Annotated in this window: 50 protein-coding genes (1 of these 50 cut by a window edge); 26 read left to right on the top strand and 24 right to left on the bottom strand. The window is 70.4% G+C overall.

Translation table 11 applies throughout. The features are described 5' to 3' along the window. On the top strand, window positions 1–855 hold the 3' portion of the coding sequence (locus tag AB0F61_RS25275) for a serine/threonine-protein kinase (RefSeq protein ID WP_357814071.1). The gene continues 519 nt to the left of window position 1, outside the view; 855 of the gene's 1,374 nt are visible here — the last part of the coding sequence; its start codon lies off the left edge, out of view; it ends in the stop codon at window positions 853–855. Window positions 856–876: 21 nt separating this feature from the next. On the opposite strand, the gene AB0F61_RS25270 is transcribed toward AB0F61_RS25275, so the two are convergent. From AB0F61_RS25270 to AB0F61_RS25255, 4 genes are all read right to left on the bottom strand, one after another. Next, a complete protein-coding gene (locus AB0F61_RS25270) occupies window positions 877–1,428 on the bottom strand; it encodes a hypothetical protein (RefSeq protein WP_357814068.1) in 552 nt (183 codons plus the stop codon). A 38-nt stretch (window positions 1,429–1,466) separates the two neighbouring features. After that, window positions 1,467–2,012 carry an RNA polymerase sigma factor gene (locus tag AB0F61_RS25265; RefSeq protein WP_357814065.1) on the bottom strand — a complete coding sequence of 182 codons (546 nt, stop codon included), beginning with the start codon at window positions 2,010–2,012 and terminating at the stop codon, window positions 1,467–1,469. Between the two features lie 88 nt (window positions 2,013–2,100). After that, the gene (locus tag AB0F61_RS25260) at window positions 2,101–2,721 is read right to left on the bottom strand and encodes an L-threonylcarbamoyladenylate synthase (RefSeq protein ID WP_357814063.1); all 621 of its coding nucleotides are present in this window, start codon (window positions 2,719–2,721) and stop codon (window positions 2,101–2,103) included. Window positions 2,722–2,781: 60 nt separating this feature from the next. Continuing rightward, on the bottom strand, window positions 2,782–3,711 hold the full coding sequence (locus AB0F61_RS25255; protein WP_357814061.1) for an NADP-dependent oxidoreductase: 930 nt from the start codon (window positions 3,709–3,711) through the stop codon (window positions 2,782–2,784). A 50-nt stretch (window positions 3,712–3,761) separates the two neighbouring features. On the opposite strand from AB0F61_RS25255, the gene AB0F61_RS25250 reads away from it, so the two are divergent. Next, window positions 3,762–4,373 carry a helix-turn-helix domain-containing protein gene (locus AB0F61_RS25250; RefSeq protein WP_357814058.1) on the top strand — a complete coding sequence of 204 codons (612 nt, stop codon included), beginning with the start codon at window positions 3,762–3,764 and terminating at the stop codon, window positions 4,371–4,373. Window positions 4,374–4,457: 84 nt separating this feature from the next. Here AB0F61_RS25250 and AB0F61_RS25245 read toward each other — a convergent pair whose 3' ends face one another. Beyond that, window positions 4,458–6,008, bottom strand: a complete 1,551-nt coding sequence (locus AB0F61_RS25245; protein ID WP_357814137.1) for a low temperature requirement protein A — start codon at window positions 6,006–6,008, stop codon at window positions 4,458–4,460. Here AB0F61_RS25245 and dnaE point away from each other — a divergent pair. Continuing rightward, on the top strand, window positions 5,988–9,518 hold the full coding sequence (dnaE, locus tag AB0F61_RS25240) for a DNA polymerase III subunit alpha (RefSeq protein ID WP_357814055.1): 3,531 nt from the start codon (window positions 5,988–5,990) through the stop codon (window positions 9,516–9,518). The genes AB0F61_RS25245 and dnaE overlap by 21 nt on opposite strands. A gap of 45 nt (window positions 9,519–9,563) precedes the next feature. Here dnaE and abc-f read toward each other — a convergent pair whose 3' ends face one another. The 9 genes from abc-f to AB0F61_RS25195 all read right to left on the bottom strand — a co-directional run bounded on the left by abc-f (window position 9,564) and on the right by AB0F61_RS25195 (window position 17,830). Further along, window positions 9,564–11,201 carry a ribosomal protection-like ABC-F family protein gene (abc-f, locus tag AB0F61_RS25235; protein WP_357814053.1) on the bottom strand — a complete coding sequence of 546 codons (1,638 nt, stop codon included), beginning with the start codon at window positions 11,199–11,201 and terminating at the stop codon, window positions 9,564–9,566. 686 nt (window positions 11,202–11,887) lie between these two features. Next, a complete protein-coding gene (locus AB0F61_RS25230) occupies window positions 11,888–12,088 on the bottom strand; it encodes a hypothetical protein (protein ID WP_357814051.1) in 201 nt (66 codons plus the stop codon). Further along, window positions 12,042–12,752, bottom strand: coding sequence for a DUF2306 domain-containing protein (locus tag AB0F61_RS25225; RefSeq protein WP_357814048.1), 711 nt, complete (start codon window positions 12,750–12,752; stop codon window positions 12,042–12,044). The genes AB0F61_RS25230 and AB0F61_RS25225 overlap by 47 nt, the downstream gene beginning before the upstream one ends. A gap of 99 nt (window positions 12,753–12,851) precedes the next feature. After that, window positions 12,852–13,499 carry a response regulator transcription factor gene (locus AB0F61_RS25220; RefSeq protein WP_357814046.1) on the bottom strand — a complete coding sequence of 216 codons (648 nt, stop codon included), beginning with the start codon at window positions 13,497–13,499 and terminating at the stop codon, window positions 12,852–12,854. Continuing rightward, window positions 13,499–14,557, bottom strand: a complete 1,059-nt coding sequence (locus AB0F61_RS25215) for a histidine kinase (protein WP_357814043.1) — start codon at window positions 14,555–14,557, stop codon at window positions 13,499–13,501. Before AB0F61_RS25215 ends, AB0F61_RS25220 begins: the two co-directional genes overlap by 1 nt. 64 nt (window positions 14,558–14,621) lie before the next feature. Next, window positions 14,622–15,011: a hypothetical protein gene (locus tag AB0F61_RS25210; protein WP_357814041.1), complete on the bottom strand. Its 390-nt coding sequence runs from the start codon at window positions 15,009–15,011 to the stop codon at window positions 14,622–14,624. Continuing rightward, a complete protein-coding gene (locus AB0F61_RS25205) occupies window positions 15,008–15,439 on the bottom strand; it encodes a hypothetical protein (RefSeq protein ID WP_357814038.1) in 432 nt (143 codons plus the stop codon). Before AB0F61_RS25205 ends, AB0F61_RS25210 begins: the two co-directional genes overlap by 4 nt. A 112-nt stretch (window positions 15,440–15,551) precedes the next feature. Then, window positions 15,552–16,247, bottom strand: a complete 696-nt coding sequence (locus AB0F61_RS25200) for a response regulator (protein WP_357814036.1) — start codon at window positions 16,245–16,247, stop codon at window positions 15,552–15,554. Then, window positions 16,244–17,830: a sensor histidine kinase gene (locus AB0F61_RS25195; protein ID WP_357814035.1), complete on the bottom strand. Its 1,587-nt coding sequence runs from the start codon at window positions 17,828–17,830 to the stop codon at window positions 16,244–16,246. The genes AB0F61_RS25200 and AB0F61_RS25195 overlap by 4 nt, the downstream gene beginning before the upstream one ends. 100 nt (window positions 17,831–17,930) lie before the next feature. On the opposite strand from AB0F61_RS25195, the gene AB0F61_RS25190 reads away from it, so the two are divergent. From AB0F61_RS25190 to AB0F61_RS25175, 4 genes are all read left to right on the top strand, one after another. Continuing rightward, window positions 17,931–19,313, top strand: coding sequence for a cation:dicarboxylase symporter family transporter (locus AB0F61_RS25190; RefSeq protein ID WP_357814033.1), 1,383 nt, complete (start codon window positions 17,931–17,933; stop codon window positions 19,311–19,313). A 232-nt stretch (window positions 19,314–19,545) separates the two neighbouring features. Continuing rightward, the gene (locus AB0F61_RS25185; RefSeq protein WP_357814030.1) at window positions 19,546–20,757 is read left to right on the top strand and encodes a helix-turn-helix transcriptional regulator; all 1,212 of its coding nucleotides are present in this window, start codon (window positions 19,546–19,548) and stop codon (window positions 20,755–20,757) included. Window positions 20,758–21,088: 331 nt separating this feature from the next. After that, entirely contained in the window at window positions 21,089–21,310 is a 222-nt protein-coding gene (locus AB0F61_RS25180; RefSeq protein WP_357814028.1) for a hypothetical protein, read from the top strand. Beyond that, the gene (locus AB0F61_RS25175; protein ID WP_357814025.1) at window positions 21,307–21,480 is read left to right on the top strand and encodes a hypothetical protein; all 174 of its coding nucleotides are present in this window, start codon (window positions 21,307–21,309) and stop codon (window positions 21,478–21,480) included. The genes AB0F61_RS25180 and AB0F61_RS25175 overlap by 4 nt, the downstream gene beginning before the upstream one ends. Window positions 21,481–21,494: 14 nt before the next feature. Here the strand turns inward: AB0F61_RS25175 and AB0F61_RS25170 are convergent, their stop codons facing one another. Together AB0F61_RS25170 and AB0F61_RS25165 are read right to left on the bottom strand one after the other, a co-directional pair. Beyond that, window positions 21,495–21,905 (bottom strand): hypothetical protein, encoded by a 411-nt coding sequence (locus AB0F61_RS25170; RefSeq protein WP_357814022.1) that lies wholly within the window; start codon window positions 21,903–21,905, stop codon window positions 21,495–21,497. Between the two features lie 14 nt (window positions 21,906–21,919). Continuing rightward, window positions 21,920–22,765 (bottom strand): DUF4262 domain-containing protein, encoded by an 846-nt coding sequence (locus AB0F61_RS25165; protein ID WP_357814134.1) that lies wholly within the window; start codon window positions 22,763–22,765, stop codon window positions 21,920–21,922. Window positions 22,766–23,475: 710 nt separating this feature from the next. Here AB0F61_RS25165 and AB0F61_RS25160 point away from each other — a divergent pair. After that, the gene (locus AB0F61_RS25160; RefSeq protein WP_357814019.1) at window positions 23,476–28,581 is read left to right on the top strand and encodes a phospholipase A2; all 5,106 of its coding nucleotides are present in this window, start codon (window positions 23,476–23,478) and stop codon (window positions 28,579–28,581) included. A gap of 254 nt (window positions 28,582–28,835) precedes the next feature. Continuing rightward, complete coding sequence (locus AB0F61_RS25155) at window positions 28,836–30,662, top strand: alpha-galactosidase (RefSeq protein WP_357814017.1); 1,827 nt, start codon at window positions 28,836–28,838, stop codon at window positions 30,660–30,662. A 3-nt stretch (window positions 30,663–30,665) separates the two neighbouring features. Here the strand turns inward: AB0F61_RS25155 and AB0F61_RS25150 are convergent, their stop codons facing one another. Next, window positions 30,666–31,538, bottom strand: coding sequence for a DUF4231 domain-containing protein (locus AB0F61_RS25150; RefSeq protein WP_357814014.1), 873 nt, complete (start codon window positions 31,536–31,538; stop codon window positions 30,666–30,668). A gap of 164 nt (window positions 31,539–31,702) precedes the next feature. Here AB0F61_RS25150 and AB0F61_RS25145 point away from each other — a divergent pair, with 164 nt between their 5' ends. Continuing rightward, window positions 31,703–33,889, top strand: a complete 2,187-nt coding sequence (locus tag AB0F61_RS25145; protein WP_357814011.1) for an FUSC family protein — start codon at window positions 31,703–31,705, stop codon at window positions 33,887–33,889. On the opposite strand, the gene AB0F61_RS25140 is transcribed toward AB0F61_RS25145, so the two are convergent. Next, the gene (locus tag AB0F61_RS25140; protein WP_357814010.1) at window positions 33,877–34,251 is read right to left on the bottom strand and encodes a hypothetical protein; all 375 of its coding nucleotides are present in this window, start codon (window positions 34,249–34,251) and stop codon (window positions 33,877–33,879) included. The two genes, AB0F61_RS25145 and AB0F61_RS25140, sit on opposite strands and share 13 nt — an antisense overlap. On the opposite strand from AB0F61_RS25140, the gene AB0F61_RS25135 reads away from it, so the two are divergent. Continuing rightward, window positions 34,250–35,287 (top strand): aminotransferase class V-fold PLP-dependent enzyme, encoded by a 1,038-nt coding sequence (locus tag AB0F61_RS25135; RefSeq protein ID WP_357814007.1) that lies wholly within the window; start codon window positions 34,250–34,252, stop codon window positions 35,285–35,287. The genes AB0F61_RS25140 and AB0F61_RS25135 overlap by 2 nt on opposite strands. A 6-nt stretch (window positions 35,288–35,293) precedes the next feature. Here AB0F61_RS25135 and AB0F61_RS25130 read toward each other — a convergent pair whose 3' ends face one another. Further along, window positions 35,294–36,466, bottom strand: coding sequence for an acyl-CoA dehydrogenase family protein (locus AB0F61_RS25130; protein WP_357814004.1), 1,173 nt, complete (start codon window positions 36,464–36,466; stop codon window positions 35,294–35,296). A gap of 99 nt (window positions 36,467–36,565) precedes the next feature. Between AB0F61_RS25130 and AB0F61_RS25125 the strand changes: the two genes are divergently transcribed. From AB0F61_RS25125 to AB0F61_RS25115, 3 genes are all read left to right on the top strand, one after another. Further along, window positions 36,566–37,222 (top strand): TetR/AcrR family transcriptional regulator C-terminal domain-containing protein, encoded by a 657-nt coding sequence (locus AB0F61_RS25125; RefSeq protein WP_357814001.1) that lies wholly within the window; start codon window positions 36,566–36,568, stop codon window positions 37,220–37,222. An 81-nt stretch (window positions 37,223–37,303) separates the two neighbouring features. Then, entirely contained in the window at window positions 37,304–38,758 is a 1,455-nt protein-coding gene (locus AB0F61_RS25120; RefSeq protein WP_357813999.1) for an aldehyde dehydrogenase family protein, read from the top strand. Next, the gene (locus tag AB0F61_RS25115; protein ID WP_357813996.1) at window positions 38,755–39,867 is read left to right on the top strand and encodes a zinc-binding dehydrogenase; all 1,113 of its coding nucleotides are present in this window, start codon (window positions 38,755–38,757) and stop codon (window positions 39,865–39,867) included. Before AB0F61_RS25120 ends, AB0F61_RS25115 begins: the two co-directional genes overlap by 4 nt. Window positions 39,868–39,906: 39 nt before the next feature. On the opposite strand, the gene AB0F61_RS25110 is transcribed toward AB0F61_RS25115, so the two are convergent. Continuing rightward, a complete protein-coding gene (locus AB0F61_RS25110) occupies window positions 39,907–40,653 on the bottom strand; it encodes an aminoglycoside phosphotransferase family protein (RefSeq protein WP_357813993.1) in 747 nt (248 codons plus the stop codon). A gap of 127 nt (window positions 40,654–40,780) precedes the next feature. After that, window positions 40,781–41,068 carry a hypothetical protein gene (locus AB0F61_RS25105; protein ID WP_357813990.1) on the bottom strand — a complete coding sequence of 96 codons (288 nt, stop codon included), beginning with the start codon at window positions 41,066–41,068 and terminating at the stop codon, window positions 40,781–40,783. 141 nt (window positions 41,069–41,209) lie between these two features. Here AB0F61_RS25105 and AB0F61_RS25100 point away from each other — a divergent pair, with 141 nt between their 5' ends. The 4 genes from AB0F61_RS25100 to AB0F61_RS25085 all read left to right on the top strand — a co-directional run bounded on the left by AB0F61_RS25100 (window position 41,210) and on the right by AB0F61_RS25085 (window position 44,881). Continuing rightward, window positions 41,210–41,575, top strand: coding sequence for a PadR family transcriptional regulator (locus tag AB0F61_RS25100; protein WP_357813987.1), 366 nt, complete (start codon window positions 41,210–41,212; stop codon window positions 41,573–41,575). Next, on the top strand, window positions 41,572–42,948 hold the full coding sequence (locus tag AB0F61_RS25095) for a permease prefix domain 1-containing protein (protein WP_357813984.1): 1,377 nt from the start codon (window positions 41,572–41,574) through the stop codon (window positions 42,946–42,948). Before AB0F61_RS25100 ends, AB0F61_RS25095 begins: the two co-directional genes overlap by 4 nt. A 108-nt stretch (window positions 42,949–43,056) precedes the next feature. After that, on the top strand, window positions 43,057–43,620 hold the full coding sequence (locus tag AB0F61_RS25090) for a TetR/AcrR family transcriptional regulator (RefSeq protein ID WP_357813981.1): 564 nt from the start codon (window positions 43,057–43,059) through the stop codon (window positions 43,618–43,620). Further along, on the top strand, window positions 43,613–44,881 hold the full coding sequence (locus tag AB0F61_RS25085) for an FAD-dependent monooxygenase (RefSeq protein ID WP_357813978.1): 1,269 nt from the start codon (window positions 43,613–43,615) through the stop codon (window positions 44,879–44,881). Before AB0F61_RS25090 ends, AB0F61_RS25085 begins: the two co-directional genes overlap by 8 nt. Before the next feature lie 11 nt (window positions 44,882–44,892). Here AB0F61_RS25085 and AB0F61_RS25080 read toward each other — a convergent pair whose 3' ends face one another. Next, complete coding sequence (locus AB0F61_RS25080) at window positions 44,893–45,750, bottom strand: SPFH domain-containing protein (protein WP_357813976.1); 858 nt, start codon at window positions 45,748–45,750, stop codon at window positions 44,893–44,895. A 223-nt stretch (window positions 45,751–45,973) separates the two neighbouring features. Here AB0F61_RS25080 and AB0F61_RS25075 point away from each other — a divergent pair, with 223 nt between their 5' ends. From AB0F61_RS25075 to AB0F61_RS25040, 8 genes are all read left to right on the top strand, one after another. Further along, the gene (locus tag AB0F61_RS25075; RefSeq protein ID WP_357813974.1) at window positions 45,974–46,735 is read left to right on the top strand and encodes an ABC transporter ATP-binding protein; all 762 of its coding nucleotides are present in this window, start codon (window positions 45,974–45,976) and stop codon (window positions 46,733–46,735) included. Then, window positions 46,722–47,414, top strand: coding sequence for an ABC transporter ATP-binding protein (locus AB0F61_RS25070; RefSeq protein WP_357813971.1), 693 nt, complete (start codon window positions 46,722–46,724; stop codon window positions 47,412–47,414). Before AB0F61_RS25075 ends, AB0F61_RS25070 begins: the two co-directional genes overlap by 14 nt. Before the next feature lie 48 nt (window positions 47,415–47,462). Further along, window positions 47,463–48,713 carry an ABC transporter substrate-binding protein gene (locus AB0F61_RS25065; RefSeq protein ID WP_357813968.1) on the top strand — a complete coding sequence of 417 codons (1,251 nt, stop codon included), beginning with the start codon at window positions 47,463–47,465 and terminating at the stop codon, window positions 48,711–48,713. Next, on the top strand, window positions 48,710–49,591 hold the full coding sequence (locus tag AB0F61_RS25060; RefSeq protein WP_357813965.1) for a branched-chain amino acid ABC transporter permease: 882 nt from the start codon (window positions 48,710–48,712) through the stop codon (window positions 49,589–49,591). Before AB0F61_RS25065 ends, AB0F61_RS25060 begins: the two co-directional genes overlap by 4 nt. Then, window positions 49,588–50,601: a branched-chain amino acid ABC transporter permease gene (locus AB0F61_RS25055; protein ID WP_357813963.1), complete on the top strand. Its 1,014-nt coding sequence runs from the start codon at window positions 49,588–49,590 to the stop codon at window positions 50,599–50,601. Before AB0F61_RS25060 ends, AB0F61_RS25055 begins: the two co-directional genes overlap by 4 nt. Before the next feature lie 77 nt (window positions 50,602–50,678). After that, a complete protein-coding gene (locus AB0F61_RS25050; protein WP_357813960.1) occupies window positions 50,679–51,350 on the top strand; it encodes a transcriptional regulator in 672 nt (223 codons plus the stop codon). A gap of 83 nt (window positions 51,351–51,433) precedes the next feature. Continuing rightward, on the top strand, window positions 51,434–53,002 hold the full coding sequence (locus AB0F61_RS25045; RefSeq protein WP_357813957.1) for an MFS transporter: 1,569 nt from the start codon (window positions 51,434–51,436) through the stop codon (window positions 53,000–53,002). A gap of 11 nt (window positions 53,003–53,013) precedes the next feature. Then, a complete protein-coding gene (locus tag AB0F61_RS25040) occupies window positions 53,014–53,622 on the top strand; it encodes a TetR/AcrR family transcriptional regulator (protein WP_357813954.1) in 609 nt (202 codons plus the stop codon). Between the two features lie 13 nt (window positions 53,623–53,635). Here the strand turns inward: AB0F61_RS25040 and AB0F61_RS25035 are convergent, their stop codons facing one another. After that, on the bottom strand, window positions 53,636–55,555 hold the full coding sequence (locus tag AB0F61_RS25035; protein ID WP_357813951.1) for a helix-turn-helix domain-containing protein: 1,920 nt from the start codon (window positions 55,553–55,555) through the stop codon (window positions 53,636–53,638). A 14-nt stretch (window positions 55,556–55,569) separates the two neighbouring features. After that, a complete protein-coding gene (locus AB0F61_RS25030; RefSeq protein WP_357813949.1) occupies window positions 55,570–56,352 on the bottom strand; it encodes a 3-hydroxybutyrate dehydrogenase in 783 nt (260 codons plus the stop codon). Between the last annotated feature and the right edge of the window lie 493 nt (window positions 56,353–56,845).

Here is a 56,845-nt window from a genome sequence, read left to right as displayed (position 1 = left end):
GCCGGTACCCCCGGTTACATGGCACCGGAGCAGGACGACCCGGGCGCGGTGATCGACGCCCGCGCCGACGTGTACGGGCTGGGCCGGCTCGGCATCCGGCTGCTCGCCGCCGATCCCGTACCCGTCCCCGCCGACCCACCCCGGGCGGGCGTCCTGCGACTGCGCGCCGGGGTGCCGGCACCGGTGGCGGCGGTGCTCGTCCGGGCCACCGCCCACCGGCCCGCCGACCGCTACCCGGACGCCGCCGCGCTGCACGCCGCGCTGAACCGGGCCACCGACCCGGTACGGCAGCCGCCGTCACCCGGACCGGTGACCCGCCGCCCGTACCGGTTGCCGTTGGCCGTGGCGGTCGTGGCCGCCGTCGCGGTGGTGGGCGCCGAGCCGGGCGGCGTCCGGGTCGAACGTGACACCTACGCCGCCGGACCGCTCACCGTGAGGTTGCCGGACGGCTGGTCGGCGACCGGCGCGACCTGGGCCGGCCAGTACGGCGTCGACGGCGCGGCGGAACCGGCGCTGGTGATGTCGCCGCAGCCCCGCCGCTGGGCCGCCGACCCCCGGGTGCCCGGCGCGTTCGTCGGCGTCTCCACCAGCACGGCGGCGCGCACCACGCCCGCCGGGTTCCTCGCCGAGCGCACGCACGGGGACTGCGCGTCCACGCCGGCGCGTACCACCCGGCAGGCCGGCGTCGAGTGGACAGTGGTGACCTACCACTGCGACCAGGGTCGGCAGCGGATCGTCGAGTCGGCCGGGCGGCATCCCGACCGCGCCGCCCTGCTGTACGCGCAGATCGTGCCACCGGTGGACGGTGCGCCCGACTTCGTGGACACCCTGCTCGCCGGGGTGCGGGTGCGGTGACGGCTGGATGCCGCCGCCCGGTCACTCGCCGGGCGGGCGGACCACCACCGTGATGGTGTGCGTCCGGTCCTCCTGCGGGATCGTGACGTCGACAGTGCCGGGGCGGACGAACCGGATGTCCACCACCCCGGCCTCGTAGTGCTGGGCGACCAGATCCGGGCGGTCCACGGTGACCAGGCCGGGGCCGATGCCCTGGATCCGTAGCACCGCGCCGGTGGCGAAGCAGAGGGATCGCAGCAGGCTGAGCTCGGTCTCGGCCAGCGGCAGGTCGTAGCGGACCGCGCCCTGACACGCCGGGGGCGCGGCGGTCGGCGGGGGAGTCGTTCGGGGCGTACCCCTCGTCCTGGTCGGTGTGGGCGGCGTCGGCACGGGCCGCCCGGCTGTCGGCGGCGGCCGGGACGGCGACCCGGTGGGGCCGGGTGTCGCCGGCGGCGTCGGCGTTGTCGTCCCCGTGGACACCGACGGGGACGGACTGCCAGGCTGGACGGGCAGCGGCGAGACCGCGTCGGTGCCGCAGGCGGTGACCGCCACGGTGGCCGCGAACGCGGCGACGGTACGGCGCAGCCCGATCATGGGGCCCTCTCTCTGGTCGCCACCGCCGACGGACCGGCTCAGCCCTGGTCGGTGCCGAGGCGTTGCCGGACCTGGCGTCGGGCCTGGTGCAGCCGGGACTTCACGGTGCCCACCGGCACGTCGATAAGGGTGGCGATCTCGGGGTAGCTCAGCCCGAGGACGTCGCGCAGGGCCACCACCTCGGCCAGGTCGGGATGGACCGCGTCGAAGGCGTCGAGCAGGTCGAGGCGGGTGCCGGCGACCACGCTCGTCCGCCGCGGGTCGGCCCGGTCCGGCACCGGTACGCCGTCGGCCTCCAACCGCCAGCGGCGGCGCAGCGTGCGGTACGTCGAGCGGGCCCGGTTGGCGGTCAGCCGGTGCAGCCAGGTACGGAACGAGGAGCGTCCCTCGAACCGGGTGATGCCGTTGGCCAGCGCCAGCAGGGTGTCCTGGCAGGCCTCCTCGGCGTCCTCCCGGTTGGGCAGGAACCGTGCGCACAGCCGCAGCACCTCCGGGCGCACCGCGAGCAGCAGGGCGTCCAGGGCCGTCGGGTCGCCGTGTGCGGCGGACCGGGCCAGCGCGTCGATGTCGTGCGCGTCGGGCATGCCGGGTGTCCAATGCTCGCCGGTGCCGTTCCCCGAGCGTACGACCGGCGCGGCCGGTGTGCCCCGGTACGGTCCGGCACCCGACGCGTTACTCGAAGCGCGACACGTCGCCGGCACCCCGGCGCAGGACCTCCGGCTCCGGGCCGGACAGGTCGATCACAGTCGTCGGCTCCTTGCCGCAGTCCCCGGCGTCGAGCACCGCGTCGAGTTGGTGGTCGAGCCGTTCCTTGATCTCCCACCCCTGGGTCATCGGCTCGTCGTCGCCGGGCAGGACCAGGGTGCTCGACACCAGCGGCTCGGCCAGCTCGGCCAGCAGCGCCTGGGTGACGGTGTGCCGGGGTACGCGCACACCGACGGTGCGTTTCTTCGGGTGCAGCATCCGCCGGGGCACCTCCTTGGTGGCCGGCAGGATGAAGGTGTAGCTGCCCGGGGTGGACGCCTTCACCAGGCGGAAGACCGAGTTGCTGATCTGGACGAACTGGCCGAGCTGCGCGAAGTCCCGGCAGACGAGTGTGAAGTGGTGCCGATCGTCGAGGTGGCGGATCTGGCGGATCCGGTCCAGCCCGTCCTGGTTGCCCAGCTGGATGCCGAGCGCGTAGCAGGAGTCCGTCGGGTAGGCGACCAGCCCACCGCCGCGGATCAGGTCGGCGACCTGGCCGATGATCCGGGGCTGCGGGTTCTCGGGGTGCACGTCGTAGTACCTCGCCATCCTGCGAGCCTAGTCGGATCTCCGGTACGACGTAGCCGACCGCCGTGCGACGAGGGCGCCCTACGGCTTCAGCACGATCTTGCCTCGCGCGTGGCGGGACTCACTCAACTCGTGTGCGGCGGCCGCCTCTTCCAGAGAGAACACGGCAGCGACCGGCACGGTGAAACGACTCTGCTCGGCGAGTTCGCCGGCAGCGGCGATTCCTTCGAGAGCCGGTGTGTCTGCGCCGGGGCCAGAGCCGCGCGACAGGTGCACCCCGTACGCCTCGGCGTTGATGTCGGCGATGCTCACCACCCTGTCCGGGCTCCCGACCAGACCGACCAGGTCGGGTAGAGAACCGGAGCCGGCACAGTCGAGTACGAGATCGACCCCGCCGGGCGCCAGAGTGTGGACCCGCTCGGCCAGCCGGGGGCCGTAGGTGGTCGGGATCGCCCCGAGCGAGGCGACGAACTCGTGGTTGCGGTCGCTGGCCGTGCCGATGACGGCCGCGCCGCGAGCGACCGCGAGCTGGATCGCGGTCGTACCGACCCCGCCGGCAGCGCCCTCGATCAACAACGTGGTGCCGTCCTTGACGCCCAGCCGGTCGAGCACGCGGGTGGCCGTCTCGATGTTGCCCGCCGCACCGCCGGCCTGCTCCCAGCTCAGGGCGGCCGGCTTCGGTGCCCACGCGGCCAGTACGGCGTATTCGGCGTTCGCTCCGCCCATCTGGGCGTAGTCCGTGATCCCGAAGACCTCGTCGCCTACCCGAACCGTGGTCACCCCGTCACCGACCTCATCCACCACGCCGGCAGCGTCGACACCGGGCACGTGCGGCAGGCGGAGCGGGATCCAGTCCTGGAATCGGCCGGCGCGGACGTACGTGTCGGCCGGATTGACGCCCGAGGCCCGAACCGCCACCCGAATCTGGACCGGCCCGGCGTGTGGTTCCGGTGCCGCCGACACCTCAAGGACACTCGCGGGACCATACGTCGAAAATTGCAGAGCTCTCATGGGTACGGACGCTAACGACCGCCGCTGTCCGCCTCGCTAAAGTGAGAGCCGTGACCGGTCGTTTGCCTCATGCTCTTCGCTCCGACGCCCTGGACAACCGCCAGCGCATCCTCGAGGCCGCCCGCGCGGTTTTCGCCGTCGAGGGTCTGGATGTCCCGATGCGGGAGGTCGCCCGGCGCGCCGGGGTTGCACCGGCCACCCTGTACCGCCGGTTTCCGACAAAGGAGATGCTGGTCACCGAGGCATTCTCGGAACAGATGTATGCCTGTCACGCCGTTGTCGACGAGGGCCTTGCCGATCCGGATCCGTGGCACGGCTTCTGTCTCGTCATCGAGAAAATGTGTGAACTCCACGCCCGCGATCGCGGCTTCACCGCAGCTCTCGTGTCGACTTTTCCCCATGCTGTGGATTTCGGCGCCCGTCGCGAATACGCGCTCAACGCGATCGACGAACTGGCCCGCCGCGCCAAGGAAGCGGGCCGCCTGCGCCCCGACTTCGTCCTGGACGACGTCCTCCTCGTCCTCATGGCCAACAGCGGTATCCACGCGACCTCGCCCGCTGCCCAGGTCACCGCCTCCCGGCGCTTCGCCGCGCTCGCCATCTCGGCATTCCAGGCCTCCCCGGATGCCTCGCCGCTCCCGCCCGTCGGCAAGGCCGCATAGCCTCACCCGCGAGCCGTACCGTTTCTGGTGCCTCGAATCGCACGTCGGCAGGGCCACGCCGAACGGTGAGGTGACGCATGCGCGTCAGCGTGGCGGCGAGGCCTCCTCCAGCGGACGTCCGTGGGCTCGGGTCGTGTCCGAGACGGCGACGCCGAGCAGGACGGCGACAGCTGCCGCAGCGACCCCGAGCGGCGGCAGGCCGACCAGCACCGGCGCCATGGCCGCGAGGACGAGGAACCCGATCGGCCGTGGCCGGGACACCCGGGCGAAGGCCACGTACTCGAATACCGAGCGCCCGGCGAGGTAGAGCGCAGGCCCGCCGAGGATGGCCCCGACCCAGGCGGGTTTGGCGTCTCCGAATGGATCCATGAGGACGAGTTCGGAGCCGGCCGACGTGGCGAGGATGCCGGCCACCATGAGCAGGTGTGAGAACTCGGCCGACCGACCGAGCCGGCCGGGATCGGCGGATGCCCCGACGGCCTCGCCCAGGATCTGGCCTGCTCGGTAGAAGTAGATCCGCCACAGCAACACCGTGGTGAGGAACGACAATGTCAGGGCCACTGTTCGTTCAGCCACGATCGGCCCCCGGAGAAGACTCGACCCGGACGTCAGGATCGTCTCACCAAGCGCGACGATGACGAGCTGCCAGTAGCGTTCGGCCAGGTGTTCACCCGCGACGGCCCACGGGGACACCCGTGAGCGACCCAGCCCGGGGACCGGCCAGCCGAATCTGGCCCCCAGGTAGTCGATCGCCAGGGCGAGCGTCCACAGCAAGTTGCGCGTCACCTCGGGTGCGAAGGCTCCGGTGAGCCACGGCACGGCCGACGCACCGAACCAGATGAGCGCCAGCATGTTGACGCGGCGCAGATGGTGACCCCGGACGATGGCAACGAAGAAGAGGGTGCGGCCCACCTGGATCGCGACGTAGGTGCTCGCGAAGAGCAGGCCAGTCTCGGCGAGAGCCCCCGAAATCGCGACCGCCAGGAACAGGCTCCCATACATCGTCGTCAGGACAACGAACTGAATGGGCGGCTGGAACGGATCGAATCTGCTGGTTATCCATGCCGTCTGGGTCCAGATCCACCAGACAGCCAGGAACAGCAGCAGAGTCTCGCCATTCTCCGCGAGAGAGGTGGACAACCTCTCCGCAACGTGACCCCTGGTGTAGTCCAGCACCAACTCGTGCACGATCCGGGTGAGCGCAAAGACGAACACGAGATCGAAGAACAGTTCCAGGAAGGTCGGCCGCTGCGGACTCTCACGCCTGCGCAGGAGATTGGCCACTCTGTTCGTCGTCACCAGCCCGCCCGCTTCGTCGGCTTGTCGCTGAAGCAGTCGTACCACGTCGCCGCGCCGCCCACGGATGAAGACGCAGCCCCGGCGACCAAAGAGCTTGACGGCCGACGACGCCACCACCAAGCCCGAAGCTGCCACTACCGACGACGCGGCCGCCCCTGACCAACTGCCGTTGCCGTACCAGGCGCACTCGCGGGCGAGCAGGAGACGAGGGCCACGGCCGTCGGCGCGGACGGTGGAGCCGTCGAGATCACCTCGGTAGGGTAGGTCCCGGTCGGCTCCGACCACCAAGATCCACACCGCCGGGGGGCGCCAGGCATGGCCGATTCGTTCGCGCATCTGCACGTGCACACCGAATACTCGATGCTCGACGGAGCGGCCCGGCTGAAGGACCTGTTCGCCGAGGCCAACCGGCTGGGCATGCCGGCGGTGGCGATCACCGACCACGGCAACATGCACGGCGCGAACGACTTCTACAACCAGGCGATGGCCGCCGGGATCACGCCGATCCTGGGCGTCGAGGCGTACGTGGCACCGGAGTCGCGCTACCACAAGGCGCGGGTCAAGTGGGGTCGGCCGGAGCAGAAGAGCGACGACGTCTCGGGTAACGGCGCGATCACCCACAAGACCATGTGGGCGAAGAACGCGCGCGGTCTGAAGAACCTGTTCACCCTCAACTCGCGCGCGTCCATGGAGGGGCACTACGTCAAGTGGCCCCGGATGGACATGGAGCTGATCGCCGAGCACGCCGAGGGGATCATGGCCACCACCGGCTGCCCGTCCGGCGCGGTGCAGACCCGGCTGCGGCTGGGCCAGTTCGACGAGGCGCTCAAGGTCGCGGCGAGCTACCAGGACATCTTCGGCAAGGACAACTACTTCCTGGAGATCATGGATCACGGCCTCTCCATCGAGAGCCGGGTCCGTGAGGGGCTCACCGAGATCGCCCGCAAACTGGACATCCCGCCGGTGGTCACCAACGACTCGCACTACACCCACGAGGCGCAGGCCACCGCCCACGACGTGCTGCTCTGCGTGCAGACCGGCAGCAACATCGACGACCCCAACCGGTTCCGCTTCGAGGGTGGCGGTTACTTCGTCAAGAGCGCCGACCAGATGCGCGCGGTCGACTCGTCGGAGCTGTGGCAGGAGGGCTGCCGCAACACCCTGCTGGTGGCCGAGAAGGTCGACCCGAAGGGCATGTTCGAGTTCCACAACCTGATGCCGCGCTTCCCAGTGCCCGACGGCGAGACCGAGGAGTCCTGGTTCCGCAAGGAGACCTTCGCCGGCCTGGCCCGCCGCTACCCGAACGGCATCCCGGAGGGGCACGTCGTCCAGGCCGAGTACGAGCTGGGCGTCATCAACCAGATGGGCTTCCCGTCGTACTTCCTCGTGGTCGCCGACTTCATCCAGTGGGCCAAGAGCCAGGGCATCTCGGTCGGTCCGGGTCGTGGTTCGGCCGCCGGCTCCCTCGTGGCGTACGCGCTGGGCATCACCGACCTGGACCCGATCCAGCACGGCCTGATCTTCGAGCGGTTCCTCAACCCCGAGCGTGTCTCGATGCCGGATGTCGACATCGACTTCGACGAGCGCCGGCGCGGTGAGGTGATCAAGTACGTCACCGACAAGTGGGGTGAGGACAAGGTCGCCCAGATCGCGACCTTCGGCACGATCAAGGCGAAGGCCGCGATCAAGGACTCGGCCCGCGTGCTCGGGTTCCCGTACGCGGTCGGCGACCGGATCACCAAGGCGATGCCGCCGGCCGTGATGGGCAAGGACATCCCGCTCACCGGCATCTTCGACTCGAAGCACCCCCGTTACGCCGAGGCCGGCGAGATCCGCGGCCTGTACGACTCCGACCCGGACGTCCGCAAGGTGATCGACACCGCCAAGGGCATCGAGGGGCTGATCCGGCAGACCGGTGTGCACGCCGCCGGTGTCATCATGTCCGCCGAGCCGATCATCGAGCACATCCCGTTGATGCGCCGCGACGCCGACGGGGCGATCATCACGCAGTTCGACTACCCGACCTGCGAGTCGCTCGGGCTGCTGAAGATGGACTTCCTCGGCCTGCGCAACCTGACGATCATCGACGACGCCGTCAAGAACATCGAGCTCAACCACGGCAAGAAGCTCGACCTGCTGGCCCTGCCGCTGGACGACCCGGCCGCGTACGAGCTGCTGGCCCGCGGTGACACCCTCGGCGTGTTCCAGCTCGACGGTGGGCCGATGCGCTCGCTCCTGCGGTTGATGAAGCCTGACAACTTCGAGGACATCTCCGCGGTCCTGGCCCTGTACCGGCCCGGCCCGATGGGCGTCGACTCGCACACCAACTACGCGCTGCGCAAGAACGGCCTCCAGGAGATCACGCCGATCCACCCGGAGCTGGAGGAGCCGCTGCGGGAGATCCTGGAGCCGACCCACGGCCTGATCGTCTACCAAGAGCAGGTGCAGCGCGCCGCGCAGATCCTCGCCGGCTACACCCTCGGTCAGGCGGACCTGCTGCGCCGGGCCATGGGTAAGAAGAAGAAGGAGATCCTCGACAAGGAGTTCATCCCGTTCCGGGACGGCTGCCGGGAGCGCGGCTACTCCGACGAGGCGATCCAGGCGGTGTGGGACGTCCTGGTGCCGTTCGCCGGCTACGCCTTCAACAAGGCGCACTCCGCCGCGTACGGGCTGGTCTCCTACTGGACCGCGTACCTGAAGGCGCACTACCCGGCCGAGTACATGGCCGGGCTGCTCACGTCCGTCGGTGACGACAAGGACAAGATGGCGCTCTACCTGTCCGAGTGCCGCCGGATGCGCATCCAGGTGCTGCCGCCGGACGTGAACACGTCGGCCGGGCCGTTCACCCCGGTCGGCAAGGACATCCGCTTCGGTCTGGCCGCGGTGCGCAACGTCGGCGCGAACGTCGTCGCCTCGATCATGCGGTGCCGCCAGGAGAAGGGCGACTACACCGACTTCTACGACTTCCTGTCCAAGGTGGACGCGGTGGTCTGCAACAAGAAGACGATCGAATCGCTGATCAAGGCCGGCGCGTTCGACTCGATGCAGCACCCCCGCAAGGGCCTGCTCGCGGTGCACGCCGACGCCATCGACGCGTACGCCGACGTGAAGCGCAAGGAGGCGGTCGGCCAGTACGACCTCTTCGGTGCCGGCTTCGGTGACGCCGACACCGGCAGCACCACGGTGATGCCGACAATCGGTGACAGCGAGTGGGACAAGCGCGACAAGCTGGCGTTCGAGCGCGAGATGCTCGGCCTGTACGTCTCCGACCACCCGCTGTTCGGCCTGGAACACATCCTCGGCGCGGCGGCCGACACCACGATCGCCTCCCTCGCCGAGGACGGCGCGGTGCCCGACGGGGCGGTGGTCACCCTCGCCGGCATCCTGTCCGGGGTGCAGCGCCGGGTCACCAAGCAGGGCCGCGCCTGGGCCTCGGCCACCCTTGAGGACCTGGCCGGTGGGGTGGAGACGCTGTTCTTCCCCAACACCTACGAGGTGATCGGGCAGTACATCGCCGAGGACGCCATCGTGGTGGTCAAGGGCCGGGTGGACCGCCGCGACGACACCCCACGGATCATGGCGATGGACATGTCCATGCCGGACGTCAGCACCAGCGCCACCAACAAGCCGGTCACCCTCACCATCCCGGTGCACAGGTGCACGCCACCGCTTGTGGAGCGGCTCAAGGAAACCCTGGTGCTGCACCCCGGCGACACCGAGGTGCACGTCAAACTCCAGAACGGCGGGCGCACCACCACCCTGCGGCTGGGCCCGTTCCGGGTGGCGGCGACGACCGCGCTGATGGGTGACCTGAAGAGCGTCCTCGGCCCGGCCAACGTGAGCTGACCGCGCCACGGCCCGGCCGGTGTCCCGCCGGCCGGGCCGTGCGGGTCAGCCCCGGTCGGGCGCGCCGATCTCCCGCAGCTGGCCGTCGGCCAGCCGCAACCAACGCTGCACGCCGATCTCGGCGAGGAACCGTTCGTCGTGGCTGACCACCACGAACGCACCCTGGTACGCGGACAGCGCGCTCTCCAACTGGGCGACGCTCACCAGGTCCAGGTTGTTCGTCGGCTCGTCGAGCAGCAGCAGTTGCGGCGCCGGTTCGGCGCAGAGCACACAGGCGAGGGTGGCGCGGAGCCGCTCGCCACCGGAGAGCACCCCGACGGGCAGGTTGACCCGGGCGCCCCGGAACAGGAACCGGGCCAGCAGGTTCATCCGCTGCGCGTCGGGCAGGCTCGGCGCGTACGCGGCGAAGTTCTCCGCCACCGTACGGTCGAGGTCCAGCAGGTCCAGCCGCTGCGACAGGTACGCGATCCGCCCGTCGGCCCGTTTGATGTCGCCGCCGGCCGGTTCGAGGTCGCCGTTGACGAGGCGCAGCAGTGTCGACTTGCCAACGCCGTTCGCCCCGGTGAGCGCGATCCGCTCCGGCCCCCGGATCACCAGGTCGGCGCCGTCACCGCCGAACAGCTCCCGGTCGTCGAAGCGGGCCCGCATCCCGTGGCCGGAGAAGACCGTGCGCCCGCCCGGGACCGTGGTGTCGGGCAGGTCCACGGTGATCCGGTCCTCGTCGCGGACCGCCCGGCCCGCCTCGTCGAGTCGGGCCTTCGCCTGCCCGAGCCGGCCGGCGTGCGTCTCCTGCGCCTTGCCCGCCGACTCCTGCGCACTGCGCTTCAGCCCACCGGCCACGATCCGCGCCAGGCCGGCGTTCTTCAGGTTCTTGGCGGCGTTGCTGGCCCGCCGGTCGGCGCGCTCCCGGGCCTGCTGCATCTCCCGCTTCTCCCGCTTGACCTCCTGCTCGGCGTTGCGCAGGTTGCTCTCGGCCACCTCCCGGGCCGCCTGCACCGCCTCGGTGTACGCGGTGAAGTTCCCCCCGTACCAGCGGATCTCACCGCGGTCCAGCTCGGCGATCCGGTCCATCCGGTCCAGCAGTTCCCGGTCGTGACTGACCAGCAGCAGGCACCCCGACCAGTCGGTGAGCACGTCGTAGAGCTTGTGCCGCGCCTCCAGGTCCAGGTTGTTTGTCGGCTCGTCGAGCAGCAGCACGTCCGGACGGCGCAGGAGCTGCGCCGCCAGGCCGAGGGAGACCACCTGGCCGCCGCTGAGGGTGTGCAGCCGCCGGTCGAGTGACAGCTCACCGAGGCCGAGCCGGTCCAGCTCGGCGCGGGTGCGCTCCTCGATGTCCCAGTCGTCGCCGATGGTGGCGAAGTGCGCCTCGCTGGCGTCGCCGGCCTCGATGGCGTGCAGGGCCGCGATCCGCTCGGCGACGTCCAGCACCTGCGCCACGGTCAGGTCGCCGGCCAGCGGCAGGGTCTGTGGAAGGTAGGCGAGCAGACCGTCGACGGTGACGCTGCCGCCGCTGGGCCGCAGCTCCCCGGCGATCAGCCGCAGCAGGGTGCTCTTGCCGGCGCCGTTGGGCGCGACCAGCCCGGTGCGACCGCCCGGGACGGTGAAGGACAGCTCCGAGAAGACCGGGGTGTCGTCCGGCCAGGAGAAGGACAGGTTCGAGCAGACGATGAACGCATCAGACATGCGAGTGACCTCAAAAGGGTGGGTTGGGCGCGCCGAAGCCGCCCGACGAGACGGGGACCTGTGGAACGACGACATGGCCACGGCGGCTGCGCGCACGCGCGCCGAACCGGTGGCCGAACATGTCCGGTCTCACCCGGAGATGTCGTCGTCACCCGCCATGTCTGGTCTCCCTGGTCGTACCGCTAACCCAACTCGGTGAGTCTAACAACGGATCTTCCGTCCGCCACCGGGTTCCCGACCCGATGCCGCTTCACATTACAAGCAGCCGTACTCGGCGATGCGGAAGCTAGGACACGTCGAAGAGGCGTAGCCCGTCGTACTCGGCGAAGTCGGCGAAATCTTTGCCGTTGAAGGTCGCCAGTGGCAGCCGGTCGACAAGGCATCAAGCCGCGATCCAGGAGTCGTTGGTCGGTCGGGGGCGCCCCCGGTGTTGAGCCCGCGCTTGAAGGCGCCCCAGGTGACTGCCACCGCCTCGTGGAAGGAACGCAGCACGATCCCCGTGCGCCATTGTGCGAGGTCAGCCAGCTTGCGTGGCCCCCAGCTGCGCAGTGCGGTCCATTTGGTCAGCTCTCCGAGCGTCACGAAGGTGATGCAGAGGGTCTTACCGGCAAGGCGGGCACGGAGACGTTCAGGTAGCCGTCCCCGGAGGATTGCGGACGCGACGTCCGTGTCCAGAACGACAAGGCTCATGCGGCGCCGGCCCGCCGAGAGGTGTACAGGTCGGCGAGGAACTCGTCCAGTTCCTCGTCCGACTCGAAACGGCCCGGGCGGGTTAGGTCATCCACGGAGGCGACCGGCTGGATGCCCTGACGACGGGCCAACTCCTCGGCCGGCACGTGCTCAGCCGTCGGCCACTCGGGCATCCGTTCGGCATTGCTCGACGTCACGGCTCGCCTCCTGCGTATCTGGTTGTCTTCGATTCTTCCACTTTCGACGTCGGCGACTTCTGATGACGGCCTCGATCACGGCCAGGTTGACGATCCAGGCCAGGGTCTGGCCGACCGGAATCATCGAGGGCGCCTGTGCGCCGATCTCGCCCGCGGCGACCCTGCCGAACGGGATCTGCACCAGCAGAAGCAGGGGTACGAAGATGCGAGCCGTAACGGCGAGGAAGGTCAGCGCATAGTTGCGCATCATCCAGTTCCGGTGGGCGGCGAAGTCCCGTCGCCGGGCGGCCCGGTACCCGAGACCACCGGTGATCAGCCACAGCGCGGCTGCGGTGGTGAGACTGATCTGTGTCAGGAGACGACCGGACCACAACGCGACCGGGATCGCCGTGAGGCCGGACGGCAGGACTCCGATGGCGAGGTAGCAGCGGCCGATGGTCCGGTGGATCCGTGGGCGGGCGCGCACCTTCGGCATGAACTGGAGAGGGCCGAGGATCAGCGCGACCGTGGCGGTGAAGATGTGCGCGACGAGCACCCCGTAGTGCACGGCGTCACCGACGTCGATGCGGCTCTTGTGGATGTCCAGGGCCAGGTACGGGTACGCGAGCACCACGCTGACGACGACGGCGATGGCGAACATCAGCCAGGGCGTTCGTTTCTGCATGCCCTCAGCGTTTCCGACGACGCCGTTTCCCGCGTCCGCCCTATGGCGGCCGACGCGTACGTAAAGCCGCGTACGGCCAGGGGGTTGGCCCTGCCGGCGTCAGCGGTCCACGGTGAGGCCGGCGCGGATGCCGAAGACGACGAGTTGGGCCCGGGTACGGGCGTTCAGTTTCACCATCGCCCGACTGGCGTGGGTGCGTACGGTTGCCGGGCTCAGGGCAAGTTCCCGGGCGATCTGCTCGTTTGTGTGACCGGTGGTCACCCAGGCTACGACCTCCCGCTCCCGGTCAGTCAGCGTGTCGATGCGGGTCACCATGCCGCCGGGCTGGCTGAACAGCGACACCACCCGCCGGGTCACCGACGGCGACAGCAGCGCCTCGCCGGCCGCCGCCACCCGGACCGCCCGAACCAGGTCCGCCGGGTCGGCGTCCTTCAGCACGAAACCAGCGGCCCCGGCCTGCAGCGCCTCGAAGATGTACCTGTCGATCTCGAAGGTGGTCACCACGATCACCCGGGTGCACGCCAGCTCGGGCTCGGCCGCGATGGCCCGTAGCGTCGCCAGGCCGTCCAGGCCAGGCATCCGGACGTCAAGCAGCAGGACGTCCGGCCGCACCTGGCGCACCACCCGCAGCGCGTCGTGCCCGGAGGCCGCCTCACCTACCACGGCCAGGTCGTCCTCCCGGTCGATGAGCACCCGCAGGCCCAACCGCACCAGTTCCTCGTCGTCGGCCAGGACCACCCGAATCACTAGGCGCTCCCCACCGGTAGCCGCGCCGTGACCTGGAAACCGCCGCCGACCCGCGGGCCGGCGGTGAATCGACCGCCGACAGCCTCGACTCTGCGGCGCAGCCCCGACAACCCTCGTCCCCCCGTCGCGGCACCGTCGGCGGCGCCCCGCCCACGGTCACCGACCTGCACCAACACGTCACCGTCGGTCGGTATCACCTGAACATCCGCCGTGGTCGGTCCGGCATGCCGCAGCACGTTCGTCAACGATTCCTGCACCACCCGGTACGCCACCGCGTCGACCTCGTCGGTAAGCGCCACCTCGGTCATCGTCACCTCCACCGGCAGACCGGCCGCGCGGATCTCGTCAACGAGGGCACCGACACCGGCAAGCCCCGCCTCCCCGTCACGCGGATGGAACGTGTCGAGCATGCTGCGCAGGCCGGCCAACGACGCGCCGCTGGTGGCCTTGATCGCCTCCAACGACGCGCGTGCCTGGTCGGTGCGCTCGTCGAGCACCAACAGTGCGATCCCGGCGTGCATCGCGATCAGCGCGAAGCCGTGTCCGGCGACGTCGTGCACCTCGCCGGCCAGCCGTACCCGCTCGGCCGCGGCTGCCCGGGCCACGAGATCACGCCTGGCCCGCTCCTGGGCCACCGTCGTGAGGTGCACAAGCGCTCCCAGCGACCACGGCAGCACCACCCAGCCAGTCCATCCCATGGCGAGCACGACCGGCTGGTGCAGTTGCGGCATCGAGCGCAGCAGCACCGTTGCCGAAGCGGTAAGCGCCGCGATTCCGCAGGCACCGGCTGACAGCCGCAGCGGCCGGCGTCGGGCCACCTCGAACATGGCGACCACCATGCACAACTGCACCGGCCCGTACGGGTAGCCGGCCAGCAGGTAAGCACTGACCGTCAGCATGGCTCCGGCAAGGGCCCAGACCGGCGCCCGGCGCAACCCCACCGTCGCCAGTGCCGCCGCCGAGACCAGCGACATCCCCCAGAAGTCCAGGTCCGCATCCGCGTTGCTCTGCCCGCGGGCCGCACCGATCGTGCCGGCGACGAGCACCGCCGCCGACACGACCGCCCACCTCAGGTCCACCAGCCATCGGAACTGCCGGGGCCCGGGGTGCCCGTCGCGGTCTTCACCTCGCACGAGCCTGCCACGCCCCGAGCATCGCCACGACCCCCGTGATTGCGGCGAACGCCAGCCCGAGCGACATCACCACGTTGCCCGCGACAGTCCCCACATTTTCCGAACGGAAATTCGGCGTCAGCTGGCCGGCCGCCCACCCGCCGAGGACGATCCACAGCGAGATCAGCACCGAGAACACCGGTGCCCACCAGCGCCGGCCGGTGAACACCACCAAGGCGCCGCACACCACGATGAAGACGATCCCCGGTGGGAACGCCGGGAACTTGCCGGGGTCGGCGATCCACTGGATGAGCAGGCCCAGGATGCCCACCACCAGGCCCCACAGCGACAACCTTGTGCATCTCGGTGCCGCCGGCACTCTCGCCACGATCGCGTTCATCGTCGAGGTCCTCCCGTCTCGGTGTCCTGTCGTTCGTCTGGATGCGCTGTCCGGGCCGGCACGGATCTGCGCCGCCAGACGGCGGCGACCCCGAACGCGGCAGCCGCGGTGAATCCGGCCAGCTGAAGCCATCCCGCCCAGAACTGGACGGGTTCCGTCGGGGTACCGAGCCGACCCACGAAAGCGGCGTCGGAGAACCCGCCGAAGAGAAACAAGACGCCCGTCACCACCGCCAACAACGGCATGAACCGCCACCTGACGGCCGCCACCATGGCGGCCACCCCCAGGTAGATCAGCGGCCCCGGGCCGTCGTAACCGGCGACCAGGCTGCGGGACTCGACAATCTCGGGACCAGCGTCGCCGATCGCCGCCACGACCAGCGCTCCGCAGGTCGCGACGGCCCAGCGGCGGCGATCCGCCTTCGCCATGGATTGATCCGTCACGGCTCGACTATCCGTCGCCCGGCCGGGATCCACGTCAGCCCACGGAAGGCTCGGCTCTACGCAAATCTGCGTAGCCGGCGCGGGCGCCGGGGCCCGTTCAGCGGGGTCGGTATTCGACCTCGGGGCGGCCGGGGGTGCCATAGCGGGGGCTGCGGACCGCGCGGTCGATGGTCACCAGGTATTCCAGGTAGCGGCGGGCGGTCACCCGGGAGATGCCGGTCAGCGTGCTCACCTCGGTCGCGGACAATCCCACCTCCGCGCGGGTGCCGCTGCCGAGGGCGGCGCGTACCCGATCGAGGGTCTGCGCGTCGAGCCCCTTGGGCAGGCTGAGCCCGGCGGCGCCGCGCAGGGTGGCGAACATCTGGTCCACCTCGTGCTGCGCGGCGACCTCCCCGTCGGCGAGGGCCTGCGCGCGGTAGTCGGCGTACCGTTCCAGCTTGTCGCGGAACGCCGCGAACGTGAACGGTTTGAGCAGGTAGTGGGTCACCCCGAGGGACACCGCGGTGCGCACCACCGCCAGGTCCCGGGCGCTGGTCACCGCCAGCACGTCGACGCTGTTGCCGGCGGCCCGCAGCGCCCGGCAGACGTCCAGGCCGTGCAGGTCGGGCAGCCGAAAATCCAGGAGTACGAGGTCCACGTCGCCGCCGTCGTTGGCGCGCAGCGCCGCCATCGCCGCCCGCGCGGTGTGCGCCACGCCGACCACCACGAAACCGGGAACCCGTTCGGTGTACGCGGAGTGCGCCTCGGCGAGCAGCGGCTCGTCCTCGACGACAAGCACCCGGATGTCGGTCACGGGCGCTTCCCTCCGTGCGGTAGGCGGACGGTGAACAGACTGCCGCCGTCGTCCGAGCGGCCCACCTCGTAGCTACCGCCGTGCCGGCGGACCACCTGGCCGACGAGCGCCAGGCCGAGGCCCCGGCCGGTGCTCTTGGTGGACCAGCCGCGCCGGAACGCGTCGGCCACCCGCTCCGGGGCCAACCCGGGCCCGCTGTCGGCCACCCGGATCAGCAGTTCGTCGTCGACCGCGCCGACGAAGACCCGCACCCGGCGGGGCGCCGGTGTGCCGGCCACCGCCTCCAGGGCGTTGTCGACCAGGTTGCCGACCACGGTGAGCAGGTCGCCGGTCGGCAGTGGGCTGTCGTCGAGGCGGCAGTCCGGCTCGATGACGAGGTCCACCCCGCGCTCGCCGGCCTGCGCCGACTTGCCGAGCAGCAGCGCCGCCATCGCCGGCTCGGTCACCGCGCCGACCACCCGGTCGGTCAACTGCTGGGCGAGGGCCAGGTCCCGGGTGCCGAGCCGGACGGCCTCGTCGGCGCGGCCCAACTCCACGAGCGTCAAAACGGTGTGCAGCCGGTTGGCCGACTCGTGGGTCTGCGCCTGCAACGCCTCGGTCAGCGCGCGTACCGAGTCCAGCTCGCTGGCCAGGGTGCGCAGCTCGGTCTGGTCGCGCAGGGTCAGCACGGTGCCGAGCACCGCGCCCTCGAAACGGGTGGTCCGCTGGTTGGCGACAAGCACCCGGTCACCGGCGAGGACGGGCTCGTCGCGGGCGTCGCGCCCGGAGCCGAGCAGCTCGGCCACCGCGGGCGGCAGGTCGATCCCGGCGACCGGTTGGTCGAGCACCGGCGCGTCCACGTCGAGCCCCACCAGTCGCCGACCCTCGTCGTTGATCAACGCGATGCGTCGGTCGGTGGTCAGCACCACGAGACCCTCGCGCACCGAGTGCAGAACCGCGTCGTAGTACTCGTACATCCGGGTCATCTGCGCCGGACCGAGACCGTGCGTCTGGCGGCGTAACCGTCGGCTGAGCAGCCAGGAGCTGGTCGCGGCGAGCGCGAGAGCCGACGCCGCGACGCCCAGCAGCACCGGGAGCTGGCCGAGCAGCTTACGGTCGATCGCGCGGGTCCTGATACCCACCGAGACCAGGCCGACGATGCGCCGCTGCTCGTCGTACACCGGGACCACCGCGCGCACCGACTCGCCGAGCGTCCCGACGTTCGTGGTGGTGAACGGGCGGCCCGCCAGGGCGGGCCCAATGTCACCGACGAACGGCTCGCCGATCCGCTCGCGGGTGGGGTGCGAGAAACGGGTGCGGTCGGGGGCCATCACCACCACGAAGTCGGTGTCCGTCGCCTCCCGGGTCGATTCGGCGTACGGCTGCAGCAGGCTGGCCGGGTCGGCGGTCGTGAGGGCCGTGCGGACGTCGGGGGAGCTGGCCACGGTCTGCGCCACCGCGAGCACCTCCTCCTGCGCGGCCTGGCGGGAGTCGCTGCGGGCCAGCCAGACGGCGCCCGCCGCGCCGGCCAGCACGAGCAGCGTCACCACCATCGCCTGGAGGGCGAAGAGCTGCCCCGCGATGCTCCACTGACGTCGGGCCACCCCCACCACCTCCTCGTCGCGCCGCTGCCGTTGTGGCGTTCGCGGTGAACAGAATGACCGCAAGGCTGTCAACGGGTGAGACACGGTTCACATTGTCGACATGGACACCACCGCATCCGCCACCACACCGGCACCGGCGGTCCGCCGGGACCGTACCCGTTACCTCTACCTGGCCGTCATCGTGGCCGTGCTCGCCGGCATCGTGGTTGGCCTGGTCGCCCCCGATTTCGGCAAGGAACTCAAGCCGATCGGCACCGGCTTCGTCAACCTGATCAAGATGATGATCAGCCCGGTCATCTTCTGCACGATCGTGCTCGGCGTCGGCTCCGTCCGGCAGGCAGCGAAGGTCGGCAAGGTCGGCGGCCTCGCTCTCGGCTACTTCCTCACCATGTCGACAGTCGCGCTCGCCATCGGCCTGGTCGTCGGCAACCTCATCCACCCCGGCTCCGGCCTGAACCTGGGCGCGGACCTCGCGGGCGCGGGCAAGGCCGCCGCCGGCGACGAAGCAGCCGGTACGACTGAGTTCCTGCTCGGGATCATCCCGACCACGATGCTCTCCGCGCTCACCGAGGGCGAGGTGCTCCAGACGCTGCTCGTGGCGCTGCTCGTCGGTTTCGCCGTCCAGGCCATGGGCCGGCGCGGGGAGCCGGTGCTCGGCGCGATCGCCGTCATCCAGCGCGTCGTGTTCAAGGTCCTCGCCATGATCATGTGGCTGGCGCCGGTTGGCGCGTTCGGTGCCATGGCCGCTGTGGTCGGCGCGACCGGGGTGGACGCCCTCAAGAGCCTCGCCCAGATCATGCTGGGCTTCTACGCGACCTGCCTGATCTTCGTGCTGGTGTTCCTGGGTGCGCTGCTCTGGTTCATGGCCCGGATCTCGATCTTCTCGCTGCTGCGCTACCTCGGCCGGGAGTTCCTGCTGATCCTGTCGACCTCGTCGTCGGAGTCGGCGCTGCCGCGGCTGATCGCGAAGATGGAGCACTTCGGGGTGAGCAAGCCGGTCGTGGGGATCACGGTGCCGACCGGGTACTCGTTCAACCTGGACGGCACGGCGATCTACCTGACCATGGCGTCGCTGTTCATCGCCGAGGCGATGGGCAACCCGCTCTCCATCGGCGAGCAGGTGTCGCTGCTGCTGTTCATGATCATCGCGTCGAAGGGTGCGGCCGGCGTGACCGGCGCGGGCATCGCGACGCTCGCCGGTGGTCTCCAGTCGCACCGTCCGGACCTCGTCGACGGGGTCGGCCTGATCGTCGGCATCGACCGGTTCATGTCGGAGGCCCGGGCGCTCACCAACTTCGCCGGCAACGCGGTGGCGACAGTGCTGGTCGGCACGTGGACCGGCGAGTTCGACCGGGACCGGGCGGTCGGCGTGCTGCGCGGCGACGACCCGTTCGACGAGACCACGATGCTCGACGAGCACGACGAGGACGAGTCGACCGCGCGCCCCGACGAGGCGTCCGCGCCGGCCGGCGTCCCCGCCTGACCGTCCCGCCTGATGGTCCACGGCGATGATCGACACGGGATCGGCGAAACCGGGGTATCCGAGCGCGTAGGACACCCCGATATCGCTGACCTCGTGTCGATCACCACCGAGAGGCGCCGGCCGGGGCCGTGGCTGAGGCGTGTGCGGGTTTCCGGGCGGCGGATCGATCGGTAGCGTTGGCCGTGGCGGCGGATGGGCCGGTACGGCGTCCCGCGCCACGAGGAGGTTCGGGATGGATTCCATGCCGGAGTTGACCTTCGGTCAGCGGCTGAAGGTCTACCGCGAGCGTTCGGGCAAGACCCGTGCCGTGCTCGGTGGCCTGGTCGGGCGCAGCGCCGAGTGGGTCAAGGCGGTGGAGACCGACCGCATTCTGCCGCCGCGTGTGCACATGCTGGACCGGATCGCGCGTGCCCTCAAGGTCGAGCTGTCGGTCCTGGTGGGGGAGTTGAGCGACCGCTCCGCCGTCGTGAACGGGCCGGAGCATCCGGCGCTCGGCTCGGTCCGGGACGCCGTGAACCGCTGCACGTTCTCCGGCGACGCCGCGCCTGAGCCGTTGAGCCGCCTCGGTGACCGTCTTGCTGCGGCCTGGCGGGCACGTCATCAGGCATCGGACCATCGCACGGTGCTGGGTGCCCTCCTGCCGGACCTGCTCCGCGACGTCCAACGCGCGGCCCTGACGTACGAGGGTGCCGAGCGTCGACGTGCGCAGGCGCTCCTGGCCGAGGCGCTCGGGCTCGCGCAGATGTTCCTCGCCTACCAGCCAGCCGCCGAGATCCTGTGGCGGGTCGCCGATCGCGCGATGGTGGCCGCGCAGGAGTCCGGGGATCCCGAAGCGTTGGCCTGCGCGGGGTGGTTCCTGTGCCAGGTGCACCGGGACGCCGGTGACTGGGACACCGCCATGGCGGTGACGCTCGACGTCCTCTCCGCACTGGAGTCGCGCGCGGCCGACGCGAGCACCAACCTTTTGGCCCTCTTCGGAGCGCTCCACTTCGAAGCCGCCTACACCGCCGCCCGATCGGGTGAGGAGGGCCGCGCCTGGCGGTACTGGGATCGCGCAGATCGCGTCGCACAGCGCCTACCGCAGGGCTTCTACCAGCCGCAGACATCGTTCTCCCGCGTCATCATGGGTGCCCACGCGGTCACCGTGGCCGTCGAGTTGCAGAAATCCGGCGAAGCGGTGCGGCAGGCACGTCGCCATGACGCGGCGGCCATCCCGTCGCGACCGCGCCGCGCGCGACACCTCATCGAGGTCGCGCGCGCCCACCACGGCAAGGACGACAGGGGAACCGCCATGGCGAGCCTTCGCCAGGCGTACGAGTCGGCCCCGGAGACGATCCGCTTCAACGGCTACGCCCGACAGATCACTCTGGACCTGCTCAGCGGGCCGCCATCCACCCGCAAGGACGCCCGAGATCTCGCACTGAAGGTCGGCCTCGTCTCTTGATCTAGGGGTACGAACCCTACCCATGTCGCGCCACAACCGTCCGTAACGTCGCCATCACGGGATGCGGCGGGCGGTGCGGACTCGCCTGGCCGCCGCGTCCCCCTCAACCTCAGGGGTGGCTGGCTGCCTCGCGATGACGGGGAGGACGCGTGCGACGCGTCTCGTACGACGAATACCTCTCGGCGGTCGCCCTGACCCTGGCCCGAAGGCATCGGCCCGTCTGGTCCTGGCGGCACTGGCGACGCATCTGCCGTTGCGGTACCGACCTGCCGTGCCGAAGCCGTCATCGCCTCCCGATCAACCGCGACCACTGGCCCGCCCAGGGCACGTCGTGACGACCGCCCATCAGCCGACCTCACCCCTCTGGAACTGCGCGTGCTGTGGCGCCGACTGGCCCTGTGAGCCGGGGCGGCGGGAGTTGCTGGTCGAGTACGACGGATGTCTCTTGTCCCTGGCCGTCTATCTGGCCGCTCAACTCGTCGTCGCCACGCAACACCTGGCCTACGTCCCCGCCGGTCACCTGCACCGCCGATTCGTCGGCTGGGTGCGGTGAGCATCCTTCGGGCTGGAGACGAGAAGTTCCACTACAGCGACGGGTCGCACAGGTGGATCCCGCCCAATCCCGACTATGACCAGGAGGTCTGGGACGAGCAGGTCCGCCAGCACAAGCAGGGTCACCTGCGGCATGAGCACCCGAAGGTCCGCATCCAACGCCTGGTGTGACGCGTCGACCCGCGTCAGCTCGTTGCGACCAGGGCCGCCGCGCAGAACTCGGCTGGTGGCAGGTACTCGTGGGCGGCGACGTAGTGGAGTAGGAGTTGTGGTGCGGCGTACACGACGTCATCGCCCTGGACCTGGAACTCGGCGCTCTCGCGGGCGATCACGCCCCGTCGAATGGCTTCTCTGGCGTCCTCGCCCATGTCCCGGACGCAGATCTCGCAGTAGTGGTGCCCGCGTGTCTGGCGGACCCGCACCGTGGACAGTTTCGTCAGGGCTGGCAGCAACCCGTGCGGGGGAGTGCCGGTCGGGAACGGATGCGAGGCGTCCAGCCAGCCGACGTTGAGTAGCGGCAGGTCGGATGGCCCTTGCTCGTCCTCGTCGTGCCGCTCCAGGTACGTGTACGGCGTCAGGTCCGCGAAGTAGGTCACGGGTCATACGTACCCTAGATCGGCTCGGCGGTTTTCCATGATCGGGTGCTGTCGCGCCGGTCGTCTCGTGACAGCGGCGAGCGGCTCCAGGCCCGGTCGGCATCGAAGGTTGCGACCTGACCGTCGGCGAGGTCGGCGCATGCGGTGAGGTGCGGATGGCGTTGTACGAGCGCGCCGAGGAACGCCAGGCAGAGATCGTCGGCGTCGTATCCGCGCTCGTCGAGCACGTCGTGGCTGCCCTCGTCCCTGATCACCCGGTCGATGGGGCGGGTGCCGGCGGCGACCGCGCGGGTCGTCAGCGCCCAGGAGTCCGGACCCGCGTCGAAGGGGAACCCCGGTTCCAGCTCGCCGACCAGGCGCCAGGCGCCCCGCGGGTGTTCACCGACCGGAAGCCAGGAGTGGGCCTGGCGGTTGCGGCTGCTCGTGGTGACGCCGTCCTCCCACGGCCAGAGGCCGTTGCGATCCGGCCACACCAGTTGGTGGAACAGCACCGTGCCCCCACGGTAGAAGCGGTGGGCGGTGCCGAAGAGCGGGTCGTGCCAGGACGGGTCCACCGCTCGCAGTTGGGTGGGAAAGCCGTCGAGCACGCCGTGGAACGGTGTCTCCTCGACGGGCCAGCCCTGCTCGCGGGCGTGATCGACGTAGGCGTTGAGCCAGTGCTGCATGCCCTCGCCGTCAAGGCCGAACATCACCACCTCAGGGCGACGGAACGAGTGCCACAGGCCGACGGTGTACGCGAACTCGATTCCTCCGGCTATCCGCAACACCGACCAGCCGTGGTCGCGTACCAGTTGGACGGTGCGGCTGTCCCGGGTCGGCGCACTGTCGCTGCAGATCAGACATGAGCAGCCCTCGATCATCACCGGCGGACCGTACCGCAGGGTCGTGACGGGCCGCCGCGGCAGGGCGATCTACCTGACCATGGCGTCGCTGTTCATCGCCGAGGCGATGGGCAACCCGCTCTCCATCGTCGAGCAGATCTCGCTGTTGCTCAGGGGTGTGCCGAGAGGCCCTCTACCTTTCGTGTCGAGGGGCAGGGGGCTGACTCGTTGCCGGACCGACATACCGGTCGGATTCCGCGGGTGACAACAAGCACGGGGCGGGTGTGGACATTCACCATCACAACCGGCAGAACGCATGACCATCTGCACAATGAATTGTCATTGGGAGCGCTATGACCTGAGCGCCCTCGTACGCCGGGTTTCGCCGGCCGGGATCTGTCGACTGTGGGGCCGAAGAGGCAAGTAGTCGATGCACATAAACCCGGGCGCGTTGCCCCGGGTGGCCGGAAAGGCGCCTCATTACGGGGCAGCCGCGATGGGCATTGGCAGTTACGATGACCACCGGGAAGATCATCGTCCTCGATGGACAGGTCTTTCCCCGTTCTTCTTGCGCCAAGCCGTTTCTCACTCCACGGGCGGCGGCCTGACTGTCATGCCCTGATCGAGGAGACCTGATGCCGATCGTCGCGTCCGGACGTAGTTCTCAAGCCTGGCGCCGTCGGTCAGCTGGTCGTCCCCGCGGTTGGATGCGCGGTGGCCTGGGGCGAGGGCTGTCTGCCGCTTCCTTGGTGGCAAGTCTCGCGCTGGTGCTCACGGTGGCGGTGCCGGCGCGGGCCGTTCCGTCCGTCGCGCCGATGTCGGCAGCCGCGGCCAACGCGATGTGGACTGCCTACGGCAATTCCGGAGGTCGCCACTGGACCGGTGGTGACCGAACTGTTTCCGTGGCACTGCCCGACGGGCGGGTGGCTTGGCTCTTCTCGGACACGTACCTTGGCACTGTCAACGCGGATGGCTCCCGACCGCCGAGCGCAATGGTCCACAACGCCCTGGTCGTCCAGGACGAAAGCGGGCTCGTCGAAACCCGGTACGGCGGTACGCCGACCGAGCCGAAATCGTTCATGTGTGACGACAGCGTGGGGCTCGGCTGCTGGGTGGCCGACGCCATCGTCGACGGCTCCACGGTGCGAGTCCTGGTGAACAACTACGAGTCGGTCGGCCCGGGTGCGCTGGACGTCCGGCCCACCGGCACCGCGCTTGTCACGTTGTCCCTTCCTGCGCTGTCCGTGCAGGGGGTCCAACAATTGCCGCTGGGTTCGTCGACAACCTGGGGGCAGGAGCTCGTCAATGAGGGCGGGTTCACCTATATCTACGGATCAGAGCACGCGCAGGACATGAAGTTCGTGCACCTGGCCAGGGTGCCCGAGGGGGGCCTGGCCGGGCAGTGGCAGTTCTGGACGGGCTCGGGATGGTCCAGTCGAGAGAGCGATTCGACGCGGATTGCCAGCGGCGTCGGCACGGCCTTCGCCGTACACAAGGTCGATGGTCGTTATCTCCTGGTCACGGTGGAGGGTCACCTGCCCTTCAATTCCGCAGTGGTCGCCTACACCGCGAGCGCCCTGACCGGGCCATTCGGGGGGCCGATCGAGTTGGCCCGCGCCCCCGAGGCCAATGACAGTCGGCCGATCATGGTCTATGACGCTGATGTGCACCAGGAAATGGCGCGCGACGGCAAGCTGCTGATTTCTTACAACGTGAATAGCCTGGACGTCCAGGACAATCTGCGCGATTCATCAATCTATCGTCCACGCTTCATCGAAGTGGACTGGCCGCGTCCTCAGCCGGATCCGTCCCAACTACCGTCGGCGCCTGGCAATCTGGCCGCGGTCGCGAACCAGGAAGGCGGCATCCGTCTCTCCTGGACCGCTCCACCGGGATCCAACCTCAAGTACTGGGTCTACCAGAAGGACACGACAGTCGGTCAGATGCAGTGGGTGCGTCTGCCGCAGTCGACGACCCAGTCCTCGATTGATCTGGCAGGGCTGCGCAATCAGCACCAGTACCAGTACCAGGTCAGGGCGGAGAACGCGGTTGGCGAAGGCTCCGCGTCGGCTGTGGCCTCGGCGACGGTCTCGGTGCCACCGCCCGCTGTGCCAGGCAACCTGACCGCGACCGCCGGCACGGCTGGCGACGTGGCTCTGAGCTGGGGTGCCGTCGACCTGGCCTGGTACTACGAGGTGGAAAAGCGCAACGTCACGGCCGGCGACGCGGAATTCTCCCCGGTCGTCCACCCGAACGGGTCGAAGACCAACCTCACCGTCGAGCATCTGGTCAACGGTCACGTGTACGAGTTCCGCGTCCGGGCGGTGGGCGGTGCGGGGTCAGGTGCGCCGTCGAGCGTGGTCCGGGCGACCGCGGTCTACGCCGCGCCGGGTGCGCCGTCCGGCCTGACCGCGGTGGCCCAGGGCGATGGCGCGATCAAGCTGTCGTGGACGGCCTCGGCGGGTCAGGTCTGGTACAGGGTGTATCAGCGGGACGTCACCGCTGCGGAGGCGCAGTTCACCGCGTGGCCGTTGCCGGTCGCCGAGGGCACGACCGCGCTGGCCCAGTACCTCGATCAGGGCCACGAGTACGAGTTCAAGGTCGTCGCCACCAACCTCGGTGGAGAGTCACCCCCGTCGAACGTGGCGCGCGCCACGTCCAGCTATGCCACGCCAAACGCGCCGTCCGGCCTGACCGCAGTGGCCCAGGGCGATGGCGCGATCAAGCTGTCGTGGACGGCCTCGGCGGGCCAGGTCTGGTACAGGGTGTATCAGCGGGACGTCACGGCCGCGGAGGCGCAGTTCACCGCGTGGCCGTTGCCGGTCGCCGAGGGCACCACCGCCGTAGCCCAGTACCTGACCCACGGGCACGAGTACGAGTTCAAGGTGAGCGCCACCAACCAGGCGGGCGAGTCTCCGGCGTCGGGCCTGGCCCGCGCGACGTCGTCCTACCCGGTGCCGGCGGCCCCGAGTGGCCTGAGCGCCACGGCGCAGTCCGACGGAACGATCAAACTGGCGTGGACGCCTCCCGCCGGTTCGGTGTGGCACGAGATCTACCAGCGGGACGTCACTGCCGGAGAGCAGGAGTTCACTGCCTGGCCCTACCCGGTCACCGAGGGCAGCAGTGCCACGGCCGATTACCTGGCCCACGGGCATGAGTACGAGTTCAAGGTGGTGGCCACCAACTACGCCGGCAAATCCACTGCCTCGAACACCGTCCGCGCCACCGCGACCTTCAAGCTGCCGCAGGGGCCGTCCGGGTTGACCGCGACAGCTGGCGACGCCCAGGCAACCCTCAATTGGACCGCTGGGGAGCCGAACGTCTGGCACAAGGTGTACCAGCGAGACGTGACGGCAGGGGAGACGACGTTCACCGCGTGGCCCTATCCGGTCACCACGGGCACCAGCGCGACAGCCACGCTCCTGGTCAACGGGCACGAGTACGAGTTCAAGGTGGTTGCGACGAACCAGGCCGGCGAGGGCCCGGCCAGCAACACCGTCCGGGTCACCCCCGTGCCGGCGAAGCCGACAATTACCAACAACCTCACCGCCACCGCGCGGGCCGACGGCACGATCGGGCTCAGCTGGCAGGCGCCGGGCCCGAACGTGTGGTTCGTGGTTTACCAGCGGGACGTGACCGCCGGAGAGTCCACCTTCAGCAAGTGGCCGCTGCCGGTCGCCGAGGGCACCAGCGCGGTCGCCCAGTACCTGGTGAACGGGCATGTGTACGAGTTCAAGGTGGCCGCAACAAATGCTGCCGGTGAAGGCCCGTCCAGTGCCGCTGCTCGGGCCACTGCCAGGGTCGCGCCGCCAGCGGCGCCGACCAACCTGCGCGGCTCCACCGCTGGCGACGGCAAGATCGGACTGACCTGGGACGCGCCGGCGGCGGGGGCCTACTCCGCGATCTACTGGCGTGACGTCACCGCTGGTCAGACCACCTTCACGAGGGTGGAGTACCTGACCGCCGAGACATCGATCATCATGGAGTATCTCCAGCACGCCCATGTGTACGAGTACAAGGTGGCCGGGCTCACCGCCGGAGGTGAGGGTCCGGCTTCGACATCGATACAGGTCACGGCGCGGTACAGCGTACCCGCGCCGCCGACCAACCTGACCGCCACGGCCGGCAACGGTCGGGCCACCCTGGCCTGGACGGCCAGTCCGACGGCGAATGTGCAGTACGTCGTGTTCTACCGCGACGCCACGAGCGGTCAGTCATGGCAGCGGCTCCCGTACCCCACCTCCGCGACGTCGCAGGCGATGGAGTACCTGACCAATGGACATACGTACCAGTTCCGGGTGACGGCCTCCAACGCTGGCGTGGAGAGCGCACCCACCGCTACGGCGTCCGCGAAGCCCATGCCGCCCGCGCCACAGCCTCCGTCCGGGCTGACGGCTACCGCCGGAGACGGCAAGGTCAGCCTCAGGTGGACGTCCAGCGCCACGGCCAACGTGTGGTACTGGATCGAAATGCGCGACGTCAGCGCGGGGCAGGCCTGGACCAGGCTGAAGGACCCGGTCGACGCGACAGCCATGCCCATCAACTATCTGAACAACGGACACACCTACGAGTTCCGGGTACGGTCCAACAACCTCACCGGAGACAGCTCTCCCTCCAACGTGGTCACGGCCAAGCCGATGCCGCCGGTGCCGCAGTCGCCAACCAGTCTGGAGGCCGTGGCCGGCGACGGAAAGGTCACGCTGTACTGGGGGGCCAGTAATACCGCAAACGTCTGGTACCTGGTCGAGTACCGGCCGGCTGGGGGTGCCTGGCAGCGGCTGCCGTACCCGGTGACCACCTGCTGCACGTTCACCCAGACGCTGTTGACCAACGGCACCACGTACGAGTTCCGTGTCCGGGCCACCAATCTGGCCGGGGAGTCCGGATCCACCAACGTCGCCTCCGCTCGGCCGATGCCGCCGTTCCCGTCGAACGCGTCGGGCCTCACCGCCACCGCCGGTGACGCCAAGGTCAACCTGAAGTGGACCGCGAGCGCGACGAGTGGTGCGCAGTACTACATCGAGTTCCGCTCCAATGGTGGCGGTTGGCAGCGACTGCCGTACTCGGCCGGATGTTGCTCCTTTACGCTGAACCTGCTCACGAACGGCGCGACGTACGACTTCAGGGTGCTGGCGACGAATGTGACAGGCACCGCGTCGGGCAGCAACGTCGCCTCCGCCAGGCCCATGGCGCCGCTACCGAACGCACCAACGAACCTTTCGGTCAATGCGTGGGTAACCGATGGTGGCATGTATAGCTGGGTCGGGTTGTCCTGGAGCAGGGTGTCGAACACTCCCGTCTGGTATGAGGTCCACTATCGCAACCTGACGGCGGCGGGTGCGTGGACGAAGCTCTACTCGGGAACGGATCTGTTCCACAACACCATTCGGCTGAAGGGTGGCGACCGATACGACCTCCGGGTGGTAGCGCTGAACTTCACCGGCCAGACGTCGAGTGCGGTGGTGGGGGTCGTACCCAAGCGGCACAAGCCCGATCAGTACAACTACTTCACCCAGGCAGACACCGGATCCTACGGCGAGTTCCACCGGGCAAACGCGAATCCAGGTCCGGAGATGCCATACGGTTTCGACTGGGAAGATAACGGCTGCAGCAAGCCAAAGTGGCTCCCGGATACGAAGTATGGTGACGCTTTCTTCTATGAAGCTTGCCAGCGCCATGACTTCGGGTACCGAAACCACTCCACGTGGGGCAACAAGGAGAACATTGATAATACATTCCACTTTGATATGAACTATCTCTGTGGTCAGCGTGCGCCGTTGGATCGATCAAAGTGTGAATCCGACGCATCGACCTATTATTATGGGGTTGCTGCTTTCGGGTGGGTTGCCTGGTAGAGGGTTCCGAGGTCAGCTGTAAATATTGATGAATGAGCGGCCCCGCCAGCGCAGGTATGGCCGCCTGAGAAACGCGGGGCTCGGATCGACCCGAGCCCCGCGTTCGAGCGATCGGCAGAGCCGACGCGGTCGCGCCCATGCGCAAGGATGGCTTTGTGTGTCGTGTTCGGCGCTTGACAGGTGATGTGTGAGCGCTAACATCGATAATCACCGCTACCTGCCGAACCCTGGTCGGCGCTCCCGTTGGAGGTCCGATGACGCTCGTCCTCGCGCGTTCCACCGCACGGCGGATGGCCGGGCTCACGGCTCTGGTCGTGCTGCTCGCCGTCGGCCTCACCGTCATCTCCCCGAAACCGGCCGCGGCGTGGGACAACGGCACGGCGGACACCCCGCCGATGGGGTGGAACAGCTACGACTCGTTCAACTGGAGCGTCACCGAGGCGGACGTCCGGGCCAACGCCGACTACATGCGCGACAACCTGCGCCAGCACGGCTGGCAGTACGTCGTCATCGACTGGGCCTGGTACTACCCGGGCCAACACAACAACAGCCCCAACCAGGACGCCAACCTCAACCCCCGGCTGCGGATGGACGCCAACGGGCGGTTGCTGCCGGACACCACGCGGTTTCCCTCGGCGGCGGGCGGCAACGGGTTCAAGCCCCTCGCCGACTACGTGCACGCCCAGGGGCTGAAGTTCGGCGTCCACCTGATGCGCGGCATCCCGCGGCAGGCGGTCGCCGACAACGTGCCGATCATCGGCACCAACTGCCGAGCCAATCAGATCAACAACAGCACCACCGCGAACTGGCTCAACCTGATGTGGGGCCTGAACATGTCCAACGCCTGCGCGCAGGCGTACCTCGACTCGGTCTTCCAGCTCCTGGCCGGCTGGGGCGTCGACTACGTGAAGGTGGACGACATCGCCGCCCCGACCTACCGGCAGAGCGAGGTCGAGGGTTACCGCACGGCGATCCAGCACAGCGGTCGGCCGATGGTGCTGAGCCTCTCGCCCGGCGCGACACCGCTGGCCAGCGGCGCGCACGTGCGGGACAACGCGCACATGTGGCGCATCGTCAACGACCTGTGGGACAACTGGTCGTCGCTCGACGCGCTCTTCGACCAGTTGCGCAACTGGACGCCGTACCGGACGACGGGCGCCTGGCCGGACCCGGACATGATCCCGATCGGGCGGCTGTCGAAGTTCGGCCCGGTCGGTGCACCCCGCTACTCCGCGCTCACCGCCGACGAGCAGCGCACGCTCATGACCCTGTGGGCGATCAACCGGGCACCGCTGATGTGGGGCGGCAACCTGGTCGAGAACCGCGCCGCCGAGCTGGCGTTGATGACGAACGCCGCGGTGCTCGCTGTCGACCAGACCAGCGCCAACAACCGCCAGCTCGTCGGCGGCACCCGGCAGGTGTGGACCGCCGAGGTTCCCGGCACCGACCACCGGTACGTGGCACTGTTCAACCGCGAGAGCGCCACCGCCAACGTCTCGGTGAACCTGGCCGACCTGGGCATCGGCTCGGCCACCGTCACCGACCTGTGGTCCGGCACCAGCCTCGGCACCGCCACCGGCACGCTCACCCGCTCCCTTCCCGCCCACGGCAGCGGGCTCTACCGGGTGGCGCCGCTGACCACCACCCCCACGCCGACCACCTACACGGTGGCCGCGCGGCACAGCGGCAAGCTTCTCGACGTCTTCAACGCGTCCACCTCCGACGGCGCCAACGTGGTGCAGTGGGGCGCGAACGGGCAGGCCAACCAGCGGTGGCGGTTCTCCGACGCCGGTGGCGGCTACTCCACCGTGACGAGCGTCAGCAGCGGCAGGTGTCTCGACGTGTACGGCGGCGCGAGTGCCACCGCCGACGGCGTCCGCGTGATCCAGTGGACCTGCAACGGCGGCACGAACCAGCAGTGGCGCGTCGAGGACCTCGGCACCGGCTACGTCAGGCTCGTCGCCCGCCACAGCGGGAAGTGCCTCGACGTGTCGAACGCCGCCACGGCGGACGGTGCCCAGGCCGTGCAGTGGACCTGCGGCACCGGCACCAGCCAACAGTGGCGACGCACCGCCGTGTAGCGCTCAGTGGCGGCGTGCCCGCCACATCGTGTGCTCCCTCGATATCGCCGTCTCGGTGTCGTCGACGAACTGTGACAGTTCGGCTTCCGAGTGGATCCGGGCAGCCAGCGACCCCATGGCGGCGAGTTCCTGGCTGGCCAGGGCGTAGGCGGTCGCCACCGCCGCGTGTTGCCTCATCTGCGTCCACGCCGCGCCGGCCGCGACCGCTGCCGCGGCTATCCCCAGCAGGTCGACATCGATGAGCCCGGCGGCCTTCGACGTCGCCAGGGTCACTCCCACGATCTCCAGCACGAGCATGCCGGCCGACCAGCGGGACGCGCGTGCCCGATTCGACAGTGATCGCTTGGCGTACCAGGCCCGCTGGCCCTCCAGGCGGCCGGTCAGGTACGCGGCCCGGCGGTCCGCGAGCGAGCCGGCGCGTAGCGACAGCATTCCGTCCGTGATCTGCTGGCCGGTCACGGCGGGGGCTGCCAGCCCGGCGGCGGACAGGTCCCCGGTCAGGCCCAACAGCCGATTGGTGAATTCCTCGACACACTGCGAGTCACTTCGCGACCGCGGAAACGGATGCGCGGCGGTGGCGAACCGCCACGTCAGGGACTTGACGGACTCCGAGAGGGCCCTGCCGACATACCACCGCTCGTTGGGCCGATTGGTGAGCAGGAAAACCTCGACGACCGAGGTGGCGGCGAAAGCGCCCGCGGCGAGCGCCGGACCCAGGACGACGTCGTCGAGCTTCCAGGTGGCGACTCCCGCGACCGCGGCCAGCAGCAGCAGGGACAGCCGCAGCGCCATCAGGGTCGCGAACAGTCGCTGCCCACGCTGTGACTCGGAGGAGACGGCCCGCTGGAACGGCGGAAGATCCTCGGCGTTCAGCATGGCGTTGACCTCCGGAGAAGACCCTCACTAGACAGTAGAGGGTGGCGTCTATGTCCGGTCGACCCTCGCGGCGGTGATTCGGCGCGAAACCCGCCGCCGCGGGCGGACTCCGCGCGAGAATGGTTGGTCGGGAAGGGATGCTGCGACGAACCGGGGGAGCAGGCGTGCCCGCAACCAGCATCCTCGGCCGGCTCCGCCGCCGTGACCCGGGAGATGCCGTCCTGCGGCGAGCGGCACGGCTGACACTCGTCGCGTCCGTCGTCTTCTACGGCTGCCGGTACGGCGCGGGCAGCACGGTGCTCGCCACCTACGGCCTGTTCGGCACCATCGCCGCCGGGTCGTTCGCGCAGTTGCCCGGTCCGGCGCCGCAACGGGCGCGGATCCTCGTCACGTCACTTCCGGCGGTCTGGGCGCTGATCGCCGCCGGCTCGTTGCTGGCGTGGAGCACCTGGTCGGCCGCCGGCGGGATGTTGGTCATCGGGTTCGTCGTGGCGTTCGCCGGGGTCGGCAACCCGCGGCTGGTGGGGTTGGCCAGCGCGTTCCAACTCTTCTACATCCTGGCGTCCTTCCCGCCGTACCAGCCCGGCACCCTGCCGCAGCGGCTCGGCGGCGTCACGCTCGCCATCGTGCTGCTCGCCGCGGCGGAGGTGCTCCTCTGGCCCGATCCGGTACCGGTCTCCTACCGGCAGCGCCTCACCGCCGCGGCGGACGGTGTCGCGGCGTTCCTCGACGTCGCCGCCGGAAGGTTGTCCGGCCCGCACACCGGCCCGGGTGGTCAGGACCCGCGGCGCGAGCGCGCGTACGACCTGGTGGCCGCCATCGAACTGCGCCGCAACCCCCCGGAGTGGGCGCCGAGCGCGGCGGGCGCCCAGGACCGGGCGTTGCGGATCTGCGCGTCCGCGCTGCGCGAGGCGCTCGCCGAGGCGGACCGGTTGACGGCGGACGCGCCGCCCGAGCCGATCGGAGACCCGACGGCGGCGCCTCTGCTGCGCTCGTGCGCGGACACGATCCGCGCCGCCGGCCGGACCCTGACACCGGGTGCCCCGCCGGTGCGTCTCGACGACCTGGACACCGCGATCGGACGAGCCGAGACGGCGTACGTCGCCGGAGAGGGCGACGGCCACGACCCGCCGGACGTGGCCCGGTTGTGCCGGGACGCGACGGCGCTGGCCCTCGCCGACCAGACCCGGGTCTTCGCCACCGGCGTCCGGGTGGCCACCGGGTCGCGGCCCGACGGCGAGGACGCCCACGCAGGGCTCTTCGGGTACGCCCGGCACAGCTCGTGGCGGCTGTACTGGTGGCAGTTCCGCTCCCACCTGGCACCCCGCTCGTCCCACCTGCACAGCTCCCTGCGGGTGGCAGTGGCGCTCGCCATCGCCCGGGTCGCCGCCGGGGTGCTGCACACGACCCACGGCTTCTGGGTGCTGCTGGCCACCCTCACCGTCCTGCGTACCTCGGCCGCCGACACCCGCACCGCCCTGCGGCCGGCCGTGCTGGGCACGGTCGCCGGTGCCGTCGTCAGCGGCGGGCTGATGCTCGTCGTCGACAAGCCGATCGTGTACGCCGTCGTCCTGCCGGTGACCCTGCTGCTTGCCTTCGGCGTCGGTCGCCTGCTCGGTCCGGTGTGGCAGCAGGCGCTGTTCACCGTGCTGCTGACTGTCGTCTTCGCCCAGCTCAGCCCCGAAGGGTGGCGGCTCGCCGAGACCCGCCTCGTCGACGTGCTGCTCGGCGCGGTGATCGGCGTGCTCGCCGGTGTGGCGATGTGGCCGCGCGGCGCCAGCCACGATCTGCGGCACAACGCGACAGGCTATCTGAGGGCCAGCGCGGACGCCGTCGAGCAGACCGTGCTGGCGATCCTCGGCGGCGCTCCGCCTCCCGACCGTGCCCTCGACCGGGTCCGGCGGCGGATGATCCTGGTCGACTCGTCGTACTGCCAGTACCACTCGGAGCGGCACCATCCGCACCGACAGCAGGTGAACTGGGACGCCGTCCTGAGCGCCGGGCACCACGTGGTCCCCGGCGCGGAGTCGCTGCTGCGCCGCAACCCGCCCGGCTGCCTCGCCGGCTGGCCGGCGGCAGCCGACCTGCTGCGGGACTCTGCCGCGCGACTGCGCTCGGCGTACGACGACGTCGCTCGCGAGGTGGCCCACGGCCGGCCGGCTGGTCCGAGGCCGCTACGGAGTGACTGTGCCGCCGGACTGGACCGGATTCGTCCGCTGCTTGGCGAGGCCGGCCCACAGTCGGTGCGCCACCTGGTGGAGGTCGACCGGTGGCTGTCCGGGCTCGCCGACAGTGTTGCCCGGATCCACCCGCCCGTCGGTAGCGAGCCGGCCGGCATTCAACCTCGGTAGCCGCGTCCACCCGGCTGGGATTCCCGCCGCTCGTCGACGATCAGCGTGCCGAAGACCGTCACCGGCGCGACCGAACTGCCGACGATCAGCACGAATCCGAGTACGGCAAGCACCCACGCCCGCCCCACGGCGGGTTGCCTTCTGGCGCGCAGCCACAGCCACGCCGCAACGGGGTAGACGATCAGCGCCGGCGCCCCGAGCGCGAGGCTGGGAGCGAGGTCTGAGCCTCCGACGGTGCCGGCCAGCACGAACAATGCTGCGGACGGCAAGTGCTCGGCCAGGACTTCGTCCGGATCTGACAGGCCGCCGGTTGCGGATTGGTCGTGCCCGTTCGACGCCGCCTCGCCTAGCGTCGAGGACATGGAGATCGAGCAGGCGCAGAAGCTGTGGCAGCCTGAGCCCGGCTGGTTGAACACCGCCTCCTACGGGTTGCCGCCCGAGCCGGCGTGGACGGCACTCCAGGACGCCCTGGGCGCGTGGCGGGTCGGCCGCACGTCGTGGGAGGGCTGGGGTGAGGCGGTGCACCGGTCCCGTACCGCGTTCGCCGACCTGATCGGGGTGCCGGCCGGTGACGTCGCGGTCGGCGCGGCCGTGTCGCAGATCCTCGCGCCGGTCGCGGCGGCCCTGCCGGCCGGGACGACAGTGGTGGTCCCCGAGGTCGAGTTCACCTCGAACCTGTTTCCGTGGCTGGTGCAGGAGGAGCGTGGCGTCAAGGTCCGTACGGTGCCGCTGGCCGCCCTGGTCGACGCGATCGACGCCGGCACCGACGTGGTCGCGTTCAGCCTGGTGCAGTCGGCCGACGGGGCGGTGGCGGCGTACGACGAGATCGTGACCGCGGCCCGCGCGCACGGCGCGTTGGTGGTGGTGGACGCGACGCAGGCGTGCGGCTGGCTGCCGTTCGACGGGAGCCGGGCCGACGTGGTGGCCGTCGGTGGCTACAAGTGGCTGATGAACCCGCGCGGCACCGCGTACGCCTATCTGGCCCCGGCGCTGCGCGACCGGCTGCGCCCCGACGCCGCCGGCTGGTACGCGGGCCGCGACCCGCACGCCTCCTACTACGGCCCGCCGCTGCGGCTGGCCGACGACGCCCGCCGGTTCGACATCTCACCGGCCTGGTTCAGCTGGGTCGGCGCGGCACCGGCGCTGGAGGTGGTCGCCGAGATCGGCGTGCCGGCGATCCGGGCGCACGACGTGGCCCTGGCCAACCGGTTCCTGGCCGGGCTGGGCCGGCCGCCGGGGGAGAGCGCCATCGTCAGCGTGGACGTGCCGGACGCCGAGCGGCGCCTCGCGGCGGCCGGCATCCGGGCTGCGGTCCGCGCCGGACGGGTCCGCGCCTCCTTCCACATCTACTCCACGGAGGACGACGTGGACGCGGCGCTTGAGGCGTTGACGGGATGACTCCGCTCAGGCGAGGTGACCACCGATCCTGGTGTAGCCGCGCAGCAGGTCCCGCGAGATGATCAGCCGCTGCATCTCGTCGGTGCCCTCGAAGATCCGGTAGAGCCGGACCTGCCGGTACCACCGCTCGATGGGCAGCTCCCGGGTGTAGCCCATGCCGCCGTGGATCTGGAGCACCCGATCGACCACCCGGTTGACCATGCCGGCGCCGTAGAGCTTGCCCATCGACGACGCGTGCCGGGGATCCAGGCCCTGATCGACGGTCCACGCCGAGCGCAGCACCAGCCAGCGGGCCGCCTCCAACTCGGTCTCCGAGTCGGCGATCATCCACTGGATCGCCTGGTTGGTGCCGATCTTCGTGCCGAACGTCTCCCGGGTGTTGGCGTAGTCGATGGCCATCTGCAAGACCCGCTCGGCGATGCCGATGGCGTGGGACGGAATGGTGTAGCGGCCCTTGCCGATCCACTCCATGCCGAGCGTGAAGCCCTGCCCGATCTCGCCGAGGATGTTGCGGTGCGGCACCCGGACGCCGTCGAAGATGAGCGACGCCGGCCCGCCCTCGCCCATGGTCTGGATGAACTCCGAGCGCCAGCCCATCGAACGGTCCACCAGGAAGGCGGTGGCCCCGCCGTTGCGGGCGCCCTTCTCCCGGTCGGTCACCGCGACCACGATGGCGAAGTCCGCGTCGTGGCCGCCGGTGATGAAGGTCTTCTCGCCGTCCAGGACCCAGTCGTCGCCGTCACGGCGCGCGGAGAGCCTGATGTTCGCGGCGTCCGAACCGGCCCCCGGCTCGGTGATCGCGAAGCAGGAGCGCCGCTCGCCCTCGATGGTCGGGATGAGGAACTCCCGCTTCTGCTCCTCGGTGGCGTGGAACAGGATGTTGTCGGCCTCGCCGCCGAAGCGGAACGGCACGAACGTGCGGCCCAGCTCCGTCCAGATCAACGACTGGAGGACGGCCGGCAGGTTCATCCCGCCGTACTCCTCGGGGGTGGCCAGGCCCCAGAAGCCGAACTTGCGGGCCTTGAGTTGCAGCTCGCGCACCTCGGAGTGGTCCAGGCCCGGCTGGTGCGCCCGCTCCCGGCGGAGCACCTCGGCTTCCAGGGGCATCACCTCGCGGCTGATGAACGACCGGACGGTGTCCCGCACCGCCCGCTCCTCGTCGGTAAGCGAAAAGTCCACGGTGGTCCTCCTGGCGTCGGAGCTGCCGGTCACCCTTAAACTAGCGGTGCAAGTTTTGTCGCGTCCAGACCCCCACCCCCGAGACCCGCGAGGAGCGCAGTGCCCCGACCCCGCCAGCCCCGGCTCACCCGGCTGCTGATCGTCGAGACAGCCACCGCGCTCATCGACGCCGAGGGCCTGCCCGCCTTCTCCACCCGCCGCCTCGCCGCCGAGTTGGGCGTCCGCGGGCCGTCGCTCTACAACCACTTCGCCACCAAGGACGAGATCCTCGACGCGGTCGCCGATACGGTCACCGGCGCCGTCGACACCAGCGGTTTCGCCAGCCGGGACTGGGCCGCCGCGCTGCGCGACTGGGCCTGGTCGTACCGGCGGGCGCTCACCGCGCACCCGAACATCGTGCCGTACCTGGCGCAGGGGCCGGGCCGCCGACCGGCCGCGCTGGCCATGGCCGACGCGGTCTACGGCGGGCTGGTACGCGCCGGCTGGCCGCCCGCGCGCGCCACCCACATCGGCGCCGCCCTGCGCTACTTCGTGGCCGGGTCGGCGCTCGGCTCGTTCGCCCGCGGCTTCGTCGAGGATCCGGAGCTGTACGCCGCGCACTACCCGCACCTGCGGCAGGCGCACCGGCTCGCCGAGCACCAGCAGAGCGTGGACGAGGGCGCCTTCGCCCTGGGCCTGGACGCGTTGCTGCACGGTCTGGCCGCCGAGTACGCCCGCACCGTCGACCCGGTGGAGTCCGCCCGGCCGAGCGGGTAGCGTCCAAACTCCCAGCGCTAGTTTCATCGCCCGTCGCGACCCCGTCGCCATCGCCCGTCGACCACCCCCCGAAGGGACGCCATGGACCTCGCCGCCCCGCCGTCGCCGCTGCCCGACACCCTGCGCCTCCGGCGCCACCTGCACATCGGCGGCGAGTGGACCTCTCCCGCCGGCACCGACGTGCTCGACGTGGAGAACCCGAGCACCGGCGAGTCGATCGGGCAGGTGCCCGCCGGCACGGCAGCCGACGTGGATCGCGCCGTCGCCGCGGCCCGCGCCGCCTTTCCCGGCTGGGCGGCCACCGCCCCCGGCGCGCGTGCCGCCCACCTCGACCGGTTGCACGCCGCGCTCGCCGCCCGCGCCGACGACCTCACCCGCACCATCGCCGTGGAGCTGGGCTCGCCGCTCAGGTTCGCCACCCGCGTACAGGTCGGGCTGCCGTTGACAGTGCTGCGCGACCACGTCGCGCTCGCCGCCCGACCACCCGTCGAGGAGAGCATCGGCAACTCGCTCGTCGTCCGGGAGCCGGTCGGCGTGGTCGGCGCGATCACCCCGTGGAACTACCCGCTGCACCAGGTGCTGGCGAAGCTGGCCCCCGCGCTGGCCGCCGGCTGCACTGTGGTGCTCAAGCCCAGTGAGTTGACCCCGTTGACCGCGTACCTGCTGTTCGACGCGGTCACCGAGGCCGGGTTGCCGCCGGGGGTGCTCAACCTGGTCCCCGGCACCGGGCCGGTGGTCGGCGAGGCCCTGGCCCGGCACCCCGACGTCGACCTGGTCTCGTTCACCGGCTCCACCGCCACCGGTGCGCGGATCATGCGGGTCGCCGCCGACCGGATCGCCCGGGTCGCGTTGGAGCTGGGCGGCAAGTCCGCGAACGTGATCCTCCCCGACGCCGACCTGGCCGCCGCGGTCAAGGTGGGCGTCGGCAACGCCCTGCTCAACTCCGGGCAGACCTGCACCGCGTGGACCCGGATGCTCGTGCACCGCGACCGGTACGCCGAAGCACTCGACCTGGTCGCCACGGCGGTGGCCGGCTACCGGCTCGGCGATCCGTTCGACCCGGCCACGCGGCTCGGCCCGCTGGTCTCCGCCGCCCAGGCCGAGCGGGTGCGCGGCCACATCGACCGGGCCCTCGCCGACGGCGCCCGGCTGGTCGCCGGGGGCCCGGACGCTCCGGTGCCGGCCCAGGGGCACTTCGTCGCCCCGACCGTCTTCGCCGACGTGCACCCCGACAGCGCGCTCGCCCAGGAGGAGGTCTTCGGTCCCGTCCTCGCCGTGCTCCCGTTCGACGACACCGACGAGGCGGTCGCCATCGCCAACAACTCGCGCTACGGGCTGGCCGGCGCGGTCTGGTCCGCCGACACCGACGCCGCGCTCGCGGTGGCCCGACGGCTGCGCACCGGCGCCGTCGACATCAACGGTGCCCCGTTCAATCCGCTCGCCCCGTTCGGCGGCTACAAGCAGTCCGGCCTGGGCCGGGAGCTGGGCGTGCACGGCCTCGCCGAGTTCTGCGAGCTGAAGGCGATCCAGCGATGAGCGCCCCCGAGCGGTCCCCGGCCGAGCCGGTCACCGTCCGCGCGCTTGTCGCGCGCGCGGCCGGTGCCGAGCTGCGCGTCGAGCGGGTACGCCTGCCCGCGCCCGGCCCCGGCGAGGTGCGCGTGACGATCCGCGCCGCCGGCGTCTGCCACTCCGACCTGTCCATGGTGAACGGCACCATCGCCGCGAGGTTCCCGCTGGTGCTCGGGCACGAGGCGACCGGCGTGATCGCCGAGGTCGGGCCGGGCTGCGTCCTGCCGGTCGGCACCCCGGTGGTGCTCAACTGGGCGCCGGCCTGTCGGGCCTGCTGGTGGTGCCGCAACGACGAGCCGTGGCTCTGCGCCGACACCACCGCCCCGACGGTGCCGCGCGGCGAGACCGACGACGGCCTCCCGCTGCACCTGACGCTCGGCCTCGGCGCGCTCGCCGAGGCGGTGGTGGTGCCCGAGAACGCCGTCATCCCGATCCCCTCCGGTCTGCCCCCGGAGCGGGCCGCGCTGCTCGGCTGTGCGGTGCTCACCGGTGTCGGCACGGTCCACAACACGGCCCGGGTGGCGCCCGGCGAGTCGGTTGCGGTGATCGGGCTCGGCGGTGTCGGGCTCGCCGTGCTCACCGCCGCCAGCCGGGCCGGCGCCACGACGATCCTCGCGGTCGACGTCGCCGAGGCCAAACGGGACCTGGCGCTCGCCGCGGGGGCGACCGACTTCCTGCTCTCCGACGACCGGCTCTCCAAGGAGGTGCGGGCGCGCACCGAGGGCCGGGGCGTCGACCACGCCTTCGAGTGCGTCGGCCGCGCCACCACCATCCGCGCTGCCTGGCGGCTGACCCGGCGCGGGGGAGTGGTGACAGTGGTCGGCATGGGTGCCAAGGACGACATGGTCAGCCTCGGCGCGCTCGACATCTTCCACTCCGCCCGTACCCTGCGCTCCTCGGTGTACGGCTCGTCCGACCCGGACCGGGAGGTGCCCGTGCTGGCTGCCGAGCTGGCAGATGGTGCGCTGGACCTGCGCGCGCTGGTCAGTGGCACGGTCGCGCTGGACGACGCGCCCACGGCGTTCGCCCGGCTGGCGCGGGGCGAGGGCGCCCGCTGGGTGGTCACCCTGGACTGAGTCGAGTGGGCCTGCCGTGGCCGCTCGCCCCGACGCTCGTCACATCCGCGCCCGCAGCACGTCGACCTCGCAGCCTGGCGAGGAGGGGTCGAAGCCGTGCTCGACCAGCCACCGGATCGCCAGCAGGCTGCGCAGCGACCACCACGCCCGGATCACGTCGAGGTCGACGTCGGTGCCGTAGCCGGTCACGACGTCGCCGAGGTGCTCCTCGTGCCCGAGCGTCAACGTGGCGAGGTCGAACAGGGCATCGCCCCGGCACGCCTCGGACCAGTCGAGCACGCCGGTGATCTCGTCACCGTCGGCGAACACGTGGGCGATCTGCAGGTCGCCGTGCGTGAACACCGGTGTCCACGGCCGGAGCGCGGCCTCGGCAATCTGACGGTTGCGGGTGACCAGGTCGGCGGGGAGGACGCCGTTCGTGACGAGCCACTCGCACTCGCCGTCGAGCTGTGCGGCCAGCTCGTCGATGCTCCGGCCGGGCCAGGGCGGCAGCGGCGCGTCGTGCAGCGTCCGTACTGCGGCACCCGCCGCGGCCCAGGCTGTCGCCGACGCGGTCGACGGCTCACCGAGGCGGCCGAGCGCCCTTCCGGGCAGGGCGGCGAGCGCGAGGACGGGCGGCTTGCGCCAGAGGACCTCGGGAGTCGGGACCGGCGCCATCGCCATCGCCTCGACCTCGACGTCGGTACGCGCCGGGTCGGCATCGATCTTCAGGAACACGTCGCCGACGCGCACTGTCGCGCGTTCGCGGTGGGCGACGACGACGTCGATCTCCTGCACGCCGGCCATTATCGCGACACGACAACCGACATCCCACCGGGTTTTCCGGGACGGGTGGCGTGCCGGGACAGGTGCCCCGGGCTGACTCCGGACGGGTCAACCCCGGGCGCCCGGGCGACGGAAGCCGTGCGACTGGTCAGAAGGGTGGCGCGTCCTCGCCCATCAGCGCCAGCACGACGCCTCCCTTGCCACTCTTGAGGCCCTGGACGACGACCTTGCCGGTGCTGCCGTCGGGCAACTCCAGGGTGAACGTCTTTCCGATCGCGTTCTTGGGGCCGTTGCCGGCGCTGTTGGCAGGTCGGAAGTCGCCTGCCCAGGGCGGAGTTCCACCCTTGCGGGCCGGCTCGGCGAAGAGCGCGGCGGTGCCGGGAGTCCTGGTGCCGTCTGCGGAGAGGAGCACTGAGGCGCTGCGATAGGTAGCCATATGCGCCAAGGCTAACCCGGAGCGGGCCCGTTCGGGGCACCACGGCTGCCCGTGCCGGCGATTTGGTCTCCAACCGGTTGCGTGCCGGTTGATACCTAGCAGTACTATGCATCGTACTTCTAGGGTTGAGTGGGAGGCTTCATGAAGGTCGCCAAGGATCTGGTCGCCGCCTCGGCGACACCGATGGTGCTCGGCATCCTGGCCGAGGGCGAGAGCTACGGCTACGCCATCCTCCGGCGGATCAACGAGCTGTCCGGAGGCGAGCTGGACTGGACCGAGGGGCTGCTGTATCCGCTGTTGCACCGGCTCGAGCGTCTCGCCTATCTGGAGTCGAGCTGGCAGGTGGTCCCCGGTGAGCGCAGGCGCAAGTACTACCGCATCACCGACCGGGGTCTGGCTGAGCTGGCCGAGCAGCGCCGGCAGTGGGACACCGTCGTGGGTGCGCTCAAGGAGATCTGGCACGACCGTGCGCCACTGACGGCGCACCCGCTGGAGGGCCTCGCATGACGACACCCGACGGGCCGGAGGAACTGGAAGCGCAGTTCGCGCAGTGGCGCCAGTACGTGCTGCGCCGCAGCGAACTTCAGGCGGTCGACGCCGACGAGCTGGAGGATCACCTTCGCGGCTCCGTCGACGAGCTCATCGCCGCGGGTCTGAGCCCGGACGAGGCGTTCCTGGTCGCGGTGAAACGGATGGGCAGCCTCGACGACCTCTCCCGCGAGTTCGCCAGGGAACATTCGGAACGGTTGTGGAAGCAGTTGGTGTTGACCGGCGACTCCGGCGGTCCGGCCGCCGGCACGCGCTCCCGCCGGGACCTGTGGGTCATGCTCGGTTGCGCGGCTGGTGCGGTGGTGTCCGTCAAGGCGCCCGCGCTGTTCGGGCTGAGCTTCGACGACGACGGCTCGTTCTACGCGCGCAACGCCACGCTGTTCGCGCTGCCCTGGCTGGCGGCGTTCCTGGCCTGGCGCCGGCAGGCCCGACCGGTGGTGGTCGCGGTGCTGGTGGCGCTGTTCGCCCTCGGCGCCGGGGCGGCCAACGCGTACCCGCTGGCGGACGACTCGCAGTCCGTGGTCGTCACAGGCGTCCACCTTCCCATCGCCCTGTGGCTCGTGGTCGGTCTGGCCTACGTCGCCGACGACTGGCGCTCGTCTCGTCGACGCATGGACTTCATCCGCTTCACCGGCGAGTGGTTCATCTACCTCGTGCTGATGGCCCTCGGTGGCGGTGTGCTCGCCGCGTTCCTGTTCAACACCTTCGCGGCCATCGGCATCGTCCCGGAGGCGTTCATCTCGCAGTGGCTCCTGCCCTGCGGCGCCGCGGCAGCGGTCGTCGTGGCGGGCTGGCTGGTCGAGGCCAAGCAGAGTGTCGTCGAGAACATCGCGCCGGTCCTCACCCGGCTGTTCACGCCGCTCTTCACTGCCGCCCTGCTCGCCTTCCTGGTCGCCGTGGTCTGGACCAGCCACGGCATCGACGTCGAACGCGAGGCGCTGATCCTGTTCGACCTGCTGCTGGTCGTGGTGCTGGGGCTGCTGCTCTACTCACTCTCGGCCCGTGATCCGCTGGCCCCGGCCGGCCCGTTCGACAAACTCCAACTCGCGCTCGTGGTCAGCGCGTTGGCCATCGACGTGTTGGTGCTGCTGGAGATCACCGGGCGCATCACCGACGAGTACGGCGGCACGCCCAACCGGGCGGCGGCGCTCGGTGAGAACGTGGTCCTGCTCGTCAACCTCGCGTGGTCGGCGTGGCTCCTGCTGGCCTTCATCCGCAGGCGCACGCCGTTCGCGACGCTCGAACGGTGGCAGACCGGCTACCTGCCGGTGTACGCCGCGTGGGCCTGGATCGTGGTCCTCGTCTTCCCTCCGCTGTTCAGCTACGCCTAGACGCTGGCCGGTACGGCCCGTCCGACCCACTCAACCAAGCGGTTGGTTGACAGTACGGCACAACGATGCTGAACTATCAACCAACCGCTTGGTTGGGGATGACTGAGGATGACTGAACAGCTCGACCGCCGGCAGGCGCTGGTCCGTGCGGCCTTCTCGGCGATCGCCGAGAGTGGCTTCGAGGGGTTCCGGCTGCGACCGATCGCTGCCGCGGCAGGCATCGACCACTCCACCCTGCACCACTACTTCCGGACCAAGGCCGACCTGATCGCCGCGGTGCTCGAACACGTGACAAGCCAATTCGAGGCGACAATGCACACCGACCTGGAACCCGCCGCCCGGTTGCGGCGACACCTCACCGAGATCGCCACCGCCGTCGGGCAACGGCCCGAGCTGTTCGTCGTGCTCGACGAGCTCGATCTTCGCGCTCGACGTGACGAGTCCACCGGGCTCGACATCGAGCGCGACGAGCAGGGTTGGCGCGACGCGCTGGCGGCGATCTTCACCGAAGGCATCGAGCAGCACGTCTGGTCGGTGCACCTCGACGTCGCCGCAAGCGTCGAGCTGGTGATCGCCACCGTCAAAGGCATCCGCCTGCGTCCCGACAAGGCCGAGTCGGTGGTCAACCAACTGTGCGACCTGTTCTCACCGGAAAGGGTCACCAATGATTGACGTGCTCATCGTCGGTGGTGGCATCGGCGGCCTCGCGCTCGCCCAGGGCCTGCGCAAACACGGCATCAACGCCGCCGTGTACGAGCGTGACCGGCGTCGCGACGACCGGGTGGACCGCTACCGGCTCGCGATCAACCCGGCGGGCAGCCGGTCGCTGCGTGCCTGCCTGCCCGACCGACAGTGGCAGGCGTTCACGGACACCGCGGGTCGGCCCGGCGGCGGTTTCGGCTTCCTGGGCACGGACCTGCGCACGCTTGTCCTCGTCGAGGACGCCCTCATGTACCCCGACCATCCCGACCCCGCCGAACGGGCCTACCCGGTCGACCGTCACACGCTGCGCGGTGTCCTCCTCGACGGGCTCGACGACGCCGTCCACTACGACAAGGCGTTCAAACGCTACGAGCTGGCCGCTGACGGTCGCCCCACCGCGCACTTCGCCGACGGGACGTCGGTCACCTGCGACGTCCTGGTCGGCGCCGACGGGATCAACTCCCGGGTGCGCGCGCAGTACCTGCCGACCGCCACGCAGCGAGACACCGGTGCCATGGGTGTCGGGCTCAAGTTGCCGCTGAATGACGCCACCCGAGCCTGGTTACCCGCCCGGTTGGCCGACGGCATGAACCTCATCGTGACAGGTGCGCCGCACTTCCTGTTCACCTCCGTGTTCGAACGCCAGAGGCCGGTCGGGGACGACTATCTGCTCTGCGCGTTCGTCGCCCGCAACGAGCTGTTCCCCTCGCGTCCCGAGCGCCTCGACGGCGCACAGTTGAAGGCGTACATCGCCGGGCTGATCACGGACTGGCACCCGGCGCTACGCCGGCTGGTCGACGAGTGCCCACCGGACGAGGTGAGCGCGTTTCCGTTCCAGGCGTCCGACCGTCCCGCGCCCTGGGCGCCCTCACGCGTCACAGTGCTCGGCGACGCCGTGCACGGCATGCCACCGGCCGGCGGTAACGGCGCCAACACCGCACTGCGCGACGCCGCCCTGCTCACCCGCCAGTTGTCAGTGGCCGGCACCGGCCACCTGCCGCTGCTGGACACGATCGGCGAATACGAGACCGAGATGCGCGAGTACGGATTCGAAGCCGTCGACCTGGCCCTGCGCACCCTCCACCAGGGCATGATGAGCAACCCGGTGAACGTGGGCTTGACCCGTACCTGGTTCAGTCTCTGCGACATCGCGCCACCGCTGCGCCGGATGACGTTCGGCGCGAGCTGGGCCAGGATCAGCGCTCCCCGCCACTGGGAGCGGGCCGCCTGACGAGGCTTCCCTCACTTGCCGGTGACGATGCCCGGGTTGATGCACAGGCCCGGGTTGGCGCCGTTCTTCTCGGCGATCTCCAGGCAGCGGGTCACCTTGTCGACTTTCGCGTTGGTCTCGGTGATCTGCTTGGAGATCTCGGCGTTCTTGCGGTCCTGCTCCAGGTTGCGGGTCTGGGCCAGCTTGTCCTGGAACGCCTTGATGTTGCCCTCGGTCTTGTCGTCGTGGTTCACCCGGGTGATGGTCACCGAGAGGATGTCCACGTCGGTGGTGAGCCGGGTCTCCGCGCTGGTCTTGATGTTCGCCGCGAACGGCTTCAGGTCGACGTTGAGGTCGCCGGTCTGGGCGTCGATCTTTTCGAGGGGGTTGTACGCGGCGAAGGCGTCGTTGACCGCGCTGTCGAGCTGCACTCCCACCCGCTGGCCCCGGAAGCTGGCGAAGTCGCCCTTGTAGTCCATGAACTGCTTCGGCGCGTTCTCCGGCTTGACCTGCCACTCGATGAGCACCTCGACGCAGGCGTCGGCGAGCGTGCCGGTGCGGACCCGCACGCAGTTGTTGCCGCCGATGTGGTCGTACTTCTGCCGGCCGGCGTCCCACTCGCCGACCTTCTGCCAGGGCGCCACCCACTTCAGGCCGGAACCGGTCACCTCGCCGGTGGGCTTGCCGAAGCTGGTGACGATGCCGACCGAGCGGATGGGCACCGAGTGGGCGCTGGAGGCGACCCCGACCAGCAGGGTGAGGGCGAGGAAGCCGAGCGCCGCGAGAGCGGCCACCCGCTTCAGTGCTCGCGCGGGCGTGACGAGGGCCAGGATGGCGCTGACCGCCAGGGCGGCGGCGAAGACGATCGCCATGGTGAAGCCGACAGGCATGGGGTGGGGACCTTCCGCGGGGCTGTGTGGATCATCAACCTAGGAGGTTTGGTCAAGGTCACGGCGCGGGGGAGTGGCGTCGGCGCACGTCCCCACAGGGTCGAATATGGATGTCATCGACATGGCTCGACCCGTGCGGCCCGCCGTAGGTTTCGTCCACGCGACGGACCTGTGACCACGGTCACCGAATCGGCCGTCGCCGCGACGTGCGGAGGATGAGGCGATGGCCGGGCAAGCGCTCCTGTCGGCCCGCGGGCTGACCCGCGACTTCCGGGGCTTCCGGGCGGTCGACGACGTCGACCTCGACGTCGCGTCGGAAAGTGTGCACGCGCTTGTCGGCCCCAACGGCGCGGGCAAGACCACCCTGTTCAACCTGCTCACCGGCTTCCTGCGTCCCAGTGGCGGGCGGATCGAGCTGGCCGGGCGGGATGTCACCGGGCTGCCCCCGGAGCAGGTCGCCCGACTCGGCGTGGCGCGCTCGTTCCAGATCACCAGCCTCTTTCCACAGCTCTCCGCCCGGGAGCACGTCGCGCTGGCCCTGCAGTCGCCGAGCGGCCTGGGTTGGCGGTTCTGGCGGTCGGCGAAGCTGATGGACCGCTACACCGAGCGGGCCGACGAGTTGCTGGCCATGGTGGGACTGGCCGACCTGGCGCAGGCCCCGTCCGAGTCGCTGGCGTACGGCCGCAAGCGGGCCCTGGAGCTGGCCATCGCCCTGGCGTTGGAGCCGAAGGTGCTGCTGCTCGACGAGCCGACCGCCGGAATGGGTCTGGAGGACGTCGACCGCACCGTCGAGCTGATCAGCCGGGTCCGTCCGGGCCGGACCGTGGTGCTTGTCGAACACAACATGAGCGTGGTCGGCCGGCTCGCCGACACCGTCACCGTGTTGCAGGCCGGCAAGGTCCTCGTCGAGGGCCCGTACGAGCAGGTCCGTGCGGACGAGCGTGTGATCACCGCCTACCTGGGAGCCGCTGATGCTGCGCATTGAGAACCTGTCCGCCTTCTACGGTGAGGCGCAGGTGCTGCGGGAGGTCAGCCTCCAGGTCCGCGCCGGTGAGGTGGTCACCCTCGTCGGGCGCAACGGTGCCGGCAAGTCCACACTGCTGCGCTGCGTGATGGGGCTGCACTCCGGCCAGCGCGGCACGGTCGAGCTGGACGGGCGCGACATCACCCGGCTGCCGGCGCACAAACGGGCCCGCCTGGGGTTGGGCTGGGTGCCCGACGACCGGGGCAGCTACGCCACGCTGACCGTCACCGAGAACCTCACCCTGCCGCCCACCGTCGGCCCCGACCCCTGGTCGCTGGAGCGGGTGTACGAGGCGTTCCCCGCCCTGTACACCCGGCGGAACTCCGCGGCCACCATGCTCTCCGGCGGCGAGCAGCAGATGCTCGCGCTGGCCCGGGTGCTGCGGATGGGCGCCCGACTGCTGCTCTGCGACGAGCCCACCGAAGGGCTGTCGCCACTGTTGGTGCGGCAGGTCGCCGACCTGCTGCGCGAGGCCAAGCGGCACGGGGTGACAGTGCTGCTTGTCGAACAGAACCTGCACTTCGCCACGGGCGTCGCCGACCGGCACTACCTGCTGGCCGAGGGACGCGTCGCCGAGGCGATGGACAACTCCGAGGTGCGGTCGCGCGAACGTGAGCTGCTGGCGTACCTCGGGATCTGACTGTCAACGACGACCCGCGCGACGACGCGCGGGATGGATGGAGTGGGCATGCGCAGGACGGTGGGTGTGGTCGCGGCGTCGGCCGCGGTGGTGCTGGTCGCCGGATGTGGCGGCGGTGGCCCCCAGTCGGGTGGCGACCAGAAGCTGACCGGCGACAAGATCGTGCTGGGCGTGCTCAACGACCAGTCCGGGGCGTACTCGGAGTTGTCCGGCAAGAACTCGGTGACGGCTGTGGAGATGGCCATCGCCGACTTCACCGCGAAGTACGGCGACAAGGCGGTGACCAGTGACATCACCGTGCAGAGCGCCGACCACCAGAACAAGCCGGACGTGGCCAACTCCAAGGCCCAGGAGATGTACGACCGCAAGGGCGTCGACCTGATCCTGGACGTGCCCACCTCGTCGGCGGCGCTGAAGGTCGCCGACGTGGCGAAGGAGAAGAAGAAGCTCTACTTCAACATCGGCGCGGCGACCACCGACCTGACCGGCAAGAGCTGCAACAAGTACACGTTCCACTACGCGTACGACACGTACATGCTCGCCAACGGCACCGGGAAGACCACCACCGAGCAGATCGGCAAGAACTGGTACATCCTGTACCCCAACTACGCCTTCGGTCAGGACATGGAGAAGAGCTTCTCCACAGCGATCACGGCGGCCGGCGGCACGGTGGTGGGCAAGGACGGGGCGCCGTTCCCGAACACCAGCGGCGACTTCTCCACCTTCCTGCTCAAGGCGCCGACGCTGAAGCCGAAGCCGGACGTGCTGGGCACCATGCAGGCCGGCGCCGAGCTGGTCAACGTGGTGAAGCAGTACAACGAGTTCAAGCTGCGGGACAAGGGCGTCGGTCTCGCGGTGGGGCTGATGTTCCTCACCGACATCCACTCGCTCACCCCGGCCGCGCTGGCCGGCACCACGTACACCGACGCCTGGTACTGGAACTTCGACGCGAAGAACCGGGAGTTCGCCGACCGCTTCCAGCAGAAGGCCGGCACCCGGCCGACGTTCGCGCACGCGGCCAACTACTCGGCGGCGTTGCAGTACCTGGAGGCGGTGCAGGCCGCCGGCACCGACGACGCGGACACCGTGGTCAAGGGGCTGGAGGGCAAGACGGTCGAGGACGTCTTCCTGCGCAACGGCAAGATCCGCGCCGAGGACCACCGGGTGGTGCACGACGCCTACCTGGCCCAGGTGAAGCCGCAGGCCGAGGTCACCGAGGCGTGGGACTACGTGAAGGTGCTCAAGACGATCCCGGCCGCGGAGGCGTTCCGCGCGCCGTCGGCGGACTGCAAGCTATGAGCGGTTTCGCGCAGAACACCTTCAACGGGTTGGTGAGCGGGGCGTTCTACGCCCTGCTCGCCCTCGGGCTCGCCGTCATCTTCGGCATGCTGCGGGTGGTCAACTTCGCCCACGGGGCGTTCTACATGCTCGGCGCGTTCGGAGCGTACGTGCTGCTCACCGAGGGGGGTGTGCCGTTCTGGGCGGCCCTGGTGATCATGCCGGTGGGGCTGGGCCTGCTCGGCATGGCGCTGGAACGCGCGGTGATCCACCGGTTGACGAAGCTCGACCCGCTCTACAACTTCCTGCTCACCTTCGGCCTGACGCTGATCCTCCAGGACCTGGTGAAGCTGCGCTACGGCGTGCAGTCCAGCCCGTACGCCACCCCGGCGCTGCTGGACGGGACCGTGAACTTCGGCCTGTTCGACTTCCCGACGTACCGGGTGTTCATCCTCGGCTTCGCGGTGCTGCTCTGCGTCACGGTGTGGTGGGTGCTCACCCGTACCCGCATCGGCATGGTGGTCCGGGCGTCCACCGAGCGGCCCGACCTGACCCGCGCCTTCGGCATCGACGTCGGACGGTGGGTCACCCCGGTGTTCGGCTTCGGCATCGGGCTGGCCGGCCTGGCCGGGGTGCTGGCCGCGCCGATGCGGGCGGTCAACCCGCTGATGGGCGCCGACCTGATCATCGTGGTCTTCGCGGTGGTGGTGATCGGTGGGCTGGGCTCGATCTTCGGCTCGGTCGCCGCCGGCTTCGGCATCGGCCTGGCGCAGGCCTGGGGCGAGGCGTACCTGTCGGATTTTCCGATCGTCTCCCAGACGATCGTGTTCGTCGTGATGGCCGGCGTGCTGCTGTGGCGCCCGGCCGGCCTGTTCGGTCGTGAGGAGGCTCCCGCATGACCAGCACCGTGGACACTCCCGCCGACGCGTCCCGCCCGGCCCCGCCGTCCGGGCTGCTCACCGTGGCCCGCGCCCCCGGCTGGGTGCGGTACGCGCTGCTCGCCGTCGGGCTGGCCGTCGCGGCGTGGCTGCCCAACGGCCTCTACCCGGCGGTCGCCGTGGACATCCTCTGCTGGGCGTTGTTCGCCGTGGCGGTGGACCTGCTCCTCGGCTTCACCGGGCTGATGTCCTTCGGTCACGCGGCGTTCTGGGGCACCTCGGCGTACGTCACCGGGTTGGTAGCCATCCACGCGGGCCTGCCGTTTCCCGCGGCCGTGCTGGCCGGGGCGCTCGCCGCGGCCGTCCTCGCCGTGCCGATCGGCTATTTGGCAGTCAAGCGCACCGGCATCTACTTCGCCATGGTGACCCTGGCCTTCGCGCAGTTGGTCTACTACGTGGCGAACGAGTGGCGCTCGGTCACCCAGGGTGAGAACGGACTCCAGGGGGTGCCCCGCGACCTGTTCGGCGTCGACCTCACCGACGACTACTACTTCTACTACGCGATCCTGCCGATCGTGCTGCTCGGGCTGGTGGCCGCCTGGCGGATCGTCCACTCGCCGTTCGGTCGGGTGCTTGTCGGCATCCGGGACAATCCGGCGCGGGCGCGGGCACTCGGCTATCCGGTGCACCGCTACAAGCTCACCGCGTTCGTCCTCTCCGGGTTCATCGCCGGCCTCGGAGGTGGGTTGTTCGCGGTCGGCCACCGGTTCGTCTCGCTGGACGTGCTGCACTGGACCACCTCCGGCAAGGCGGTCATCGTGGTGGTGCTCGGTGGGATCGGCACCCTCTGGGGTGGGGTGGTCGGCGCCGCCATCGTGGTCCGGTTGGAGGACTGGTTGTCCTTCTCCGGGTTCGAGGCGATCGGCCTGGTGACCGGCGGCATCTTCGTCCTCGTCGTGGTGCTGTTCCGGCGCGGCATCTGGGGCAGCGCCGCCGCGTTGGCCCACCGGCTGGCGGCCCGCCGCCGGTAAATCCCGCGCCGGCGCATCCGCCGCGCGCCGTTTCGGCGAACCCCCGGGTAGGGAATGTCTATCCGGGGGTACGTCTGGTGCTGACCGAGCCGATGCCGGCGGAGACCGTGGAGATCGCGCACAAGCAGGTCTCGCTGGCTGCCGAGGACCTGGACGGCAACGCCGTCGCCACGCTGGTGCTGGAGTTGGCCGAGACCTGGGGCGTGCCGGCGCTCTGGGAGCAGGTCTGCCGTCCGGTGCTGGCCCGGCTGCCGGGGCGCGCCGCCGCCGAGGTCGCCGTCGAGCATGCCCTCTGCGAGGGCGTCCGGGTCGGGTTGGACGTGTACCGCCGGGAGCCGGGCCGGTCCCTGCCCACCGGCGGGGTGCTGCTGGCCGGCGCCGAGAAGGAGGCGCACTGCCTGGGTCTGCACGCGCTCGCCGCCGCGCTGCGCGAGCAGGGCCGGGGCTGTCTGCACCTCGGTCCCGCGCTGCCCTGGCCGGCGCTTGACAGCGCGGTGTACCGGGCCCGCCCGCACACCGTCGTGCTCTGGTCGCAGACGCCGGTCACCGGCCGCGCGTACCGCCTGGTGCGCTTCGCCCGGGACTCCCCCCGGCTGCGCGTGTACGGCGCGGGGCCGGGGTGGATCGAGCCACTCACCGCGCCGGCGGCACGTCTCGGCTCGCTGCCGTCCGCTGTCGCCGCCTGCCTGGCCGTCGCTCCCCGACGTGACGCCCACCACATACGATACGGATCGGTACCGTATCGTTAATGCGCACCGTAGGCTGAGTCGCGTTACGAGTCTTACCCGTATCGTATTGCGTCGCGGGGAAAAGCGTGGGGGGAAAGCCAGGCATGGAGCTGCACAACAACACCGGTCACCCGAGGAGGTGGGCGATCCTGGGAGTGCTGGTGATCAGCCTCCTCGTGGTCGTCCTCGACAACACGATCCTGAACGTCGCCCTGCGCACCCTGGCCGACCCGGTGCACGGCCTCGGTGCCAGCCAGGGCGAGCTGGAGTGGTCCATCAACTCCTACACGCTTGTCTTCGCCGGGCTGCTGTTCACCTTCGGGGTGCTCGGCGACCGCGCCGGCCGCAAGCGCTTCCTGATGATCGGTCTGGTGCTGTTCGGCCTGGCGTCGCTGCTCTCCGCGTACGCCGACAGCCCGGCCCAGCTCATCGCCGCTCGCGCCCTGATGGGGGTCGGCGGCGCGGCCATCATGCCGGTGACGCTCTCGATCATCTCCAACGTCTTCGACCCGCGCGAGCGCGGTCGGGCCATCGGTGTCTGGGCCGGAGCCGTCGGCCTCGCCGTGGCCATCGGCCCGATCCTCGGCGGCGCGCTGCTTGAGCACTTCTGGTGGGGTTCGGTCTTCCTGATCAACGTGCCGGTCGTCGTCGCCGGCGTGGTGCTGGTGGGGCTGCTGGTCCCGGAGTCGCGTGACCCGCGACCGGGCCGGGTCGACGTGCTCGGCGTGCTGCTCTCCGTGGTCGGTCTGGTCGCCCTCTCCTACGGCATCATCGACGGCGGCGAGCACGGCTTCGACCGCCCGACGGCCTGGGGTTCGATCCTGGTCGGCGTCGCGGTGCTCGCCTGGTTCGTGCAGCACGAGCGGCGCAGCGACCACCCGTCGCTCGACGTCCGGCTGTTCAAGGTGCCCCACTTCGCCGCGCCGGTCGCCATCGTCGGCCTGGTGTTCTTCGCCGCGATGGGCTCGATGTTCTTCGGCTCGTTCTACCTGCAACTCGTTCGCGACTACAGCCCGTTGCAGACCGGTCTGCTCTTCCTGCCCTTCGCCGGCGCCCAGTTGGTCTTCGCGCCGCGCAGCGCCGCGATGGTCCGCCGCTACGGCGGTAAGGCCGTCGCCACCGTCGGGTTGGCGCTGACCGCGGTGTCCCTCGGCGCCTTCGTCTTCATCGGCGCCTCCACCCCGATCTGGATCGTGCTGCTGGTCTTCCTCATCCAGGGCGCCGGGATGGCCAACATCATGCCGCCCGCCACCGAGTCGATCATGTCTGCGCTGCCCCGCGAGAAGGCCGGTGTGGGCTCCGCGGTCAGCAACACCATCCGCCAGGTGGCCGGCGCGCTCGGTGTGGCCGTCCTCGGCTCGGTGCTCTCCGCGGTCTACCGCAGCGACATCAGCGACGCGCTTACCGGTCTGCCCACGCAGGCCCGCGACGCGGCCAACGAGTCGATCTCCGGGGCGTACGCGGCGGCGGGCCAGCTCGGCCCGGCGGCGCCGACGCTGATCTCGGCGGCCAACGACGCCTTCGTCACCGCCATGCACTGGGCGGCCGGCCTCTCCGCGGTGATCGCCGCACTCGGGATCATCGTGGTGCTGCGCTGGATGCCGGGCAAGGAGGAGACCCGCGTCGCCCCGGCGGCGCCGGTCGCCGAGCCCGAACTGGCCGGCACGGCATAGGTACGGGAAGAATGCCGGACATGACGTCCACCGCCGATGCTCCGCGGTCGCCCGGGCGACCGCGGAGCATCCGCGCCGACGAGGCGATCATCGAGGCCACCCTCGACCTGCTCGCCGAAGGCAGCACCATCGAGGCGCTCTCGATCGAGGCGATCGCCGCTCGCGCCGGGGTCGGCAAGGCCACCATCTACCGCCGCTGGGCCGGCAAGGACGCCCTGCTGCTGGACGCGCTACGCCGGCTCAAGGGCGTCCTGGCGCAGCCCGCCGGGCACTCCGTCCGCGACGACCTGGTGCTGCTGGTCGGCGCGATCGGCAAGAACGTCGACCCGCGTGCGGCGAAGATCATGCCCTGTCTGGCGCCCGTCGTGAACCGCAGCGCGGACCAGTTCCAGCTCTACCAGAACATCATCTCGCCCCGCCGGCAGTTGATGCGCGAGGTGCTGCGGCGCGGCATCGACGAGGGAGTGCTCCGGGCCGACATCGACGTCGAGGTGACGATGGCGCTGCTCACCGGGCCGATGCTGATCCAGCGGGTGCTCCAGTGGAATCCGGACCTGGACGAGCAGACCCTGCCCGAACGGGTCGTCGACGCCGTGCTGGAGGGCATTCAGGTCCGCTGAGCCACGGCGTCGGTCAGGTGGCCGGTGCGCGCAGCCGGTGCAGACGCAGCGCGAGCTGCACCTCCAACGCCCGCTCGGGCCGCTGCCAGTCCGCGCCGAGCAACTGCCCGACCCGCTCCAACCGCTGGGTCACCGTGTTCACGTGCACGTGCAGTTGCTCGGCGGCGCGGGCCAGACTGCCACCCACCCCGAAGTACGCCTCCAGCGTCTTCACCAGCGCCGTACCCCGCCGGGCGTCGTAGTCGACCACCGGCCCGACCGTGGTGCGCAGAAACTCGGCCACGTCCGTCTCGCCCCGGTCTCCGACCGTGCCCAACAGCAGCCCCACGAAGCCCAGCTCGGCGGTGCTCGCCCCCTGGCCGGCCCGGCCCAACGCGCCAAGCGCCGTCAGGCACCGGTCCGCCTCGTGGAACGTCCCCGCCAGCGCCGCCGGCCCGTTCGACGGGCCGCTCGCCCCGGCCGTCACCGGACGGCCCGTCACCCGGGACAGGTCCCGGGCCACCGCACGGGCGCTGCCGCCCGCGTCCAGCCCCGGCAGCATCAACACCACCCGACCGTCGCGCGCCGCGGCCAGCCCGCCGCGCGCCGAGGCGTACGTGGTCGCCCAGGACAGCACCCGCTGCCGTGCCGAGCCGGTCGCCGCGATGGCGTCGTCGCCCACCGCCACCAGCACGTGCGGGGCATCCAGGTCCACCCCGAGCCGCCGGGCCCGGCTGCGCAACGCGTCGGTGTCGCGAAGCGGACGGGCGATCAGGTCGTCCAGCAGCTCGCCCCGGACCCGCCCCTCCGCCTCGGCGACCGTCCGCCGGAACAGCAGCAGCAGCGCGGTCACCAGCGCGGCCCGCTCCAGGATGCGCTGGTCGGCGTCGACCAACTCGTCGTCCGGACGCAGCACCAGGGCGCCCAGGTTCTCCGCGCCCGCCACCACCGCCGCGTACCAGAGCGGGCCGCGGCGCACACTGCGCCCCTCGGTCCGCGACGCCGCCACCGCCTCGACGATGTCCACCCGCTCCGGCTCGTCGATCTCACCCACCCGGGCCAGCAGGCGGCCCTCGGCGTCAAGCGCCAGCAGCGCGCCACCGAGCACCTCGGTCACCGCCGCCGCCACGTCCTCCACACCGCCGCCGCGCAGCACCAGCGCCGTCATCCGGTCGTGTGCCGCCGCGGCCCGCTCCACCGAGCTGCTGTGCGCCCGGATGGTGGTGTTCGCCGCCGACAACTCGGCCAACGCCGAGCGGGTCTCGGTGAGCAGCCGGGCGGTGTCGATCGCCACCGCGGCGTGCGCGGCGAGCGAGACCAGCAGCGCCACCTCCTCCCGGACGAACGGTCGGGCCGAACGGTTGGCCGCGTAGAGCACCCCGATCGAGGTGGAACCGAGCCGCAGCGGCACCCCGAGGATCGCCACCAGGCCCTCCTCGCCCACCCCGGCGTCGATCTCGCCGGTGTGGTGGAAGCGCGCGTCCTCGCCGTAGTTCGCGGTGACGTACGGTGCGCCGGACTGGGCCACCAGACCGCCCAGGCCGGCACCCATCGGCAGCCGCAGCCGCTGGAAACGGGCCGAGACCGACCCGTCGGTCACCCGCATGTAGGTGTCGCCGCGCTCGTCGTCGTTGAGCGTCATGTAGGCCACGTCCGCGCCGAGCAGGTTGCGCGCCCGGTGCACGATCGCCCGGAGCACGTCGTCCAGGTCGCGCAGCCCGGCCAGGTCACTCACCGTGTCGTACAGGCCGGACAGCTCGGTCTCCCGGCGGCGCCGACGCTCCAGCAGCGCGCGGACCCGCAACGCCACCGACTTGGCCTGCTCCAGCTCGGCCAGCCGCTCCGGCGGCAGCCCCGCGGCCCGCGCGGCCACCAGCGGTCCCTCGAACTCGACCGCCGCGGCCTCACGGGCGAGCAGCTCCAGGAACTCCACAGGCGATGACATGGTCGACATTGTGCTCAGCCCCACTAGTTGGCCGTCCAGCCCCCGTCGAGGGCGATCGACGCACCGGTGATGAACGCCGCCGGCGGCGAGCAGAGGTACGCCAACAGCTCGGCGACCTCCTCCGGTTCGATCAGCCGCTTGATCGCGGCCCGAGCCAGCATGATCTTCTCGATCACCTCGGCCTCGTCGATGCCGTGACTGGCCGCCTGGTCGGCGATCTGGCTCTCCACGAGCGCCGTGCGCACGTACGCCGGGTTGATGCAGTTGGCGGTCACCCCGTGCGCGGCGCCCTCCAGCGCCACCACCTTCGACAACCCCTCCAGGGCGTGCTTGGCCGAGACGTAGGCCGCCTTGTACGGCGAGGCGCGCAACCCGTGCACCGAGGAGATGTTGACGATCCGACCCCAGCCCCGGGCGTACATGTGCGGAAGCGCCCGCCGGATCAGCAGGAACGGCGCCTCCACCATCACCCGCTGGATGTACTCGAAGCGCTCGACGGGAAAGTCCTGTAGCGGCGCGACATGCTGGAGCCCGGCGTTGTTCACCACGATGTCCACGTCGACGTCGAGGCGGTCCACCGCCGCGGCGTCGGACAGGTCCACACCCTCGGCCCGGCCGTCGACCTCGGCCGCCACCGCCTTGGCCGCCTCCAGGTTGCGATCCACCACGAGCACCTTGGCGCCGGCCGCGCCCAGCCGCAGGGCGCACGCCCGCCCGATGCCGCTGCCGCCCCCGGTGACCAGGGCGGTCCGACCGGCGAGGTCGACCTGTACGACGTGGGGGACCACCACGGGTTCTGCCGTCATGGCGCAAGAAGTTACGAGCTGTGTGCTCTCCGGCACATGGGCCAGCGACACATACTCCGCACCAAAGCTGTGTGGCCCACTCGGCCCGTCCCGCGGCCTCGTCCTCGCTCGCGACCCTGTCGTGCGCGGCCGTTCCCGCTCGCGCCCCTGTCGCCCGGTCCTTCCCGCCGCCGTCCCGCCACTCCTCGTGCCGCAAGATCGCGCAGCATCCAGGATGTAGTGCCGTCCTGGCGCTCCGTGACCACCGCATCCTGGTTCGAGCACGACCTTGCCGCTGGCACCCCCGAACCCCCGCTCCCGGCCGGCCGAGGACGCTGCTCGTCGTCAAGATCCGCGCAGTATCAGGGATGTTGCTGTCTCTGGCGCGTCGGAGGCAGCAACATCCGGGAAGTTGCGTAGATCTTGGCGCGGGGCGCGGGGCGCGGGGCGCGGGGCGCGGCAAGCGGTTGACTGAAGTTGCCAAGAAGGCGGGCGTCAGCGAGGCCACCGTCAG

Origin of the sequence: Micromonospora sp. NPDC023888 (assembly GCF_040639415.1) — a bacterium.
In the GTDB taxonomy this organism is placed as follows: Bacteria; Actinomycetota; Actinomycetes; order Mycobacteriales; family Micromonosporaceae; genus Micromonospora.
This window is presented reverse-complemented; position numbering and strand designations above follow the sequence as displayed.

What these genes read in the sequence shown, in the direction of transcription:
- AB0F61_RS25270 (WP_357814068.1), bottom strand. Translation starts at nt 1,428, where the DNA reads ATGATCGGGCTGCGCCGTACCGTCGCCGCGTTCGCGGCCACCGTGGCG.
- AB0F61_RS25265 (WP_357814065.1), bottom strand. Translation starts at nt 2,012, where the DNA reads ATGCCCGACGCGCACGACATCGACGCGCTGGCCCGGTCCGCCGCACAC.
- AB0F61_RS25260 (WP_357814063.1), bottom strand. Translation starts at nt 2,721, where the DNA reads ATGGCGAGGTACTACGACGTGCACCCCGAGAACCCGCAGCCCCGGATC.
- AB0F61_RS25255 (WP_357814061.1), bottom strand. Translation starts at nt 3,711, where the DNA reads ATGAGAGCTCTGCAATTTTCGACGTATGGTCCCGCGAGTGTCCTTGAG.
- dnaE (WP_357814055.1), top strand. Translation starts at nt 5,988, where the DNA reads ATGGCCGATTCGTTCGCGCATCTGCACGTGCACACCGAATACTCGATG.
- AB0F61_RS25245 (WP_357814137.1), bottom strand. Translation starts at nt 6,008, where the DNA reads ATGCGCGAACGAATCGGCCATGCCTGGCGCCCCCCGGCGGTGTGGATC.
- abc-f (WP_357814053.1), bottom strand. Translation starts at nt 11,201, where the DNA reads ATGTCTGATGCGTTCATCGTCTGCTCGAACCTGTCCTTCTCCTGGCCG.
- AB0F61_RS25225 (WP_357814048.1), bottom strand. Translation starts at nt 12,752, where the DNA reads ATGCAGAAACGAACGCCCTGGCTGATGTTCGCCATCGCCGTCGTCGTC.
- AB0F61_RS25210 (WP_357814041.1), bottom strand. Translation starts at nt 15,011, where the DNA reads ATGAACGCGATCGTGGCGAGAGTGCCGGCGGCACCGAGATGCACAAGG.
- AB0F61_RS25205 (WP_357814038.1), bottom strand. Translation starts at nt 15,439, where the DNA reads ATGGCGAAGGCGGATCGCCGCCGCTGGGCCGTCGCGACCTGCGGAGCG.
- AB0F61_RS25190 (WP_357814033.1), top strand. Translation starts at nt 17,931, where the DNA reads ATGGACACCACCGCATCCGCCACCACACCGGCACCGGCGGTCCGCCGG.
- AB0F61_RS25185 (WP_357814030.1), top strand. Translation starts at nt 19,546, where the DNA reads ATGGATTCCATGCCGGAGTTGACCTTCGGTCAGCGGCTGAAGGTCTAC.
- AB0F61_RS25165 (WP_357814134.1), bottom strand. Translation starts at nt 22,765, where the DNA reads ATGATCGAGGGCTGCTCATGTCTGATCTGCAGCGACAGTGCGCCGACC.
- AB0F61_RS25155 (WP_357814017.1), top strand. Translation starts at nt 28,836, where the DNA reads ATGACGCTCGTCCTCGCGCGTTCCACCGCACGGCGGATGGCCGGGCTC.
- AB0F61_RS25150 (WP_357814014.1), bottom strand. Translation starts at nt 31,538, where the DNA reads ATGCTGAACGCCGAGGATCTTCCGCCGTTCCAGCGGGCCGTCTCCTCC.
- AB0F61_RS25135 (WP_357814007.1), top strand. Translation starts at nt 34,250, where the DNA reads ATGGAGATCGAGCAGGCGCAGAAGCTGTGGCAGCCTGAGCCCGGCTGG.
- AB0F61_RS25140 (WP_357814010.1), bottom strand. Translation starts at nt 34,251, where the DNA reads ATGTCCTCGACGCTAGGCGAGGCGGCGTCGAACGGGCACGACCAATCC.
- AB0F61_RS25120 (WP_357813999.1), top strand. Translation starts at nt 37,304, where the DNA reads ATGGACCTCGCCGCCCCGCCGTCGCCGCTGCCCGACACCCTGCGCCTC.
- AB0F61_RS25115 (WP_357813996.1), top strand. Translation starts at nt 38,755, where the DNA reads ATGAGCGCCCCCGAGCGGTCCCCGGCCGAGCCGGTCACCGTCCGCGCG.
- AB0F61_RS25110 (WP_357813993.1), bottom strand. Translation starts at nt 40,653, where the DNA reads ATGGCCGGCGTGCAGGAGATCGACGTCGTCGTCGCCCACCGCGAACGC.
- AB0F61_RS25105 (WP_357813990.1), bottom strand. Translation starts at nt 41,068, where the DNA reads ATGGCTACCTATCGCAGCGCCTCAGTGCTCCTCTCCGCAGACGGCACC.
- AB0F61_RS25100 (WP_357813987.1), top strand. Translation starts at nt 41,210, where the DNA reads ATGAAGGTCGCCAAGGATCTGGTCGCCGCCTCGGCGACACCGATGGTG.
- AB0F61_RS25095 (WP_357813984.1), top strand. Translation starts at nt 41,572, where the DNA reads ATGACGACACCCGACGGGCCGGAGGAACTGGAAGCGCAGTTCGCGCAG.
- AB0F61_RS25090 (WP_357813981.1), top strand. Translation starts at nt 43,057, where the DNA reads ATGACTGAACAGCTCGACCGCCGGCAGGCGCTGGTCCGTGCGGCCTTC.
- AB0F61_RS25085 (WP_357813978.1), top strand. Translation starts at nt 43,613, where the DNA reads ATGATTGACGTGCTCATCGTCGGTGGTGGCATCGGCGGCCTCGCGCTC.
- AB0F61_RS25080 (WP_357813976.1), bottom strand. Translation starts at nt 45,750, where the DNA reads ATGCCTGTCGGCTTCACCATGGCGATCGTCTTCGCCGCCGCCCTGGCG.
- AB0F61_RS25075 (WP_357813974.1), top strand. Translation starts at nt 45,974, where the DNA reads ATGGCCGGGCAAGCGCTCCTGTCGGCCCGCGGGCTGACCCGCGACTTC.
- AB0F61_RS25070 (WP_357813971.1), top strand. Translation starts at nt 46,722, where the DNA reads ATGCTGCGCATTGAGAACCTGTCCGCCTTCTACGGTGAGGCGCAGGTG.
- AB0F61_RS25065 (WP_357813968.1), top strand. Translation starts at nt 47,463, where the DNA reads ATGCGCAGGACGGTGGGTGTGGTCGCGGCGTCGGCCGCGGTGGTGCTG.
- AB0F61_RS25060 (WP_357813965.1), top strand. Translation starts at nt 48,710, where the DNA reads ATGAGCGGTTTCGCGCAGAACACCTTCAACGGGTTGGTGAGCGGGGCG.
- AB0F61_RS25055 (WP_357813963.1), top strand. Translation starts at nt 49,588, where the DNA reads ATGACCAGCACCGTGGACACTCCCGCCGACGCGTCCCGCCCGGCCCCG.
- AB0F61_RS25045 (WP_357813957.1), top strand. Translation starts at nt 51,434, where the DNA reads ATGGAGCTGCACAACAACACCGGTCACCCGAGGAGGTGGGCGATCCTG.
- AB0F61_RS25040 (WP_357813954.1), top strand. Translation starts at nt 53,014, where the DNA reads ATGCCGGACATGACGTCCACCGCCGATGCTCCGCGGTCGCCCGGGCGA.
- AB0F61_RS25035 (WP_357813951.1), bottom strand. Translation starts at nt 55,555, where the DNA reads ATGTCGACCATGTCATCGCCTGTGGAGTTCCTGGAGCTGCTCGCCCGT.
- AB0F61_RS25030 (WP_357813949.1), bottom strand. Translation starts at nt 56,352, where the DNA reads ATGACGGCAGAACCCGTGGTGGTCCCCCACGTCGTACAGGTCGACCTC.